38 protein-coding genes (1 of these 38 running past the window's edge) are annotated in these 57,671 nt (G+C 59.6%); 28 read left to right on the plus strand and 10 right to left on the minus strand.

Annotated features, from left to right (window positions below; translation table 11 throughout):
• Nucleotides 1–248 precede the first annotated feature (248 nt).
• A complete protein-coding gene (locus K3172_RS00005; protein ID WP_221586444.1) occupies nucleotides 249–1,472 on the plus strand; it encodes a tyrosine-type recombinase/integrase in 1,224 nt (407 codons plus the stop codon).
• 136 nt (nucleotides 1,473–1,608) lie between these two features.
• On the opposite strand, the gene K3172_RS00010 is transcribed toward K3172_RS00005, so the two are convergent.
• The 3 genes from K3172_RS00010 to K3172_RS00020 all read right to left on the minus strand — a co-directional run bounded on the left by K3172_RS00010 (nucleotide 1,609) and on the right by K3172_RS00020 (nucleotide 2,994).
• A complete protein-coding gene (locus tag K3172_RS00010) occupies nucleotides 1,609–1,803 on the minus strand; it encodes a DUF6961 family protein (RefSeq protein ID WP_221586446.1) in 195 nt (64 codons plus the stop codon).
• Nucleotides 1,794–2,345: a thermonuclease family protein gene (locus K3172_RS15400; protein WP_345725556.1), complete on the minus strand. Its 552-nt coding sequence runs from the start codon at nucleotides 2,343–2,345 to the stop codon at nucleotides 1,794–1,796. Before K3172_RS15400 ends, K3172_RS00010 begins: the two co-directional genes overlap by 10 nt.
• Before the next feature lie 64 nt (nucleotides 2,346–2,409).
• A complete protein-coding gene (locus K3172_RS00020) occupies nucleotides 2,410–2,994 on the minus strand; it encodes a lytic transglycosylase domain-containing protein (protein WP_221586447.1) in 585 nt (194 codons plus the stop codon).
• A gap of 138 nt (nucleotides 2,995–3,132) precedes the next feature.
• Here K3172_RS00020 and K3172_RS00025 point away from each other — a divergent pair, with 138 nt between their 5' ends.
• The 10 genes from K3172_RS00025 (at nucleotide 3,133) to K3172_RS00070 (ending at nucleotide 18,612) form a co-directional block, all read left to right on the plus strand.
• Nucleotides 3,133–4,041 (plus strand): DUF7146 domain-containing protein, encoded by a 909-nt coding sequence (locus tag K3172_RS00025; protein WP_221586448.1) that lies wholly within the window; start codon nucleotides 3,133–3,135, stop codon nucleotides 4,039–4,041.
• A 74-nt stretch (nucleotides 4,042–4,115) separates the two neighbouring features.
• On the plus strand, nucleotides 4,116–8,363 hold the full coding sequence (locus tag K3172_RS00030) for a strawberry notch family protein (protein WP_221586450.1): 4,248 nt from the start codon (nucleotides 4,116–4,118) through the stop codon (nucleotides 8,361–8,363).
• A 104-nt stretch (nucleotides 8,364–8,467) separates the two neighbouring features.
• Entirely contained in the window at nucleotides 8,468–10,459 is a 1,992-nt protein-coding gene (locus K3172_RS00035) for a ParB/RepB/Spo0J family partition protein (protein ID WP_221586451.1), read from the plus strand.
• 340 nt (nucleotides 10,460–10,799) lie between these two features.
• Nucleotides 10,800–11,597 (plus strand): hypothetical protein, encoded by a 798-nt coding sequence (locus K3172_RS15405; protein ID WP_247717874.1) that lies wholly within the window; start codon nucleotides 10,800–10,802, stop codon nucleotides 11,595–11,597.
• Nucleotides 11,594–14,860, plus strand: coding sequence for a DEAD/DEAH box helicase (locus K3172_RS00045; RefSeq protein WP_221586453.1), 3,267 nt, complete (start codon nucleotides 11,594–11,596; stop codon nucleotides 14,858–14,860). Before K3172_RS15405 ends, K3172_RS00045 begins: the two co-directional genes overlap by 4 nt.
• A 208-nt stretch (nucleotides 14,861–15,068) precedes the next feature.
• Nucleotides 15,069–15,998, plus strand: coding sequence for an ArdC family protein (locus tag K3172_RS00050; protein WP_221586454.1), 930 nt, complete (start codon nucleotides 15,069–15,071; stop codon nucleotides 15,996–15,998).
• An 11-nt stretch (nucleotides 15,999–16,009) separates the two neighbouring features.
• On the plus strand, nucleotides 16,010–16,450 hold the full coding sequence (locus tag K3172_RS00055; RefSeq protein ID WP_221586455.1) for a hypothetical protein: 441 nt from the start codon (nucleotides 16,010–16,012) through the stop codon (nucleotides 16,448–16,450).
• A 219-nt stretch (nucleotides 16,451–16,669) separates the two neighbouring features.
• Entirely contained in the window at nucleotides 16,670–17,605 is a 936-nt protein-coding gene (locus tag K3172_RS00060; protein ID WP_221586456.1) for a DUF2493 domain-containing protein, read from the plus strand.
• A gap of 70 nt (nucleotides 17,606–17,675) precedes the next feature.
• Complete coding sequence (locus K3172_RS00065) at nucleotides 17,676–17,945, plus strand: hypothetical protein (RefSeq protein WP_221586457.1); 270 nt, start codon at nucleotides 17,676–17,678, stop codon at nucleotides 17,943–17,945.
• A gap of 268 nt (nucleotides 17,946–18,213) precedes the next feature.
• Nucleotides 18,214–18,612, plus strand: a complete 399-nt coding sequence (locus K3172_RS00070) for a single-stranded DNA-binding protein (RefSeq protein ID WP_221586458.1) — start codon at nucleotides 18,214–18,216, stop codon at nucleotides 18,610–18,612.
• Nucleotides 18,613–18,679: 67 nt separating this feature from the next.
• On the opposite strand, the gene K3172_RS00075 is transcribed toward K3172_RS00070, so the two are convergent.
• Nucleotides 18,680–18,946: a DUF6437 family protein gene (locus K3172_RS00075; RefSeq protein WP_221586459.1), complete on the minus strand. Its 267-nt coding sequence runs from the start codon at nucleotides 18,944–18,946 to the stop codon at nucleotides 18,680–18,682.
• A 346-nt stretch (nucleotides 18,947–19,292) separates the two neighbouring features.
• Here K3172_RS00075 and K3172_RS00080 point away from each other — a divergent pair, with 346 nt between their 5' ends.
• The 5 genes from K3172_RS00080 (at nucleotide 19,293) to K3172_RS00100 (ending at nucleotide 26,845) form a co-directional block, all read left to right on the plus strand.
• Nucleotides 19,293–19,514 (plus strand): hypothetical protein, encoded by a 222-nt coding sequence (locus K3172_RS00080; RefSeq protein WP_050599527.1) that lies wholly within the window; start codon nucleotides 19,293–19,295, stop codon nucleotides 19,512–19,514.
• A 731-nt stretch (nucleotides 19,515–20,245) separates the two neighbouring features.
• Nucleotides 20,246–20,578, plus strand: a complete 333-nt coding sequence (locus K3172_RS00085) for a hypothetical protein (RefSeq protein WP_221586460.1) — start codon at nucleotides 20,246–20,248, stop codon at nucleotides 20,576–20,578.
• The gene (locus tag K3172_RS00090; protein ID WP_221586461.1) at nucleotides 20,568–22,880 is read left to right on the plus strand and encodes a type IV secretion system DNA-binding domain-containing protein; all 2,313 of its coding nucleotides are present in this window, start codon (nucleotides 20,568–20,570) and stop codon (nucleotides 22,878–22,880) included. Before K3172_RS00085 ends, K3172_RS00090 begins: the two co-directional genes overlap by 11 nt.
• 59 nt (nucleotides 22,881–22,939) lie before the next feature.
• Nucleotides 22,940–25,864, plus strand: a complete 2,925-nt coding sequence (gene mobF / locus K3172_RS00095; protein ID WP_221586462.1) for a MobF family relaxase — start codon at nucleotides 22,940–22,942, stop codon at nucleotides 25,862–25,864.
• Nucleotides 25,865–25,936: 72 nt separating this feature from the next.
• The gene (locus K3172_RS00100) at nucleotides 25,937–26,845 is read left to right on the plus strand and encodes an HNH endonuclease (RefSeq protein WP_221586463.1); all 909 of its coding nucleotides are present in this window, start codon (nucleotides 25,937–25,939) and stop codon (nucleotides 26,843–26,845) included.
• Nucleotides 26,846–26,855: 10 nt separating this feature from the next.
• Here the strand turns inward: K3172_RS00100 and K3172_RS00105 are convergent, their stop codons facing one another.
• Complete coding sequence (locus tag K3172_RS00105; RefSeq protein WP_221586464.1) at nucleotides 26,856–27,491, minus strand: S24 family peptidase; 636 nt, start codon at nucleotides 27,489–27,491, stop codon at nucleotides 26,856–26,858.
• Nucleotides 27,492–27,963: 472 nt separating this feature from the next.
• On the opposite strand from K3172_RS00105, the gene zorA reads away from it, so the two are divergent.
• The 11 genes from zorA to K3172_RS00160 all read left to right on the plus strand — a co-directional run bounded on the left by zorA (nucleotide 27,964) and on the right by K3172_RS00160 (nucleotide 53,504).
• Nucleotides 27,964–29,889: an anti-phage ZorAB system protein ZorA gene (zorA, locus tag K3172_RS00110; protein ID WP_221586465.1), complete on the plus strand. Its 1,926-nt coding sequence runs from the start codon at nucleotides 27,964–27,966 to the stop codon at nucleotides 29,887–29,889.
• Entirely contained in the window at nucleotides 29,889–30,617 is a 729-nt protein-coding gene (locus K3172_RS00115; RefSeq protein WP_221586466.1) for an OmpA/MotB family protein, read from the plus strand. Before zorA ends, K3172_RS00115 begins: the two co-directional genes overlap by 1 nt.
• Complete coding sequence (locus tag K3172_RS00120; RefSeq protein WP_221586467.1) at nucleotides 30,614–32,020, plus strand: EH signature domain-containing protein; 1,407 nt, start codon at nucleotides 30,614–30,616, stop codon at nucleotides 32,018–32,020. The genes K3172_RS00115 and K3172_RS00120 overlap by 4 nt, the downstream gene beginning before the upstream one ends.
• Complete coding sequence (locus K3172_RS00125; RefSeq protein WP_221586468.1) at nucleotides 32,014–35,829, plus strand: DEAD/DEAH box helicase; 3,816 nt, start codon at nucleotides 32,014–32,016, stop codon at nucleotides 35,827–35,829. The genes K3172_RS00120 and K3172_RS00125 overlap by 7 nt, the downstream gene beginning before the upstream one ends.
• A gap of 110 nt (nucleotides 35,830–35,939) precedes the next feature.
• Nucleotides 35,940–39,239 carry an STY4851/ECs_5259 family protein gene (locus tag K3172_RS00130; protein ID WP_221586469.1) on the plus strand — a complete coding sequence of 1,100 codons (3,300 nt, stop codon included), beginning with the start codon at nucleotides 35,940–35,942 and terminating at the stop codon, nucleotides 39,237–39,239.
• Entirely contained in the window at nucleotides 39,226–45,183 is a 5,958-nt protein-coding gene (locus K3172_RS00135; RefSeq protein WP_221586470.1) for a DEAD/DEAH box helicase, read from the plus strand. The genes K3172_RS00130 and K3172_RS00135 overlap by 14 nt, the downstream gene beginning before the upstream one ends.
• Before the next feature lie 63 nt (nucleotides 45,184–45,246).
• Nucleotides 45,247–46,809 (plus strand): class I SAM-dependent DNA methyltransferase, encoded by a 1,563-nt coding sequence (locus tag K3172_RS00140; protein WP_221586471.1) that lies wholly within the window; start codon nucleotides 45,247–45,249, stop codon nucleotides 46,807–46,809.
• Entirely contained in the window at nucleotides 46,809–48,125 is a 1,317-nt protein-coding gene (locus K3172_RS00145) for a restriction endonuclease subunit S (RefSeq protein ID WP_221586472.1), read from the plus strand. The genes K3172_RS00140 and K3172_RS00145 overlap by 1 nt, the downstream gene beginning before the upstream one ends.
• A complete protein-coding gene (locus K3172_RS00150) occupies nucleotides 48,122–48,514 on the plus strand; it encodes a hypothetical protein (protein ID WP_221586473.1) in 393 nt (130 codons plus the stop codon). The genes K3172_RS00145 and K3172_RS00150 overlap by 4 nt, the downstream gene beginning before the upstream one ends.
• Entirely contained in the window at nucleotides 48,511–50,298 is a 1,788-nt protein-coding gene (locus tag K3172_RS00155) for a GmrSD restriction endonuclease domain-containing protein (RefSeq protein WP_221586474.1), read from the plus strand. The genes K3172_RS00150 and K3172_RS00155 overlap by 4 nt, the downstream gene beginning before the upstream one ends.
• Nucleotides 50,298–53,504, plus strand: coding sequence for a type I restriction endonuclease subunit R (locus K3172_RS00160; RefSeq protein WP_221586475.1), 3,207 nt, complete (start codon nucleotides 50,298–50,300; stop codon nucleotides 53,502–53,504). Before K3172_RS00155 ends, K3172_RS00160 begins: the two co-directional genes overlap by 1 nt.
• Nucleotides 53,505–53,542: 38 nt before the next feature.
• On the opposite strand, the gene K3172_RS00165 is transcribed toward K3172_RS00160, so the two are convergent.
• From K3172_RS00165 to K3172_RS00180, 4 genes are all read right to left on the minus strand, one after another.
• Nucleotides 53,543–54,157 carry a hypothetical protein gene (locus K3172_RS00165; protein WP_221586476.1) on the minus strand — a complete coding sequence of 205 codons (615 nt, stop codon included), beginning with the start codon at nucleotides 54,155–54,157 and terminating at the stop codon, nucleotides 53,543–53,545.
• A 12-nt stretch (nucleotides 54,158–54,169) separates the two neighbouring features.
• The gene (locus tag K3172_RS00170; protein ID WP_221586477.1) at nucleotides 54,170–54,880 is read right to left on the minus strand and encodes a PD-(D/E)XK nuclease family protein; all 711 of its coding nucleotides are present in this window, start codon (nucleotides 54,878–54,880) and stop codon (nucleotides 54,170–54,172) included.
• Nucleotides 54,881–54,950: 70 nt separating this feature from the next.
• Nucleotides 54,951–56,252 carry a type II toxin-antitoxin system HipA family toxin gene (locus tag K3172_RS00175; RefSeq protein ID WP_221586478.1) on the minus strand — a complete coding sequence of 434 codons (1,302 nt, stop codon included), beginning with the start codon at nucleotides 56,250–56,252 and terminating at the stop codon, nucleotides 54,951–54,953.
• Nucleotides 56,249–56,608 (minus strand): helix-turn-helix domain-containing protein, encoded by a 360-nt coding sequence (locus K3172_RS00180; protein ID WP_221586479.1) that lies wholly within the window; start codon nucleotides 56,606–56,608, stop codon nucleotides 56,249–56,251. Before K3172_RS00180 ends, K3172_RS00175 begins: the two co-directional genes overlap by 4 nt.
• A gap of 143 nt (nucleotides 56,609–56,751) precedes the next feature.
• Here K3172_RS00180 and K3172_RS00185 point away from each other — a divergent pair, with 143 nt between their 5' ends.
• Nucleotides 56,752–56,961, plus strand: coding sequence for a hypothetical protein (locus K3172_RS00185; protein WP_221586480.1), 210 nt, complete (start codon nucleotides 56,752–56,754; stop codon nucleotides 56,959–56,961).
• Here the strand turns inward: K3172_RS00185 and K3172_RS00190 are convergent.
• Nucleotides 56,958–57,671, minus strand: the 3' end of a protein-coding gene (locus tag K3172_RS00190; protein ID WP_221586481.1) for a conjugal transfer protein TraG N-terminal domain-containing protein. 1,998 nt of this gene lie beyond the right edge of the window; the window shows 714 of its 2,712 coding nt (coding positions 1,999–2,712); its start codon lies beyond the right edge, outside the window — the gene reads right to left on this strand; its stop codon occupies nucleotides 56,958–56,960. The two genes, K3172_RS00185 and K3172_RS00190, sit on opposite strands and share 4 nt — an antisense overlap.

Raw genomic sequence — 57,671 nt, forward strand, 5'->3', positions numbered from 1 at the left:
GGGACCGTCCACCGCATCAAGGTGAAGATGGCCAATGCGGCATAAACAAGAGCGTCAGGGTTCGGTGCCTCTTCTGGGCACCATTTGTTCTTCTCACGTTCTCCCAAATAATCTATAAAACCCGCAGAAATCCTGGGGATTTGGCCCTTGGATCGTTCCGGATCGTCCCGCCTGTTCTTGGGGGTTCCAGACACTTTTGTGGGCCTTTTGAGGCCGTTTCGCAAAGGCCCAGATGAAAAGGCCCCCACATGCCGCTAACAGATACTCGCCTCCGCGCACTCAAGCCCAAGGATAAGCCGTACAAGGTAACCGATGAGCGCGGCCTATATGTTGAGGTCACGCCGACCGGCGGCAAACTTTGGCGATTCCGATACCGGATCGGCGGCGCGCAAAAGAAGCTCTGCATCGGCAGCTATCCAGACATCAGTCTCAAGCAAGCGCGAGACGAAGCCTACGAGGCACGACGAGCTGTTGCTTCAGGGGGCGACCCGGCCTTTGAGAAGCGGAAGCGGAAAATCCGCGCCGAGTTCCTTTCTGCACAGACGTTCGAGGCAGTCGCACGTGAGTATATTGAACAGATGATGGTCCAGAATGGCCGTGCCGATGGCACGATCGTCAAGGCCAATTATTTCCTCGACAAGCTTGCGCCTGCCATCGGGAACCGACCCATCAACGAGATCGAGCCGTTCGAAGTCCTGGCTCCCCTCAAACGGCTGGAAGCCACCGGTAAGCACGAGACTGCGAAGAAATGCCGCTCGTTCGCAGGCCGCGTGTTTCGCTACGGTGTTGCTACCACCCGCTGCAAATCCGATCCGACCAGTATGCTGAAGGGCGCTCTCGTAACGCCGAGAGCCACGCATTATGCAGCAATCCTCGAGCCCACCGAGCTAGGCGGGCTGCTGCGCGCAATCGACGACTTCACTGGCTACATGGTGACGAAGTTAGCATTGCAGATAGCGCCGCATGTGTTCGTACGCCCCGGCGAACTCCGGCACGCCGAATGGCATGAGATCGACCTCGTCGATGGGGTCTGGAAGATCCCTGCCGGTAAAATGAAAGCGCGCCGAGCGCATGCCGTCCCGCTTTCCAAGCAGGTTAGAGGCTATCTCACTGATCTGGCCGAGATGCTCGGCCGCGAAGGATATGTTTTCCCATCTGCGCGCAGCTCCAAGCGTCCCATGAGTGAAAACACGCTCAATGCCGCATTCCGTCGCATGGGATACTCGAAAGAAGAAGTCACCGCGCACGGACTCCGTGCGACAGCATCGACATTCCTGAACGAGTCGGGACTTTGGAATCCGGATGCAATCGAGCGTGCCCTGGCACATGGCGACAGCAATGTTGTGCGTGGCATCTACCATCGCGGCAAGCATTGGGACGAGCGCGTGCGCATGGCTCAATGGTGGAGCGACTACCTCGATGAGCTGCGGACAGGAGGAAAGGTCATCATGGGGAAGTTTGCGAAGGGTTGATCGGGAGATCGAATTTCTTCTCAGCCAATGCAGGATTGAAGGCTCAGGTTCAGCCCTATCAGGGACACTGACGCCAGCACGGCGAACTCAATTCTGATGCCCCAGATCCGAAGCCAATTCCGCATCGTGCCGAGCCTCAGTTCGTAGAGCTTTGGCAGCTAAGTTGATCGAAGCGCTCAGCAACAGTCTTCCACGTTGCTATGCCTGCCTCGTCCTCTTCGTTGGATAGCCGCTGGATTTGCTGCGCGATATAAGCGGTTCCCTCTTCGCCATGGTTCTTTTCGACCCAGAGTGCGACGGCCCACAATTCCTGATCGCGGTTCAGCACCATGGCTCACGTCTCCCGGTCCAGGTCCGCGCCAGCCCTTCGCTGACCAGCTGATCGCCAAGCGAGCGGCCGCCGCGCGTTACAACCCGCAATTTGCGACCGTACTGATCCTCATCTCTGCTCCCGATAGTCCTCAGTTCAAAGGGCCCGTCATTGAGCAATTCGACAAGGCGGTACGTCGCACGCATGCCGAGCTGGTATTCATAGTCGCAACGAGGCTCGCTAATCTCGGGAGTGTCGATGTCGGCAATGCGGATCTTCACGCCATCAAGCCAGAAAGTATCTCCATCCACGACGCATGTGCGCCGGATGGATCCGCAGATGTCGAATTGCGGGGAGCTCGCTTGCTGGAATAAAGCCTGAGGCTGCTGATCGTCGTTAGCAAGGCTGGCATCATGGACTGGCCAGTTGAGTGCCAGCACCCCTCCAGCAAATACGATCGCGAATGCTCCCAAACCCAATGCGATCTCCTTTCTCAGCTTCCGGCGTTTTTGTGCTTTCAACGCCTTGCGAAAGTCGAACGGCTCACCGGGGGTCTCATTCACTAGCGTTGTCCGTCTTCATTCCGGCACATGATTTCAGACAATAGCTGGAAATCAGGCAGTTTCGTCAATTGTACGTACCAATTGCTTGCCAACGTCCCAACACGGACCGGACATATTGCGGTGTTTCACCGTTGCTGGGAATGCCGCGTGATCGGGAGACGGCACCTGGGCCCGCATTGTAAGCAGCCAAGGCCAGGTGGACCGCGTCGAACCGGTCCAACATATCGCGAAGGTACCTGGCGCCACCGTCGATCGATGCAAGAGGGTCATGACGGTTCCGGACGCCCAGTTCTCGCGCCGTGGCCGGCATAAGCTGCGCCAGCCCGGCAGCACCGGCTGGACTCACAGCCATCGGATTGAAGCGGGACTCAGCCCAGATAAGAGCCCGAAGCAGGTTGGTCGGAAGCCCGTAACGGCGCTCAGCCTTGGCTATCGCCGCCATATACAGTCCTTCCCGGTAGGATACATTTGCTGGCTCGGCCTGGTAGATTGCAGGCAGATATTCCCTTGCCGGCTGCTGGTCCGTCTTCGGCGGAACGATCGCGTGCTCGAACAAGGTGAAATCCTGGGCGCGCACTTGCTGAGAGGAGGTCGCGATCATCCCCAGGCAGGCAACCGCTAACGCGGTCAGACGATTGAGAGAGGTCATCTCGATTAGTGCTCCATTGATTCGAATCGCAATGGAACATAAATAGAACATACTCCTGTAGGAAACCTGTGAATGCCTGCCTTCGGGAGAGAAGAGGAACGCTGATGAGGGGGCCACTTTGCATGCCGAGGAGCTCGCATGTCCTTGTCTGTCCAAACTCATCCCAACCAGTCGCTTGCCGAGACCGCCCGTCGCATCTGCGAATTGCGAGGGGGCAAATGGTCCGGCACAAAGGGCATGGCCTGTTGCCCTGCGCATGATGACCGCACGCCGTCACTCGGTGTGTCGCTCGGCCGACAGGCCATCCTCTTTCACTGTTTCGCGGGATGCGATCAGCAGAGCGTGCTGGCTGCTCTGGCGCGTGAAGGTTTCGAGGCACCGGCGCTTTTTTCAGGTTCTGCGACCACCAACGAACCCGGATCGACCAGCACCCGCAAACCCTCGGCGGCAGCGCTGAGGATCTGGCGCGATGCACAGCCACTGCGTGCCAGTCCGGCAAAGGCTTATCTGGAGAGCCGCGGCATCCTCGCCGCATCTCCGGCTCTTCGCTTCCATCCACGAACGCCGCTTGGTCCGAAGGGACGCACCCGCTTTTTGCCGGCCATGATTGCGGCGGTCAGCCTCGACGAGGGGCCGATCGCCGTCCATCGCACGTTCCTTTCGGGCAATGCCAAGGCCGAATTCGACAAACCGAAGCGCGCGCTCGGCGCGCTCGGTGAAGCTGCTGTTCGCCTGCTAGCTCCGGCCTCCGGCAAGCTCGGACTTGCCGAGGGCATCGAAAGCGCGATGTCGGCCTATGCTCTTACCGGCATCCCCGTCTGGGCAACCCTGGGCAATGAGCGCTTTGGCCTCGTCAGCGTGCCTGAGAGCGTGACCGAGCTTCACCTCTTCGTCGATCACGATGCTGGCGGCGAGCTGGCCGCGTCGCGTGGCCTGGCCGCTTATGCCCGCGAAGGGAGGGCGATCCACGTTCGCAAACCATCCTCACGCGACACCGACTGGAACGATGAACTTACAGCATGGCTGCGCCGCAAAGCGGCGCGGTAGAGGAGAGAGGGCTTCTCGAATTCCTGATCCGGCAGAGGGCGTGTCCCGATGCCCCATCAGGAGGACGAATTGCCATGTTTCAATCAGACCTGTTTCCCGCCGGCGAGCAGTTGCCGTCCATGCCCTTGGCCTATGCCATTGGCACCCGAGTTGCCGCGCTTCTTGCTTCGGGTCGTCATCTTACCCGTACCGACATTTCCGGGCTGTTCGCCGAAGAGACCGGTGTTCTGGACTGGGGAGGTGCCTGGACGATCGACGACTACAACAGCGCGGTCGAAATCGGCGCACTACTCTGGCTTCGAGAGTCCCCACGGATCGATCTGGCGACGAATGTACACGAAGCCGAAGCGCGGTTCGACTGGCTCGAAGCAGCCTTGCCGCCGCGGCACGTTCGCAGCGAAGCACAGGTCGAGCTCCAGCAGTTCTCGACTCCGCCAATGCTGGCCTGGCTGATGGCGAAGGCCGCAGCTGTCTGCGCGCAAGACACGCTCCTGGAACCGTCCGCAGGCAATGGTGCCCTTGCTCTCTGGGGTTGCCTCCAGAATGCTTCGCTGCTCCTCAACGAGATCGATTCGGCAAGACGAGACGGTCTGGCCCACGTCTTCCCCACGGCCACCATCACTTCGCATGACGGGGAACTGATCGCCGACTTGCTTCGCGGCCCTGTTCCGTCTGCCGTGCTGATGAACCCGCCGTTCGCTCACAGCCTGGAACGCGGCAAGGACGGTGAGACCGCTATGCGTCACCTACGTGGTGCAATCCGGGCCGCTGCTAATCGGGCGAGGATCGTCGCCATTATGCCTGAAGGCTTCGACGCCTTCACCTTCGCCAAGGAACAGGACGAAGCATCGCTGCTCCTCGATGTTCGCCTGCAGCAGATGTTTCGCCGGACAGGGACGGGGATCGCTGTTCGCCTGGTTGTGTTCGACAAGACGCCGACTGCGTCCTCGCCTGCGATCACCGGAGATACTGCCGACCTCATCTCGCTCCACGAGCTTATCACTGCGCTTCCGCCCCGCGTACAGACCTCCGCCAACATCCATCGCCTGCCGCTCGGCAAGCCAGTGCGCCTCGTTGGCAAGACTTCTGCCCAAAGCGCGCCGGTGCGGCCGGTGGCGCCGTTCGCCGCGACACCAGCAGCCACGGCGAATGCGATCGACCTTGCCTATTCGGTCCTCGCCGACGCCGCGCCTGTGCCCGAACAGGCAGGCATCTACCTGCCTTACCGGCCCAGCCGCATCGCCTTCGAAGATGCTCCGGTCCATCCCACCCCGCTCGTGGAATCGGTCGCCATGGGTTCGGTCGCGGCACCGCAGCCCGATGTTTGCCCGCGCCTTCCCGCATGTTGGCAGGCCGATGGCCTGCTGTCCGAAGCGCAATGCGAGACACTGGTCTACGCTGCCCAGGCATTTGCGCGCGATCTTCCGGGTCAGTTCAAGGTGAGCCAGGAAGACACCTCGCTAGAACTCTCCGAGGACGGACACTCCTACCGCCAAGGCTTCTTCCTCGGCGACGGAACCGGAGCGGGCAAAGGACGGCAGATCGCCGCGGTCATCATGGATCGCTGGCTCGCAAGCGAGCGCAAACATGTCTGGATCACCAAGAACGAGGCGCTGCTCGAAGATGCACGCCGCGACTGGGAAGCGCTTGGCGGGCTGCCGCTCGATCTCCAGCCGCTCTCGCGCTGGAAACTCGGCCACCCCGTGACGATGTCCGAAGGCATTCTCTTCGTCACCTATCCGACGCTGCGCTCGGGACGCGCCGAGGATACGCGGCTCGAACAAATCCTTGCCTGGGCGGGCGAGGATTTCGACGGCGTGATCGCTTTCGACGAAGCCCATGCGATGGCTAATGCGCTCGGGGGCTCTTCAATCCGCGGCAAGGTCAAGGGCTCCGAACAAGGGATGGCGGGCCTCAGGCTGCAGAATCATCTCCCGCGCGCTCGCGTGCTCTACGCGTCTGCCACTGGCGCTTCGGATATCGCCAACCTCGGTTACACCTCCCGGCTCGGCCTGTGGGGACCCGAGACCGCTTTCCCGACCCACGAAGCCTTCATGACCGAGATCCGCGCGGGCGGCGTCGCGGCGATGGAGCTCGTCGCCCGCGACCTTAAGGCCCAGGGACTCTACCTTGCCCGTGCGCTGTCCTTCGCCGGGGTGGAGTACGAGATCCTCGAACATAGCCTGACCGACGCACAGGTTCGGATCTACGATGCCTATGCCGATGCCTGGGCGATCATTCACCGCAACCTCGAAGCTGCGCTGGAAGCAACCCGCGTGGTCGACGAGGACAGCGGTGACACGCTCAACCGCAATGCCAAGGCTGCGGCGCTATCGATCTTCGAAGGCACCAAGCAGCGCTTCTTTGCCCAGCTCCTGCTTTCGATGAAATTGCCGAGCCTGATCCCCGCGATGGAAGTAGCGCTTGGCGAAGAGCATTCGGTTGTCGTGCAGCTGGTTTCGACCGCCGAGGCCATGCTCGACCGGCGCCTTGCCGACCTTACCGTGGAAGAACGCGAAGCTCTCGATATCGATCTGTCCCCGCGTGAATACGTCATCGACTATCTTGCGAAGAGCTTCCCGGTACGATTGATGCAGGTCTTCGCCGACGACGACGGCAATCTTCGCTCCGAGGCGATGAGCGACGGAGAGGGCAATCCCGTTTTCTGCCCGCGCGCCATGGCTGCGCGCGATGCGCTGATCGAACAGCTCTGCGCACTGCCGCCCATCGCCACTGCGCTCGATGCGATTATCGAGCACTTTGGAACCGACGCCGTCGCCGAAGTCACGGGCCGGACCCGGAGGCTGGTCCAGGGCCGCGATGGTGAGCAGCGCCTCGAACGGCGTAGCCCCAGCGCCAATGTTGCCGAAGCCCAAAGCTTCATGGAAGGAACCAAGCGCATCCTGGTGTTCTCGGACGCGGGCGGCACGGGGCGTTCCTACCATGCCGACCTTGGCTGCCGGAACCAGCAGCGCCGGGTTCACTTCCTGCTCGAGCCGGGATGGCGCGCCGACAACGCGATCCAGGGTCTCGGTCGTACGAACCGCACCAACCAGGCCTCGGCTCCGCTGTTCCGGCCGACAACCACCGATGTGAAGGGCGAGCGCCGGTTCATATCCACCATTGCGCGAAGGCTCGATGCCCTTGGCGCGCTGACCCGCGGCCAGCGCCAGACCGGCGGGCAGAACCTGTTCGACCCCGCCGACAATCTCGAAAGCGACTATGCGCGCGACGCGCTCAGCCGCTGGTTCCAGCTGCTCTATGACGGCAAGCTCGAAGCGACCACATTCGGCAACTTCGTCGAGCGCACCGGCCTCCGGCTCGAAAACCCCGATGGCGGGCTGACCGACAATCTCCCCACGATCCAGCGCTGGCTGAACCGCATCCTCGCGCTGCCGATCGCGCTCCAGAACGCCATATTCGACGAATATCTCGGCCTCGTCGAAGCGCGGATCGAAGCCGCGCGCGAGGCCGGAACGCTCGACCAGGGACTGGAAACCGTCAGGGTCGATCGCTTCACGGTCCTCTCCGATCAACTCCTGCGCACCGATCCCGTGACCGGAGCAGAAACACGTCTCGTCTCGCTCGAAGTGACAAGGCATCTTCGGCCTCTGCGCTTCCAGCGCCTCGTTCGGATGCACGAGATGGGCAGCCCGCACGCAATCCCGATGCGCAATACGCGCTCGGGCAAGGTCGCGCTGTCGGTTCCAGCCCGGCGTCTTATTGCTGACGACGGGGAAGTCATCGAACGTCGGCGCCTGCTGCGACCGCTCAAGTCCGCGAATTGGACGCTTGAGGCACTCGGTGAAAGCCACTGGGAAGAAATTGGCGTCACTGCGTTCACCAGCGCCTGGCGGACCGAGGAAGAAGAGGCGGCCAAATCACCGGTCACCGAGCGCGTCCATCTCGCCACCGGACTGCTGCTTCCGGTCTGGAAGCGCCTCCCCGGCGATCATGTTCGGGTTACCCGGCTCGTTGCCGAGGACGGCCAGTCGATTATCGGCCGCGAAGTGCTCGATATCGATCTCGCTGCGATCGCTGAGACCTTTGGCCTCTCCGGAGTTACCGGTCCGGCGCCGGACCAGATCGGTGAGCTCGTCATCGCCAGCGGCAAGCCGCTGGGCCTCGCAAGCCACGATGCCTTGACCGTCAAGCGATCGCTGGTCGGCGGCGAACAGCGCCTTGAACTGACCGGGTTCTCGCCCGATCGGCTCGACTGGTACAAGGGCAGAGGCTGCTTCACCGAGATCATCCGCTACCGCACGCGCCTGTTCGTCCCGGTGTCGAATGCCTCGTCGGTTCTCCCCGCGCTTGCCGCCTGATCCCTCGGGCAGACCCCAATCTCAGAATGAGAGTGGAGGGAGCCCTTTGGGCTTGTGGGCCTCGTGATCCTCACCTGCGCCTTCATTCCATCAGGAGAACACCCATGATCCAGTCGATTCCCTTGAAGAAGCTCGTCCCGAGCCCGCGCAACGTTCGCAAGTCGAGCGACGTACTGGCCGACCTTCAACTGCGGGCAGACATCGCCGCGCGCGGCCTGCTGCAGAACCTCGTCGTGCGCAAAGGAAAGCGCGGCAAGTTCGAGGTCGAGGCCGGCGGTCGCCGGCTCGCTGCACTGCAGGCGCTGGCCGAAGATGGCGCCTTGCCCGAGAACCACGAGGCCACGTGCCTCGTCATCGAAGGCGAAGAAAGCGAAGTGCGCGAAGCCAGCCTTGCCGAGAATTTCCAGCGTCTCGCAATGAACCCGGCCGACGAGGCGCAGGCCTTTGCTTCCATCATCGAGGCGGGGGCTACCCCCGAAGACGTGGCGCGCCGCTTCGGCCTCACCGTCCGCTTCGTCGAAGGACGCCTGCGTTTGGCAAGTCTCGCACCCTGCGTCTTCCAAGCACTCGCCGAAGCCTCGATCACGCTCGACATGGCCAAGGCCTACGGCGCGATTTCCGACGTGGAGCGCCAGGCGCATGTCTATGCCGAGCTGCAGGACGCCTGGTACCAGGTCACGCCCGACACGATCCGCCGCATGGTGCTCGATGCCACGGTGCGTGGTTCCGATCCGCGTGCCGTGCTTGTCGGACGCGATGCCTACCTCGTCGCAGGCGGCCGGATCGAGCGCGAACTGTTCGACGATGATGCCAGCGAGAGCTGGATCGATGTCGCGCTGCTCGAGGACCTCGCACACAAGGCCATGGCAGAAGCCGCAGAAAAGGTCGCGATTGAATTCGGCCTGGCATGGGTGCGCCCAACACTTGGCAACTACGTCAGCCATGACCTTGTCGAAGGCCTGGGTCGCTTGCCTTGCGAGCCTGCACCGATGACCGAAATGGAAGCGCAGGAGCTGGGGGAACTCGAAGCCGATTACGACCGTGTCGCCGCCATTCTTGAAGACGAGGACAGCGACGAAGATGAAGTGGCCAAGGCCGAAGAGGAACTCGTGGCGATCAATCGTGCCATGCGAGACCTCACCGATCGTCCGCCGGTGCTGGCCGATGGACTCAAAGCCGAAGCCGGTGCCTTCCTAGTCCTCTCGCGCAATGGCGAGCCTTCGCTTGTTCCGCAGTTCTACACCGAGACCGAAGTCATCGCTGACGAAGGTGTGGTCGAAGCAATCGAGGACAGCGGAACCGCGAAGCCCAAGGGCAGCTCTCTCTCCCAGCGCTTGCTCGACGAGCTCGCAATGCAACGCCGCGACATCCTGGCAATCCATCTCGCCAATGACCCGGCACTGGCGCTCGACTTCATGGTCTTCACGCTCGCCGATGCCGATGGGCATGACTGGCGCGCCAAGAAAGCGTCGACTCTCGCCGGCTCGGTCGCGTCCGGCCCGGTCACCGGGTTCGAGGCCAAGGATGCCCCGGCAAGTGCTGCTATGGCCGAGTTCGCAGGATCGCTCGATGAAAGCTGGCGTGCTGGCGAAGACGACGTCGAGCGGTTTGCGAGGTTCCGGGCTTTGTCTGACGAGGCGCGCTCGGCTTGGCTTGGCCACGTGGTCTCTCGCACGCTTGTCGCGAGCCTTGCCTGCGAAGGCGAGCGCTCGGTGCCGCTGCACGAGGCGCTCGGCTCACTGCTCGACATCGAGACCGCGCATTGGTGGCGTCCCACGGCGGCCAACTACTTCGATCGTGTGGCCAAAGCCCGCACGCTCGAGGCGCTCGATGCTGCGGGTGGTCCGGAACTGGTCAGTCGCTATGCGGCCTCGAAGAAGGCCGAACTGGCGAGCGCTGCCGAGCGCATCTTCTCGGGCAACTTCATTGGCGAGGCCGATATCAAGGAGCGGGCACAGGCCTGGGTGCCTTCGATCATGCGGTTCACTGATGCTGACGTTCCAGCCGATGTCGAGGAAGCTGCGTCGGTTGATGACCTCGCCGACGAAACGGTCAGCGGCCAGGTGGCCGATGAGATTGCCGAGCAGGCTGCCTGACCCCTCCTGACAGGTCCAGGTCACTCGGCGGGCGGTCCGTCCCACTTGGGACGGGCCGCCTTTTTTATATCAAATTTGGGGCCAGCAACGGACGGTCCGCTCTTTGCTCGTCAGTCAGCCGAACCGGACCGCCTTAAAGCTCATTGTTGCCATCTGCTTTTCGATAGCGTCACGGAGCCGCCGCCGTATGCGGACGGAGATAACAGCAGGGACTTTGAGGCCTTGAAAGAATTTGGCGTGTCATTCATAGATTTCGATCATGTCGATTTCGGGCGTCGAGCCTCCAACCATGTCGCAAAGCTCGTTGGGGACCTGTCTGAGAAGATAGGGGCGGGCATTCATGGCTGTTGCGGCAGGCGAAACCACTTATACTCACGGCAAAGTCCCTTGCACAGCTCAGGGGCTAATCTGGTCCGCTGACGAACTCGATAGTGCACTGGCAGATCGCGTCTCGGACATTGTGTTCGATGAGGACGGAAAAGCCGACATTGAAGCGATCTTAAGCGGGCTCGCCGAGACGGAATTCGCTCAGGATGGCCTGCGGGACATACTCGCAGAGCCCGACGAAATTGAAGATTGGCGTGTCGGCGAAGCCATTGCCGAGGCGTATCTGACCGATCATCGCGATTGCGAATTCCCTTGGCCGGATTCTCGTGATGAGCGCAAGAGTGGCTCCAGTCTTCCTGGAGCTGACTTGGTAGGTTTTCGGACCGATGATGATGGTGATGTTCTTGCTTTCGGCGAAGTCAAGACATCTACCGAAGACAAGCATCCGCCTGGCGCGATGTACGGTCGCACTGGTTTGAAGCAGCAGCTCGAAGACCTTCGTGATCGTGACGACATTCGCGATGACCTTCTCAGGTATCTTTGCCACCGTGCCAACGCCGCGCCTTGGCGTCCGCGCTTTGAGGCCGCGAGCCGTCGATACTTACAGAACAAGTCGGATGTGCAGCTCTATGGCGTCCTCATCCGAGATGTGGATGCCCACGTTGATGATGTGCGGGTCCGCGTTGTGAAGCTAGGAAAGGATTGTCCAGAGGGGACGCGCATCGAGTTGATCGCGCTTTATCTGCCGAAAGGGCGTATCGAAGGTCTAGGGACGGCCTTGATTGCGCAGCGGAAGGTAGGCGAGGCATGAGTCTATCTGCCGAAGCCTTTGCATCCTTGGGAAACCACTGGGCCGTTAGTGCCATTGGCGAAGAAGCACTGGAGCGTGCTGATCGGCTCGTTAACGAGCGGCTTGCCTATCGCGCAGTGGGGACACAAATCACCTTCTCCTTCGCGGTTGAGAAGGATGACGAACCGTTCCTTGAGCGGATCGCTCTCGCATACGAAATGGCTGCTATTGAAGGGCTGGACGAACTTAGCCGTCCGGCGGGCGAAAACCGTGTTTTGCGCGACCAAGCCATATCAGCCTCTTACAAGGCGTTCGAAATCCGCCGTTTGATGCCCGTGCCAAAGGAGGCGAATGACCGCCTTTTTTTCGTGCTTCAACTTTCTGCGCTCGCCTACTGCGGTGACCGCTGGTCCGATTTACGTCGCTGGTACAAGGACAACGACGCGGCACTGTCCGCTCCGAGCGTGGCCGACGTTCAATGGGATCGCCGTTTGCTCTATCGATTGTTCCATTGCTGGGTCCGCTTGTTCCGCAAGAATGGCTGGGATGATCTTGACCGAATTCGTGAGATTATTGCTGGGCTCCGCGACGATCAGAAACGGTTCGAAGCGGGACGTTTGAAGAACGGTTCCGAGGCAGAAGACCGTTCGATCGCACTGCGTCTCGCTGCGCTTTACCATTGGGCCAAGGGCACCGAAATTGTCGCCCATTATATGCTCCAAGGGGAACCCGTGAATCCGTTTGCGGGGCTCGACAAACATTTTGATGCGGCCATCAAGGCTGCCGTCGCTTCGAGTGACGCGCAGCATGAGATCGTGCTGCGCTGGTTACACGCGACCGCCCGTATCATGGTGACAAATTCGCTTTGGTGGGCGACCCGCACGGTCAACTCCAAGACCTCGAAGTTCGTTCATTCGCTGACCCATCGAGGGCATCAGGCAATGTTCGAGCTCTTGCCACCTCAACGCGCTGCCTTGCTCGAGAAGGGGCTACTCGATCAGGCGAAGACTGCAATCGTGGTTGATATGCCGACATCGGGCGGCAAGACGCTGCTTGCCCAGTTCAGAATGTTGCAAGCACTCAACCAGTTCAATGCGGACGATGGTTGGGTCGCCTATGTGGCCCCCACGCGCGCGCTTTCTGCCCAGATCACGCGGCGCTTGCGTAAGGACTTCGAGCCTATCGGTTTGCGGGTCGAACAGCTTACCGCAGCGATTGAAGTCGATGCCTTTGAAGAGGAGCTTCTCTCCGATACCCAGCAACCGTTCCACGTTCTCGTTGCCACTCCCGAGAAGCTCTCCCTCCTGATAAGAAACAAGAAGGTCTTGCGACCGCTTGCGCTTGTCGTGATGGACGAAGCGCACAACATCGAGTCAGAGGGACGCGGTCTTCGCATCGAGCTCTTGCTGGCGACTGTCAAACGAGATTGTCCGACAGCCAATTTCCTGATGCTCATGCCCTTCGTTGACGGGGCGGACACTATAGCCCGATGGCTCGCACAAGATATCAACGCAGGTCAGGCAATCAGTTTCGGGACGACAGCCTGGAAGCCCAATGAGAGGATCATCGGCCTTTATCGTGCCGTCGAAGACAATAGCGAAAGGGCTGGCTGGCACCTCGAATTCGAGACCTTGACGGCCACGCCCAAAGCGATGCCGTTGCATGGTGAGCATCGTGTCGGCAGTGTGAAGCCGATCAATGTTCCCAAGAGCAAGGTTCTAAGCAAGGGCGAGCAAAAGGGCTTGGCACTCCAAACCGCTGCGATGGGCACCATCATGTCAGCGCGGGGCACCAGTGTCACCGTCGCCAATAACATCCCGACGGTGTGGACGATGGCCCGAGAGGCGGCGGAGAGTCTGGCGGCTTTCCAAGCGGTTCCCGATGATATCCGCCTCGTTCAAGACTTCCTGCGCAGTGAGATCAGTCCCGACTTCCAGCTCGTAAGCTTGCTGGAGCGCGGTGTTGGTGTTCACCATGCAGGACTGTCTGATGATGTCCGCGCCTTAATGGAATGGCTCGCCGAAAACGGCAGCCTGAGAATGCTCTGCGCCACCACAACGATCGCCCAGGGCATCAATTTTCCTGTCTCTTCTGTTTTCCTACAGACCCATAAGTACCCGTACGGGCATGAGATGGCCCCGAGGGAATTCTGGAACCTTGCAGGGCGCGCGGGACGGATCGGCCATGATAGCGTCGGCGTCGTCGGTCTTGCCGAGGGCTCGGAACCTGACGCCCTCAAATCTTTTGTGAGCCGCAATACCGGAGCTCTTGTCTCACGTTTGGTGACGCTGATTGATGACTTGGCGGCTCAAGGGCAGCTCAATGAACTCTCCGATGTGTTGTGGCAGGATCAATGGGAAGATTTTCGCTGCTACGTCGCCCATCTTTGGGCTGAAAAGAAGAATCTCGACGACGTTCTGGCCGACACCGAACAGCTATTGCGGCAGACTTATGGCTACACCACGATGCGCAATGACCCGGCGCAACGTGAAAAGGCAGATGCCCTTCTTGATGCCACCAAGACATATGCGAGAAAGCTTGCCGACAATCCCGGATATGCAGAACTTGCGGACTCGACAGGCTTCTCACCCGAAGGTGTCGCCCGTGCGATGTCAGGAATGGCGGGCCTAGAAGATCGGCTCACTCCGTCAGACTGGACGCCTGATAGTCTATTCGGTGACGGCGGAAAGATTGCAGATCTGTTCGGCGTTATGCTCAAGGTTCCGCAACTGAGGGAGCCACTCGACGAAATCGGCGGCGACGGCTTCGACCAGACGAGATTGTCAGACATCACGCGCGACTGGGTGAATGGGAAAGGCATCGACGCCATTGCCAAGGAATACTTTACGCGTGCCCGTGATGATGAATCGGGAACCGCTGCAATCACGGACGCTTGCAAAGCGATCTACCGCGCGATCGTGAATAACGGGACTTGGGGTGTTTCTGCCCTCAGCCGTGTTTCGGGCATGGATTTCGACGCACTTTCCGATGCCGAGCGCCGCCGTATCAATGCTCTCCCTGCCATGATCTATCACGGTGTTCGCACCGAAGAGGCCGTCTTGATGCGCATGAATGCCGCACCGAGAAGCGCGGCAGAAGCGCTTGGCGACCTCTACAAAAATGTGACTGCCGGGGACGAGAGCAGTTTCTCAGTTGGCAAGGCAAGAGGCTTTCTCAAACAGCTCGGATCAAAGGACTGGGCTAGAGCGAGACCCGAAAGCGCACCGCTAAGCGGCGATGGCTACAAGCGCGTATGGGAGGTGTTGTCAGGGGAGGCTGAGTAAGACGGTCAGCATCGCGGATGAGATTAGCGTACCTATTCGACCGAATTATTCATCTATCTCTTCAACGTCTGCTTCAAGCAATTGAGACCATCCCTGCGTATGTCTTGGATTAGGGCGCATAACGGCCATCATTGAAGGAGAGAGGAGGGAGCTTTGCTTTTCCTGAGCCGGGGCATTTCCGTTCGTCCCGGCGATCAGGAGAACTCCCATGACCAAGTCCCGCCGCACTGCTTCGATATCGCCGGCTCAGCGTATCACCGCCGCCATCATCGGAAAGCTCGAGCAAGGCACCAAGCCCTGGATCAAGCCGTGGCGCGGTGTGCCGGTTTCGCGGCCGTTGCGCTCCTGCGGAACGCCCTATCGCGGCATGAACACTTTCTGGTTGTGGATGGTGGCCGATGGCTGCGGCTACGCTTCGCCTTACTGGATGACCTATCGCCAGTGTCAGGCGCTCGGCGGACAGGTCCGCAAGGGTGAGAAATCGACCATCGCGATTTTCTACAAGAGCTACACCAAGGAGGTCGAGAACGCCGAAGGCGAAGCTGACATCAAAAGCCGGCGCGTGCTTAAGGCCTACGCCGTGTTCAACGCCGACCAGTGCGATGGCCTCCCTGCATTCTACCATCCCAAGCCGCTGGTTGCCGCGCTTGAGCCCGAAGGACGTGAAGAGCGGCTCGATGCTTTCTTCGCCCACATCGGCGCAGAGCTGCGCCACCATGGCGCGCAGGCCTACTATGAGCCGCTGCGCGACCGGGTCACCATGCCGCCAGCCGAACTCTTCGACGCCTACGACCACTACTACGCGACGCTCGCACACGAGCTGTCGCACTGGACGGGGCATTCCTCGCGGCTCGACCGCGATCTCAAGAACCGCTTCGGTAGCGACGCCTATGCTGCCGAAGAATTGATCGCCGAGCTTTCCTCGGCCATTCTCGGGGCCGAACTGGGCCTTCCCGTTACCCACCTTGACCATCACGCGAGCTACATCGCGTCCTGGCTCAAGATCCTCAAATCGGACGAGCGCGCGATCCTCACAGCTGCGGCCAAGGCCGAGGAAGCGGCCGGCCTGCTGCTTGGACTGGGCGGATACCAATCAAGCGAAGGCGAGACCGATGTCGATCTCGCTGATGCAGCCTGAGGAGCAGTGAGATGGGACGTTCCGTCAGCTATCCAACTGGCTCCGTGGTTGCCTTTCGCCTGCTTGATGACGGCGAAGACGAAGATGTCGACTGGGCATACGAGTGCCTAGTCGACGAGATCATCGATACCGCGAAAGCGGCCTTTCCTTCCTTTGAACGCTTCGAAGGATGGCGCGGCCGCGAAGATCGTATCCTCTTACGCAACGCCTTCGCCGATTGCGGTATTTCGACCTATTGCGGCCTTGCCGCGATCTGGCTCGTCGAGCGCGACGATGCCCGGTACTGGGAGGCCGATTTCTACACCCCACGAACTGCAAGAGCACGGCACTGGCTTGGACAGGTGTCAGGAAAGTTCATCGACCTGTATGGTGAGCTGCGCCTGGTCGGGCGGTTCTCGAATGGTGAAGCGATCTTCGAGCGCTCCCGATCCACCTGCGACACCGGGTCCTGATCCTGCCTCGTCCCTGACCGCCGGGAGAGGCCCTTGGGCCGGTCGGGGCACGCCGCAACCTGCGGCCCGTCGGCCCGTGTTGCCCGCGCCAGCCTAGGGCCGCAGGTTTCCCGCTACGCGGTGCGTCACGCCCCTTGTCCCGGCCCTGATCGGGCTCCGGCGGACAAGGCCGAGGCAATGGTGCCTCCTCTCCTTGTCCGCACGATCAGGAGACACCCCATGTACGACAGCTTCATCGATCAATTGAGCGGCCTTGACCTTTCAGGCCTCAGCATCAGGCCAGCTCCCTTCAACGAAACCGATTTTCCCTGCGAGGACGCGATCGAGCAGACGCTTGGCGCCGTATGGTCCGACCTCTTCGCGATGTTTTCCGACACGGCACTGGAAGCTGATGCCGAGGACATTGCCTGGGGCGTGGTCAATCTCTTTCACCGTGCCGCCAGCCGGAAGTCCGCTCACCTCGACCGGGCCAGCGACGAGATCCGGGTCCTCCTCGCATCAGCCGATGGCTCCGAAGTGCACTCGAGCAATCTGGAAGAGCAGGTCGAACGTGCACAGGCCGCCGAAGCCAGCATGTTGGCCTTCGAGCAGATGCGCGAGGCTGCGGCAGCGCTCTACCGCGACGAGACCGGTTCCTCGTGGAAGCCCGTTTCCGGCTCGCGCACGAGCCATTCGCGAAACCTCACATCGGCCGTGATCGATGCCCGCGATTTCCTTCGCGCACGCGCTGAGAACCGCCGTCACGCCCTTATCCCGGAGGGAACTCCAATCGTCTTCGCCGGTGGTCGACAAAGCTTTGAGAGCGCCCAGGATGCGCGTGTCTACGCCGACAATATCTGGGCGACGCTCGACAAGGTTCGCGATGTGGTTCCCGATCTCTTCCTGGTCCATGGCGGCGACGGCAAGGGAGCCGATCGCCTGGCAGCGAGTTGGGCTGAACGCCGCGAAGTGCAGCAACTGACCTACTCGCTTGATCGTCGGCTTGGTGCTCGCGCCGGGTTCAAGCGCAACGAGCAAATGCTTTCGCTCAATCCGCGCTATGTCGTCGCCTTTCCGGGCAATGGCGTGACCGAACGGCTCGTGATCGATGCCAAGGCACGCCGGATCACCGTGGTCGATCGCCGCGGCCTCTTGGGCACCTCTCCCGGGTCCTGAGGGGGCCTTTACAAATTGCAACTGCATTGCCCGGATGTGCATTCGGCGCAGACCCGACTATGGACCGGTCATGCAACTTGACGATCTGCTGCAGCGGTACTTTGCCACCACCGACCTCTCCGGGGTTGCCCCCGACACGTTGTCAGCTGGCATCGAGCATTGCCGGGTCGATCTCGGCCTCGAGGAGGACCGGGGCAAGCGCTTTGCACTGTGGTCGTTCCTGCACATGTTCGGGTCCGCCCCCGATCTCGATGTGGCGTTCGAAAACGAGGAAGACCGGGAAGCAGCCCGCAACTTCATGGATCTACTGGCGGCATCGCAAGGCGATGGAGCAGGCTGATTGCAGTAGGGTCTTGGCACCTTCAGACCCGCACCCGATACTCATCCGGCTTTCTTCGCGAACAGTCCTGAACCAGGTCAGCTGAGGACAGCAACCCGTTCCTTTCCGGCCGTGTGGTCGCGCTTCGCGCGCCTGCCCGCACCACTCGTCATGAACAGGTTTCCCTTGGAGCTTCGCTCCTGCGGTGCAGTCCTCCCATGCCCTGCTTCTTCTGGATGTTCGCAAGCCGGAGATGGTCTCCGGTTTGAGGAACCGAAGGACTTACACCATGACCAATATCGCAATCCTCACCGGCCGCATCGCTCGCGATCCGGATACCCGCGAGACCAAGGGCGGCACCAATATCACCGGGATCACCGTCGTCACCGATCGCCCCGCACGCGACAAGGACGGCAAGACCTACAAGGACGAGAACGGCTACACCGCCAAGGAAAGCGAGTTCCACCGGGTGACCTGCTTCAACGGCCTCGCCAAGACCGTCGGGCAGTATTGCTCCAAGGGCCAGCTGGTATCGGTCCAGGGCCGCATCCACTACACCCAGTGGGAGGACAAGGACGGGGTCACGCGCTACGGCACCGAAATCCTCGCCGACAAGGTCGACTTCCTCTCTCGCGGTAGTGGTTCCGGCGACGACAACGACAACACCGACGCTCCCGATATCGACTGACATCGATGCCGGTCGTCCCCCTTTCGAAGAGGCTCTGCCGCAAGCGGCAGGGCCTCTTCTTCTGTGGTTACTGGGTTCCCGGCGCAGCATTCGAAGCACGGGTTGCAGCGCGCCCGATCAGCTTCTCGATCGCGGCATCCTCGCTGAGTTTCCCGAGTTCTTCGGCAACCTTCCTCAGGCCCTTCTTCGAGAAGCTCTCGAGGCCGCTTCCCAGGATGATTTCTCCGAGTTCTCTGGCCGCTTGTACTTCGAGCTCGCGCTGTTTGGCGTCGAGCGCCTCGCGGTCTGCTTCGAGCTTTTGCAGGGCTGCAATCGCGCTCCTGTTTCGGGGCATGTGTCTTGTCCTTTCGTCCCCCTCGGATCTGCTCCCCGATTGCTTCCATGCCCGGGACATCGGGGTGTAGGAAAGGCAATTCGCACCCAGCAGGCGTTCGATATTGGGGCGGAGGTGGTGGGTCCTGGCTCACGGTTCTCCCAGCATGATGGCCTTGCGCCTCCCGCCTCAAGGACGGCGGGGCCCCACCATTTTGCCCGCCACCGGATTGCATCCGGCAGCGAACAAAATCGTTACCCCCACCGCCGCTATCGCGGTCGCCCAGCCGGGCGATCCCTGACCCGGGATGCACAAGACCATCGCGCGCACCTCCTGTCGTCTCACGACAGAAATCAGGAGGATTATCATGGCCTATTCAATGCATTGCGCCCTTCCGTCCCGGAGTTATTTCGAGGCTCTGGAAACAGCCGAGAAGAGAGCGCTGCACAGCTTCTTCGATCAGCACGTTATCGAGGATGACGAACTCGGGTATTTTGCCCTCGACGAGGGTGACTACAACATCTTGCCAGCGCATCTCGCAGCGCGGGTGGTCCACACGGTCCATGGCGGCATGCTCGACGAATTCTGAGACTACCGACAGGGCGGGAACCGGGAACGGTTCCTGCCCTTTTTTCTTGTTCACCGGCTAGTCTAACCAAGGACAAGAACCCTGTTCGGTCGGTTGCTCTGACGGCCGCCCACCGCAGTGCGGCGGCGCCCGATAAATGGAGCGGGGCTGTGGACGCACTCTGTCCCGCGCATCTTGCGATGCGCTCCTAAGGGTGCGACGTGATTTGTTCTTGGGCCCCGCGCGCACTTGCGAACCGGCACCGGGTCGGGCGGCGGGAAGCTTGGGCACGCGACATGTTCCGCTTGTCTTGCTTCCCACGCGCCCTTGGCCGCTGCCTCTTTCGCAGGTGCTGTCATTGGCTGGAGGCATCGAACTGCTTTCTATCTGCATGCGATCAGGCGCCAGGCCCGGTTGCTCGCGCTCCAACGTGGAGATCGGAAAAGGTCGTCCTTGATCAATCCCGCTTATTGCCTGGACCACGTCGCGCACCTGGGAACAAAGGAGCACACCCTACCCCGCGATTTCGGGATTTATCTCTCTGTTATTGCTGAAGAATGTGGTTTTGGGCGGAATCAACCCGTCTGCGAGTAGAGCGGCTTTGCGCTGATCCGCAAACAACTCACATCCATCTATCACTATGAAATATTGTCCGAATCTTTCGATTGACTGCGAGTTGTTCACGATTTATTCTCATCGGCACCTTCCGCAAGGTGAGCCAGGTTCCGTCGGCCCGACAAGGAACCTGTTTCATGACCCGACAAGATCGGCTTCAGACATTCGTATCTCTCTCCGTTGGTAACTGGGTTCGCCAGTGTGCCGCGGACCATGGTGTCAGTGTCAGCGTCTTTATCCGTGACCTCATAGTCGCAGCCTGGCAGCGCAATAACGAGGCGAAGGACCGGCCCGCAGGGCTCGATCCCGCGCGCCAGGCGATCTTCATTTCGGTTGCGCTCGATGCGCTTCTGGCCAGCCATTCTGACGCGAGTTTGCGCGACCGTACTCACGAGGCGTACCGGCGACGCCTCGAGCGTCTTGGCCTCCCCGTCAACGCGAGCATGGGAGGCCATTCCCATGAAGCATAATCTCCTGAACTTCACCCGCGGGAGCCAGCTGCTTGGCCACTTCGGTTTCATGTTTGCAGCCGGCCTGAAGGGTCCTTTGATTGTCACCGGTCTGGTTGCCGTCGGCACCTGCTACTGGGAAGTGAGGTCGGCTCTGAGCGATCACCAGATCTACCTGGTCTGGATGCACATCTACGCCAGTCTCTATGCCTTCATGGAGTTCGATCCGGCAAAGCTGGTCAACCTCGAACTGCTAGACGGCGAAAGGGTCGGCCTCCCGTTTGGCATCGTTCGCGAGTTCCCGCCGATGCGCGAGGCGGTCGAGGCGTTTCGTACGGCAGTGAAGCAGGGATTGCTGGTCTCGGCGGTACTGCTGATCCCTGCCTTCGTGTTTTTCTGGTGGTTCGCCGAGCGCTTTGGCGGGCGGTCGAAGGAGCGCAAGCACGAGCGCGGTGCAATGCTTGTTTCGCTCGACGAACTCGAAGAAGAAATCGAGCGTCATAACAAGGCATTCCGGGCCGAAGAACTGGGGCGCAAGTTCGGCTGGAAGTGGCGGCTTGCGAGCTCATCGGCGCTGGCCGAAGCGGGCCATTACCAACCCGCACATCTCGCCGGTGTAAGCTGGCCGTGGCGGCTCGAGCAGAGCCACGCCATGCTTATAGGCACAACCGGAACCGGCAAGACCGTGGCGCTCACCGAACTTGTTGCCGAAGCACGTGAACGCGGCCAGCGCGCGGTCATTTTCGACCTCACAGGGGCATTCATTGAAGCCTTTTACGATCCCGCGCGCGACATCATTCTCAATCCTGTCGATGTTCGGTGTCCGTTGTGGAGCGTGTTCAACGACTGCACGACGGAAGCTGAGTTTCATGCCGCAGCTGAAGCGCTCGTGCCCCATGACGGGGGTGGTTCCGAACAGTTCTGGGTGCTCGCGGCGCGCATGCTGTTCGTCGAGATGTGTCTCCATCTTGCCCGCACCGGCACAGCGACCAACGAGGCCTTGGCACGGCAGCTGATGACCGCTGATCTGTCCGAAGTGCATAAGCTGATGCGCGGCACCATGGCCGATCCGCTGACCGCTCCGGAAGCGGCCCGCATGGCGGAATCGATCCGCGCAGTGTTCAATGCGAATGCGAAAGTGCTCAAGCTTTTGCCGTCATCCGGACCGCGTTTTTCGGTCCGCGACTGGGTCAAAGGAGACTGTCAGGCGGGCTCGATCCTGTTCCTCTCTGCCCGCTATGTCGACATGAGCATCTCCTCGCAGTTGCTGACGCTGTGGCTCGACACGGCGATGAATACGCTCATGACGCTCGAGCGTACACAGGACCTGCGGATGTGGTATCTGATCGACGAACTAGGCGCCCTTCACCGACTGCCGGCGCTTGAAAAGGGACTGCAAACGGCGCGCAACTTCGGCGGTGCGATCGTCACCGGGGTGCATGCGTTTGCCAAGCTCAAGGAAGTCTACGGTGAGAACATGGCCATGACATTGTCCTCGCTTGCGCGCACCAAGCTCATCCTGGCGACGGCCGATCGCGAAACGGCGACCTGGTGCTCCGATTTCATCGGTCACCGGCAGGTACGCGACATGGAAGAAGGCTACAGCTACGGGTACAACAATGCGCGCGATGCAGTCAGCCTGACGCCCAGGCGGCAGATCGAGCCGTTGCTCCTGCCCGACCAGTTCATGAACCTTCCGCGGCTGTCGGCCTACATCAAGTTTCCCGACGGATTCCCCGCTGCGCCGGTCTCGCTCATTCCGTGCACGCGTGGCCGTATTGCCGAAGGTTTCATCGCCCGCGAGAAACCGCTCATAAAGCCTGGCCAGGGTCCGGCGGCGACGACGCCCCAAAGAATTCCGGGTCCGAAAGCGAGGGACGAGCATCCCGCCTCGAACGACGACGGTGCCGGTAAACCTGTCGATACAAAGCAGCTCAAACTCGATCTGGAGGGGCAGCGCCGTGTCGCCGATGAACCGCAAGATCGACAGGAGCCTGTGCCGCTTGAAAAGCTGAATGCAGGGCGCGCTGCTGGTGATCTTGGTGCCGAAACCCGCTCCGATGCTCATCGGGATGCGGGACTATCGCTACCTCTCGCCGCTGTGCAAACCGGCGAGGATGCACCAACGGTGGGCGCGGAACAGCATCCGTCCGAACCAGGGGCCGCCGGCGATGAGGCAGGTGAAAAGGGCGGTTCGGCGCCAAGAGGCCGTGCGGCGGATAACGGGCGTCAGCCTCTCACCCCGGTCGAAAAAGACCTGCGTGAAGGTGCGGTCGCAGATCCTCCGGAAAAGGATTTCGGCGAGTTCGAGCCCGACATGTGAAAGGCAAATGGGGAGGGATCACTCGGCCGCGAGGGGAGCCGTGACGAGGACCAAACTGGATGCTTTCCGTCGCCAATGTGCGCTCCCCTTCGGCTGCCGCGAGCTATTTCGCGGCAGACAACTACTACACCGGCGCCGATGCCGATCGTTCCGGAACCTGGGTGGGGAAGGGAGCGGAACGACTTCGCCTTGAGGGGCGGGTCAGCGCTGAGCAGTTCGATGCCTTGCTGCGGGGAGAACTTCCCGGTGGTATCCAGGTCGGCAACCCGGGCCAGGCCCACAGGCCGGGAACCGACCTCACATTCTCACTCCCGAAAAGCTGGTCGCTGCTCGCGCTGGTGGGCGGCGACCAGCGGGTTATCGATGCCTATCACGAGGCCGTCATCGAGACCTTGCGCTGGGCAGAAAAGAACGCGGCGCAGACCCGGATGGGCAGTCAGGCTGGCTACGGGAAGGTCGCGACAGATAACCTGACGATTGGTCTTTTCCAGCACGACACCAACCGCAACCAGGAGCCGAACCTGCATTTCCACGCAGTTGTAGCGAATGTCACGCAAGGCAGCGACGGGAAGTGGCGCGCGCTTCGCAATGACAAGCTTTGGTCGTTGAATACCTTGCTCAACTCGATGACCATGGCGCGCTTTCGTCTGGCGGTCGAGAAAATGGGCTACGAAGCAGGGCCGGTTGGAAAGCATGGCAATTTCGAAGCAGCGGGCATTGCCCGCGAGCAGGTGATGGCGTTCTCAACGCGGCGCGAAGAAGTCCTCGACGCGGTACGCAAGCTGGGTGAGAACACTCCGAAAACTCGCGACATCGCCGTGCTCGATACAAGGAAGAGTAAGGCGCCCGTCAGGGACCGGGAAGGCCTTCTCGATGCATGGCGGCAGAAAGCCCAGGAAGTTGGAATTGAGTTTGCCGGATTTATCGATGCGTCGCAGATGCGAGCTGCAACGAAGGACATTTCCAGCTCGAAAGAAGGGAGCCTTCTTCAGCGTGGAATTGCGAAGCTGAGAGAGTTCGCGCTCCGGATCAAGGGCGATCCGGCTGATCCACTGATCCCTGCCCATGTTCTCAACCAGGATGCACCGACCATCGCGGCCGCACAGGCCGTGGCCTCTGCGGTGCGTCATCTCTCGCAACGCGAGGCAGCCTTTCCCCGTGAGGGATTGCTGAAGGCGGCGCTCGATTTTGGGCTGCCGACAACGGTGGACCACGTCGAAACCCGTGTGAACGCATTGGTCAGAAGCGGCGCACTCGAGCCCGGCAAAGGCGAACATAAAGGCTGGCTGACGAGCCGCGAGGCGCTAGACCTTGAAAGCACCATTCTCGCTAGTGTCGACCAGGGACGAGGTGCAGTGTCGCCCATCCTGGATCGATCGGACGGCGCAGAACGGGTTCAGGCAGTTGCCGCGATCAACCACGGAATTTCGCTCAACGAAGGGCAGGAGGATGCGGCGAGCCTTGTCCTTTCGTCGCGTGACAGGATCGTAGCGATCCAGGGCATAGCCGGGGCGGGCAAAAGCAGCGTGATGAAGCCGGTCGCCCAGCTGCTCCGCGAGGAAGGCAAGCAGGTGCTGGGGCTCGCCATGCAGAACACGCTCGTCCAGATGCTCGAGCGCGACACCGGCATCCGTTCGATGACCATCGCCCGCTTTCTAGCGCAATGGGGCAGGCTTCTGCACGAGCCGGGAAATGCCACGTTGCTGAGTGAGGCTCGGAGCGGGCTCGGAGACCATGTCCTGGTGCTCGACGAGGCCTCGATGGTGTCGAACGAGGACAAGGCCAAGCTGGTACGGCTGGCGAACCTTGCCGAAGTCCAGCGCCTGGTTCTCGTCGGCGACAAGCGACAGCTGGGCGCCGTCGATGCCGGTAAGCCCTTCGACCTCGTCCAACAGGCCGGGATCGAGCGCGCCAACATGGATGTGAATTTGCGCGGCCGCGATCCCGTCCTGCGGCGAGCCCAGGCCGCCGCGCAGGAGGGACGCATCGACGATGCGCTCCAGGCTCTTGCTCCCTCAACCATCGAGGCTCGCGGGGACAGTGCGATTGTTGCTGCCGAAAAGTGGCTCTCGCTCAGCCTAGCGGATCGGGATCGGACGTCGATCTACGCGTCGAGTCGAGCCTTACGGTCTGCGGTCAACGAGGCTGTCCAGCGCGGACTCAAGGCCAATGGCGAGCTCGGCCCACGATCGGGCCGCCTGACCGTTCATTCGCGAGTGAATGTGACACACGAGGAGCTGCGCTATCTTCGCACATATCAGCCGGGCATGGTCCTCAACTTTCGCTCGCGCGACAGCACGCAGAAGCTCTCCAAGGGCGACTACACCGTCAAGACCATCGACCATGCGCGCAAGCAGCTCGTGCTTGAGGACAGGAAAGGGCGGCTTCGCAAGTTCAATCCCGCGCGCTTGCGGCCGGGCGCAGACGATAGCCGGCTGTCGCTCTTCGAACGCAAATCGCTTTCCCTCATCGAGGGTGACAAGGTCCGTTGGACCGACAATGACCACAAGCGCGGGCTGTTCAACGCCGACCAGGCGAGGATCGTGGCCATCGACGCAAAGGGCGTCTTGGTAGAGACATCAGCGGGCAAGGAGCTTCGCCTGAGCCGCGGCGACCCCATGCTCAAACGCATGGACCTCGCCTATGCCCTCAATGCGCATATGGCGCAGGGACTGACCTCTGATCGCGGTATCGCGGTGATGGACAGCCGCGAACGCAATCTCGCCAATCGGCAGACCTTCCTGGTCACGGTCACCCGGCTTCGGGACGGCCTTACGCTGATTGCAGATAATGCCGAGAAACTCGGCCGGGCCATCAAGTCCAACAGCGGCGAGAAAGCATCGGCCCTCGAAGTAACGCAAAGGCTCAAGGCGGCAGCTGCCAAGGGCCTTTCGCAAGACAAGGATGTTGGCAACGCTTCGCCTGCAAGTGACAAACCCGAACTCACCAAGGAAAGGGTAAAGCCTTTTGAAATCGGCATTTGATCACCGACAGTCTGGACGATTTCAGCGTTACCAGGCACGATGCCTCTTCAAGAGAAGTGCGGAGCGTTGGCGGTGAAGGGTGTATTCGAGATCAGCGGCAATTCGCGCTACGACGACCTCATTACCGAGCGGTATCATTTCCCCTCGCAATATCTACCTCAGGCCCGCCAGCTTGAGAACGACTGGATCCTCTACCGCGAGACCCGCGTGTCTGGCGGCAGGATGGCTTACATCGCGACCGCTTTCGTTGAGCGGATCGATCCCGATGAGGCCGATCCAACCCATTACTATGCGCGCGTCAGGGACTATCTACCCTTCGATAATGCGGTGTCCTACCGCGATAAGGACGGACGCTTCGCCGAACGCTTCCTTCGCGACATGGCCCGTCCTGGCGATGCCGGGAGGACGCTGCGCGGCAAATCGGTGCGCACGCTCGATGGCGATGATTTCGTCGCCATCGTCAATCAGGGGTTGAGCGAGACGCTCGACCCGGACAACCGGATCAGGCTCGAGCTCGACGAGCGACATATCGACGATGCGACCGCCGCTCTGCTGGCCGATGATTTTGGCGAACGCCGGATCGAGCAGATCCTGGTGAACAAGAAAATACGTGCCGCCAGTTTCCGCAATCAGGTGCTCGACGCTTATGACAGTACCTGCGCCGTCACGGGTTTGCGGATCATCAATGGTGGCGGGAAAGCTGAGGCGCAGGCGGCCCATATCTGGTCCGTCGCCGATGGCGGACCCGACGTCGTACCCAACGGCGTGGCGCTCTCGGCTACGGCCCATTGGCTGTTCGACCGGCATCTCATCACGTTCGACGACAACCTTTGCCTGCTAGTTTCGCACAACAAGGTGCCGTCCGACCTGTTGAAGCTCTTCCCGCCTTCAGGACAGAAGATCAGGCTTCCGGTCGATCCGAGGGATAACCCCCGTCCGGATTTTGTGGCCAAGCATCGCGCCCGTTTTGCCGGGTTCTGATCAGGTCGGATTAGACCGCGCGTCCGAACCAAATGACACGGCCGACCACCTGGATCTCGGACCGGTCGACATCGTCCCAGCTGGGATAGGCCGAATTGTCGCTGCTGATGGTGATCTTGCAGCCACCTGGCTTGAGCGTCACGCGCTTGACCACCAGCGCATCGTCGGCGCGCAGGACGTAGATGCCGTCACGTAGCCGCGAACCCTGGTCCGACGCATCGACGAGCACTTCGTCGCCATCGCTGAGTGTCGGCTCCATGGAGTCGCCCAGGACGTGGATGATTGAGAGACTGGCGCTCTTTGCCCGGGTCAGCCGGGCAAGCCAGCGCTCGTCGAAACCGAAGCGGGTATGGGCGGTCTCGCTTTCGGCAATCGCTCCAAAGCCCGCAGACGCATCGACATTGAGCACGGGTATTTCGATCAACCCGTCACGCATGGGTGCGGGCGGTCCGCCCAACACTTGCTCATCGACCCCGAAGAAGCTGGCAAGCGTGCGCCGGTCATCGTCATCAAGTTTGCGCGGCGAGCCGCGCTTGATGAACTGCTGAATGTAGGACGAGTTTCGTCCGATCATCCGCGAGATTGAGGAATATCCGAGCCGTCGCTGCTGGATCAGGCGATCAAGCTCCTCTCTGACATGTTCCATCGTGTCGTTCCTTCAGACGGTCTTAGGAGAGAAGGAAATCTCCTAGACTCGATGGAACCTTCCTACTAAGAACAAAACAGGAACACAAGTGCTGAGTGAGTCGAGGAAGGCCATGAAATTGCTGGATCGCATTGAGCGTCATTTGAAAGAATCGCACATGTCGGCGACACGGTTCGGTCGTCGGGCGGTTGGCGATCCGCGCTTCGTGCTTGACCTACGAGCTGGTCGCAGGCCTCGCAGGCGAACTATCGAAAAGGTGGAGTTCTACCTGAAGACCAAAAATCGACTGCTCTAGTCTTAGGAATTCACGAAATTCTCATGGGTTTGTCGCAACCTGCCTTGGCGCAAGCTCTGCGGTTCGATACCGTCTGGCTTATTGAGGGTTTCTCCGTCCGGTTGCATTTCGCAAGCCCGGCCTGCTTCCGCACCGGTTCGCAGGAGCCCGCTACTTTGACGGGCTTCTGGGGGCTGTATGGAAATTACCGAATGGCTTGGCCATGGGCTGATCTACTTCTTCACGGAAATCCCGCTCATCGGCGATGCGATGGCGGCATTTCTGGCGATCGTGCTGATCGGAACAGCCTTCGCAATCGCGTACCGTTACAAGCGGCAATATCATGCCCCTCTTGCTGATGCGATCGACGCCCGCGTTCGCCTGCTCGACGAGATAACCGGCGGCAGCACTGCCGATGTCGATCAGGCGCGCCTCGAGTTCGCGCGCCGCTTCAATGATATCGACGCCCAGATGATGGAGGCGAATGACGCTGAGGCGCTTCCGCTGCGCAGAACCTGGGAGGAATATCGCGAAACGATCGTCGATCCCTCGGCCGATGTTCTCCAGAACTCCGCTCGTCCCGAACACTTCTTCGTCAATCTTGGCGACCGTCATCGCGGGCTGAACTGGTTTGCGAATATTTTCATCGCTATCGGCCTGTTGATCACCTTCCTGGGGATCATCGCAGCTCTCTCGACGCTCGACTTCAGTGGCGACACTGCCGCGATGCAGGACAAGCTGAACAGCCTGATGAAGGTTGCAGGTGCGAAGTTCTGGGCCTCTGTGGGTGGCATCGTGGCTTCCATCGTTCTGCGCTCCTACGACTACCGCTTCGGCAAGCGGATCAACGATGGACTGTCGATGCTGTGCGACAAGCTCGAGCATGGAATGGCCTATCTGCCGCCGCAACGGATCGCGAGCGATCAGCTGGCACAACTCAAAGAGCAGACTCCGGCACTCCGCACCTTTTCCGAACAGCTCGCTGCCGCCCTCGACGGGGCCTTGGAAAAGCAGATGGCACCCATGATCACGCACCTGGGGTCGATCCAGCAGGGCATCGACAAGATCAGCGGTGGCGGGGGTGAAGCCGTCCGCGACGCGATTGCTTCAAGTGCCGGCGCGGAGATGGCGGGGCTCGCAGATGCCATTGGCGCAATGACCGTCTCGATGGCCACGATGTCCGAACGTATCGAAAAACAGACCGGCGAAGCTGACCGCCAGATCGAGGAAGCTGTCAGGCGCTTTGGCCAGGCTTCGGAAGAGATGCGGTCGGCTTTTGGCGAGCTCAACCGCAATTTTGGCGTCGTAGCGGACCGCATGCGCGAAGAAAACGAGCAGGCAAGCGAGCTTGCCAGGCAGCGGATGGACGAATTGCTGAGCAATCTTGGCAATACGCTCGACGATATGAAATCCGGACTCGCCTCGGCGGCCAGTCAGATGGGTGAAGCCTCGGCACGCGCGGCGAATGACGCGGCCCGGATCGGCCAGGAGGCAATGGAAAAGTCATTTTCGGAGTTTGTTGAACGGTTCAATCAGACCGGCGGCCCGCTTGTTGGCAGCATGAAGGACGCGGGCAATGCCATTTCCACGTCGGCGGACCGCCTCTCGACCGCACAAAGTGCCATCGGAGATCACGCGCGTGCGATCGAGCAGGTCGCTGCTCGCTCGAGCGATCTCGCAACGGCGTTCGGAACCGTTGCCAACGACGTCGAAGCGGCGACAGCACCTGTACGCCAGTCGGCAGTCTCGATAGCCGAAGCAGTCAAATCGGTGGAGACCATCGTGTCGCGCAATGCGGACTCCTCCGAAAGCGCTCGTGACGAAATGCGCCAGCTTGCGGCAACGCTAAGCGAGACCGCGAGTGCGGCCTCCTCCGCATGGTCGGAATATCGTGCTCGCTTCGAGGATGTGGATCGCGCTCTGGGTGACGCAATTGAGAAGATCTCGGATGCTGCCGGCAACCATGCGTCGAACCTCAACGAACGGGTCGGCCAGATCGACAAGGCTCTGGGCGATGGTGTGGCGCAGCTCGCCGGCGCACTCGAACCGCTCACGACCTTGCGGGATACCGTCGAGGAACTTGCCGGCATCCTCGCAAACCAGAACAGGGAAGCCGCTGAATAATGGAAGGCGTGGTTCGCCGGAAGCCGCCTGAGGAGGGCGAAAGCTATTTCATGTCCATGACGGACATGATGGTCGGCCTACTTCTGATTTTCATCATCCTGTTGGCCTACTTTGCCCTCAATCTGCAGACCAAGACCGAGGAGCTGACCGGCGCGAACAGGACCCGCGCCGAGATCCTCAACGATCTGCAGCAGTCGTTGAAAGACCGGGGACTCCAGGTAGAAATTGACACCAAAACCGGAGTTCTGAGGCTTCCCGACGATGTCCTGTTCGACAAAGGTCAGTGGGAGCTGACCGGGAGAGGGCAGGCTGCCATCGGCAAAGTCGCTGCCGCCATGGTCGAGGTCCTTCCCTGCTACACCACCTCCGACCTTTGCGAGGGGGAGCGGAGCAAGCATCTTATCGATGCAGTGTTCGTCGAGGGGCACACGGACTCCGATGTCATGTCGGGTGGTATGGATAATTATGGCCTCTCCGTCAGAAGGGCGGAGACGACGTTTAAGTCGCTCCAACGTAGTCAGCCTGGGCTCAGCGGGTTTCTCAACAAACCTGCCAGCGAAGATGGCTCCGCACCAATCCTTAGTCTAAGTGGCTACGGTCCAGACCGTCCCGTCGATCGTGGAGACTCCGAAGAAGCCAAGAAGCGTAATCGACGGATCGACTTGCGCTTCCTGATGACGACGCCAAGCGCTGGCCTCGACCGCGACATTTTAAGGCAGGAGCAATGAGTTCGCTGCGGTCTGCAATCGCGAAAATGGAGGCCTTGGCAACGGCTGGACTGGCTAAACCCCCGACGACACAGCCTGAGTTGCAGCGACAGTTGGCGAAGCTCGATGCATGTGTGGGCGAAGCAGAGCCCGTCATTGAGCTTAAGCCATTCCTGCGAGGAGCGGCCGATACCGGCGCAAACGGGTTACCGCGGTTTCAGCTCAACAGGGTCCTGCGCGGCGCATGGTGCGACCCGGAGTTCAATGAGCTGGGCGTGGCGGCGCTCGAACGGGCCGATGTCGATCATCGGCGCAGTTCCGACCAGGCCGTGATCGATGGCTACCTTACCTATTTCCCGACAGGCCGCTCGATCATGCCAATGCTAGCAGAAGCTGCATCCCGCGCTGCCGTTCGGCATGACTGGGCATGGCGCGAGCGCGGCGCACGGTGGGATCTGTTCAAGCCGCAGATGGGACCAGCCAAAGTGGCGCGCGATTTTGTTACGCGCGATGTAGACGGCATTTTCCATTTGATGCGCGAGACAGGTCTTGGCGCAAACCTTGCGGCGAGCGGGTTTGGTCAGGCAACTTTCGCCGAGACCTGCAAGGCAACCGCACAGCTTCAGCCTGCAGAAGCAGTCGGCCCGCAGCGCATTATCCTGCGTATGTTTGATACAGAAGTGCAGGCGGGACAGTTGGAACTGGTTGTCCGCGCCCTGCTAGAACCCTGGATCAGGACCAAACCCGAACCCGAGCATCGAAAGGCAATTTCCGAGTTTCTGCTCGATCAGGTGGGTGATCCGCGTCTCCAGCGTACCCGGTGGGACAGGATCGGACGATCGCTCGCCGAGTGGATCGGTGAAGAGCGTGCGCGCGAGGTCACTCAGGTGTTCAAGCGCTGGCTTACCGAAGTCGCCATGCGCGAGTTCTTCCGCGCCATCGCGAAGACCACGGATCGGCCTGATCAGTGGAAGCAACGCGAAGCGTTTTGGATTGCATACCTTGATGAAGGATTGGTCACCGACGCATGGCCCGCGCTGGGATCACGCGCGAAATACCAGATCGATTCTCTTATTCGCCAGAGTGGCGAACGACCAGAATACGGTCAAATTCGAGGAGGTCCCTCCCATTCTTCATCTATCATCATGCAGATAGGCGACCTGCGCATATCGGAATGGAGCGATAACGGATCCTGCCGCTTCTGGAGTGACACCGATCCCGGAGCTCCGAAACTCTACGCAAAGGTCTACGACGGCGGGAAGCTGCGGACCACCAGCGGACGGTCGGATTTCGAGTATGAGTCCCATGTCCCAGCGAGTCCTGGATGGGAAGGCAAGTTCGCCGGTATCATCCATCGCCGGACATCAATCGCGCATCCTCGTTTCGGGAGAGGCCGGGGCCGCAACTGGAATGATCGATGGTAACGACCAAGTTCATTGCCACACAGAACGAGGACGGTGGTGAGACGATTGCGCTTCTGCGCGAGCAGCCAGGCGGGCTTTTCCGGCGAGCATCAAGCGAAATTGTGCCGGTCTCGGAGTGGCCAAGAGCAGCCCCTGAAGCTGGTCAGGCCGCTCTGGCGCTGGCTCGAGCTCTCGATAACGATGGTCAGATCAGCGAGGAGGCGGAAGGCATAGTCCTTCCATCGCAGATCGTTGCCCGGCTCGATGAGGCCGACGCATTCGCCCTCGGTCTTCCTCCGGCTACATCCATAACCCTTCAGCTCAACTCGGGAGGTTCGCTCGCTGAAGGAACAATCAAAGTCGATACGAAATGGGTCCGCCGCGGTGGTCTGCCGGTTCGAGCCGACATCGCCGGTGCACGCCTGCGAGAGGGCGGGCGTGTCGGACGAATTCCCGAGCCGATCTATTCGGCCTTCCAGGCCGCACTTGCAGTCAATGCGGCTGATGATCCCGATCAGCGCCGTGCTGCCTTTGCCGAGCTTCGTTCGACGCTCGGAGATGACATCGGCACCGGCATTGAGGCGGATGGCTTTCTAGAGCGTGTCCGGATAGCCTATGCCGCCAATTTTTCACTCAACGCAAAGACCGACCATGGACGTTTCGACTTCGACCCCGTCCTCTTCTCGAGAAACGTAAGCGAGAGCGCTGAGGGTGACCTGGTCGACGAAGAAGAAGCGTCGCTGCTTACCCCGCGGGACAATCAGCATTTTCAGCGCAGGTTCCGGGGTCAGGACGGCGGGCGGCGAAGCTATCTGCTTTCCGACGGAACGCTCCTTTTTCTCGACCCGATGCTGGGTAAGGCCCTCGACATCGTGCGCGCAAAGCAGGTGGGCACCTCACAGGAAAAGCGCGAATTCCTGCGTTCGCCGCAACGTATCCTGCGTGAGGAGCTCAAGCTTGACGCGGCAGGCGATGACGAGGCAGCTGATCGTCTCTTCATCGAGACACAGCAGTTTTCCGAGCGGGTCAGCGGGATCGAGGTCTGGCAAAAGCCGGTTTTGCCCTGGATCAAACCCAAGCCGAACAGCTGGCTGCCCGAAGGGTTTGGATTGCGGATCGGGGATCCGCCCGACGCGCGTCATGTCGAGTTGGCTCCAGGTGAAGCTGAAACGATCGCAAGCGAAGTCGAGACAGCGATTGATGCAGGCAAGGAAACGATCGCCTGGCGCGACGAAAGCATCCCCGCGACGCCTGCAACCCTGCAGGCCGCGCGAGCAATTGCAGACCTTGAACGTGAGATCGCTGATGAGGTCGAGGGACGCGCCTCGGACAGAACCGAACGCGAGAGCGTCGATATCTTCTTCCTTCAGGTTGGAGAGAATTTCGAGCAGCTGGACTATGCGCGGCTGCCTCGTCCCGACGCTGAAGTGCAGGATTTCGATGTTCCCGAGCTCCCCAAGGGACTGAGATCGGAACCCAAGCCTCACCAAGTGCAGGCGTTCGCCTGGTTTGCCGAGGCCTGGGAGCGCCGAATGCCGGGCGTCTTGCTCGCCGACGATATGGGGCTCGGAAAGACCTTCCAGGCGCTCATGTTCCTGCTCTGGCTGCGCAGCAAAACGCCTCACCAGAAACCCATTTTGATTGTCGCGCCCACAGGTCTTCTGCAGAATTGGCAAGCCGAGCTTTCGCAGCACATCGAAGCAGAGCTCATGGGGCCTGTTGTCGAGGCGTTCGGCGCCAACCTGCGCAATTTCCGTCTCGAGGCTGGGAGCGACATTCGAGGGGGAACATCGCGTCTCGACGTATCCGAATGGAATGACGCCGGGATCGTCCTGACGACCTACGAAACAATGCGCGATTATCACATGAGCTTCGCGCGCATTCCGTTCGCTGCAATCGTCTATGATGAAATCCAGAAGCTCAAGAATCCTGCCAGCCAGATGACCCGCGCCGCAAAGGCGCTGAACGGCACAATCCAGATCGCTATGACGGGCACACCGGTCGAGAACCGGTTGCAGGACCTGTGGTCGATTGCCGATACGGTCTATCCAGGTTTTCTTGGCTCGAGCCGGGAATTCGAAAGCAGCTTCCCTGCGAACGATCTCGAGCGCCTTGGCGATCTCCAGCACCGTCTGATCGAGCGCGACAGAGAACTTCCACCTTTCATGCTGCGACGGATGAAGGACGAAATCCTGACCGGGTTGCCGGAGAAGAAAGCCCGCAAATATCCGGTCGAGATGCCGGCCGAGCAAGCGCAGGCCTACGACCTCGTGCTGGCCAGAGCGCGAGCGCTACGGGAAAGCGGCGAACAGGGTGCGATGCTCAAAGTGCTGCATATGCTGCGCGGTACATCGCTCCACCCGTCACCGCCGCGCGGAATTTCGAACATCGACGAGTACATCGGGCAATCTGCACGGCTGAAGAAGACCTTCGAAATCCTTGAGGAGGTCAAGCAGCGCGGCGAAAAGGCTCTGCTATTCTGCGAAGATCTCGAGATGCAGGCCTTCCTCGCGATGGCAATCCAGGAGCGCTTCGCGCTCGAGCGCCGCCCGATGTGCATCAGCGGGAAGGTTGCGGGCCATAAGCGCCAGGAGATGGTGACTGCCTTTCAGAGTTCGCCGGCCTCATTCGACGTTCTCATCCTGTCGCCAAAGGCTGGCGGCGTGGGGCTCACGATCACCGCAGCAAACAATGTGATCCATCTGTCCCGCTGGTGGAATCCGGCCGTTGAAGATCAGGCGACGGACCGCGCCTACCGGATCGGTCAGACCAGGCCAGTGACCATTCACATCCCGATGGCTGTCCATCCGGACGAAGCGATCGGACCTTCAAGCTTCGACCAGCGTCTCGACGCCCTCATGGAGCGTAAGCGTTCGCTGAGCCGTGGTCTGCTCATGCCGCCGGAGAGCGATCGCGATGTAGAGGACCTGCTTTCCGATGTGCTCGACGGGCGCTCTGCAGAGAACCTTGATCGAAGTAGTGCGTATGCCGCAGCCGGGCAGACGGACGTGGATATTCAGGACACCGATTACAGCGCGAGTATTCGACAGGCGGAACCGCCTTCCCCACCAGTCGCACAGCCGGAGATCGAAGAGCCGACGGGAGACGAGGAGAGCGCTCGCTCCCGCGGACCCGCGAGCGACAACACAACGAGTTCCGCAAACCTTGGTCCGGCTGCGGAGCACACGGCAGAACCAGGATTAGAAGAAGCGGCGCGCTCGCAGTCTCACTCTGATCCTGGCGAGACAGCATCGAGCAATGCCGAACGCAAGAACCGGCGCCCCATTCTCTCCGTGCGAACTCCCGTCGAGGCAGCTGAAGCGCGCGTTCCCTTCGTTCAGCGGGTCGTGTTTGAACAATATGGACAACGTGACTGGACGATTTTCGAGCAGTACGCGCGCGACGCACGAATTGAACGGCTCGAAATCCAGGACCCCTATTGTTGCGCTGACGAGCAGGCTCGCGGGCGCCTCATCAATTTCATCGGTCGCTTTGAACAGCTCGCTTCGGAAATCGCGGCCGTGCAAATTGTGACATTCGACGCCGATTCCGTGCAGACCCGTGACCCTGAAAGCACGCGTGACCAGCGCCAGGACCTTGAAGATCGGTGGAACCGTATGCTGGCCTCGGTTCCCCTCCACCTCGCACAGAAGTCACGGCGGTCGGGCGGCGACCTGCACGATCGTTTCGTGAGGGCTAAACTGGAGAATGGCGATACCGTCATCTGGGATCTTGGACGGGGTATCGACGGCGTCATGAACGCGCGTTGGTCTTGCGTCGTGAATGCTTTTTACGAGGGCTCGATTTCTACCTCTCGGGCAATGCACTGAAAAACCTGACCTTCATCATTGATTATGAAGTAACGTTCAGAGATGTTGAGGTAAGTGAGGGTGTTGTCTGGCATCCGTGATTGCGAGAGGTGCCGGGGGTGAGTGCGGGGATGGAAGGACGCGATTTCAAATCTGAAATCGACGCGGCGCAAAACGACCCGGTTCGGCTGCGCAAGATTGCCGATGACATTCACGCTAGCGGCGGCTCGCGTATCTTGATGATCCGCGCGATCCAGCTGGCCAGGGCAGCAGATAGCGGACCGCATCCTTTGGGTAAGACTTGCGGGGATCTTGGTTTACCTCGCCCGACTGGCCTCCCGCTTTACCGCTACAAGCTCGCACCGGGAATTTTTCAGCGGATCGAAGCGAAGCTGGCTGCCAATCTTGCATCGGATTTGCTGCGGCCGTCGCTAGCTCCAGCTTTCGTCATGTGGGCGGCAGACTGGTTTCGGCGCTCCTACCAGGGCGGCATGCAGCGCTGGGCCGATATCGAAGCGGTTTTGAAGCTCCAGCTCCCACAATCGGAATGGCGGGCACTTGCAGATCGCGGTTTCGATGCCTGGGGCGTTGAACCTCTTATCACGGCGCACGGAAACCAGCGTCTCTCCAATCTCGCGCGGCATGGGGGTTTTCCTGCAGCGGCAATCGCAGGCGGTGCGAGCTGGCCGCGTCGCTTCCTGGAGCGTGCAGTCGGTGAGCTGCTCGGGGCAGACATTCAGGACATCGCTACCGCTGTTTCGATCTGCGAACGCAACGAATATTTACTTCCCTCAATCTGGCGCAGCCCGGAAATGCACGCAATCTGCGGGGAACTTGCCCTCAAGATCGTGGAGCTTCGTGCATTCATCGACAAGGAAGTGCCAGTTGACGGTCGCCCCTATTCCGCCCGGCTGGACCACGCTTACGAAGACTGGCGCGATGAACTGCCGATGACGCTCGACGGGGCTGCTGCGGGCCTCATCGATACGCTCCTTGAAGCCAGAAAGCTGACCGGAACAGGGAGCATCCGGGTCGGACGATTGATGCGTTCGCAGGACGGTGAATGGCGCGAAAGTCTGGATTTCCATCTCGAAGGTCGCTGGGACGACAAGGATCGTGTGCTGTCCGCAGGTGAATATGTCCGGGTGTTTCTTCAGCCTTCGGGTGCCTTGGCGGACCGTATCTCCGGTCGACTGGCTTACCTGGAGGTTGAATCAGGTAATTGCTGGATCGCGCGCGCTATGCGCAGCGAAGCTGCGATCGATTTTCCCTTGGACCTCTCCGTCACCGCCGAATTCCATGCGCGCGGTGAAAGACTCGCCCAAAGCTTTGTCCTGCCGGGCGGCAAAGCGGTTGGGGACGGACTGCGGATATTCGAGCGGCGGACCGGAGACACGGAGCTAGGCGCGTTTTCCCTTATCGGTCAGGGGTCGGGCGGTTATCGCGCCGAACCAGTCTTTGTCGATGTTCCGCAGGATTGGATGCTTCGCGGCAAGGACAGCCATACAGAGATCGAAGCCGAGGACTTTGCCTTTGCACCTGGTCGTTCGCTCTACCGCTGTGCTGGCCAGATCATCGCTGAGAAGCCCAATGGTGACGCATTTCTGGTGCGGACGGGGCAGAGTGCAGATCGTAAGGATCGCCTGACCATAGTCGCCCAAGAGGCGACCGGTGTGCAGGCACCCGGCGGCGAACGGTTGATCAAACATCCGCTGCATGCAGAAGTCGAAGACGGGGTTTCCCGGCGCACTGCAACGCGCGGAGAGGTCGGCTGGCGGTTTGCAGGGGAAAGCACCTGGCGCGATGATCTTGTCAACGCGGGCCCTGGACACTGCGAGTTCGCCTGGCTCGATGGAACGACCAAGCATGTTCGGGACCGGACGAGTGCACTGGTTCTGCCGGTTGAATTCGCACTCAGCCAGCGGATCAATGCGGCCCATGCGGAAATCCTTTTGGAAGGTTGGACCGGAGAAGCGGTGCTCAGCGATGAAACGTCGATTGCGGACCATCGCTGGCGGGTGCGGATCGATCCGCCCCGACGCGCGCTGCTCAGCTTGCGCCTCACCCCAAGGCATGGCTCCACTTTCGACCTCAATGTGCCTTTGCGATCGAAAGAATGGCTGACGACCTGGGATGGCGAACTTCTCAGGCGCGATACTGTCGTCGGCCTCGCCGATCTTCGTGACACCGTTGCCCGCGCACCGGGCCGTGCGATGCTGATGGGCGAAGTTGCCCATCACGCTGGAGCGTCGCTAGAGGCGAGTTGGAAGGTCGATGTCGAACTGGGCCTGTCGGCTCTGCGCAACGATATTGCCGCCTTGATGCGGCCGCTCGGCATCGATGCCCAGGTCCGGCTCGACTTTCACAACGGCAGCAATGACAACTGGTACGTCACGGAATTCGGCAATTCTCTTGAGTGGGAACCTTCGGGAGGGCTGCGTCCGAAAACGGCCATTGTCGGCGAGGATGTCCGCGTTGGCGGCCGCTTTCTTGGTGCTCCCGAGAAAGAGGTGGATTTCGGTCCGTTTGACGGATTGCTTGGCGGCCTCGGAGGGCAATTGATCCAACTGCCACGATTGCGCGGTCCATGGCTCGTCTATCTGCGCGAAGGTGCTCGCGTCCTCACGAGGCCAAAGTTTATCGACGGCGATCCGGTTCACGACGTTCCGCAACACCGGCTCGGCCGGGCAATGGCACAGCCTCTTTTACAAGCGCGCGAGGACCTGGTGCGGCTGGCGGAGGAACTCGCTGCTGAGCCCACGTCTTCTGAAGCGACCCAGACCATTCGTGCAGTCATGGATTTGGCGCTGTCGCTCAATGGCTTGCCTCCGCAGACGTTCGAAATCTTCAGCAAGTTCGAGATTGCCGGTCCGCTTGCGCCGCTCCTTCTTTATCGCTGCGAGGAGCAACACCTCTCGACGATCCTCGAGCTGTTTGATGGCCTATGCTCAAGCTGGTCTCTTTTGCCGATCAAGGCCTGGGACGCTGCCTTTCAGGCTCAAGGCAATTATCTGGTCAGCCGGCTCGATGACCCTCAGTGGGCGTTGGCAAACATCACGGAACGTCAGAACGAAATCGCGGCGCGTGCGCCGCAGCTTGCGCCACTGATTTGCCGGGACTTCTCGCCGTTGAGCTGGGAAGAGCTTCGCAACCACTTCACGAGCCATACAAGCGAGGGCATCAATATGGATGCCGGCGGCTTCAACCCTTTTCGGCCTGCTTACAGCGAGCTACTGCCAAGAGAGAACTTCGTCGAAGCGCTGATGCGGGTCTTCGATGCTCCTTTCGCCGCTGCTCTGTCCGCTACCGGACGTGCTTCTCTCGAGAAGGAGCAAGTCCTCACCATCAAGGACGTCGAACGACGTCACCCCGACTATTTTGCCAAAGCCTTTGGCTATGCCCTTTCGGAGCTCAAGAATGGCCGCCAGTGATCCCCTCCCTACATCCCGATTGTCGCCGATGGAGGTGCACCAGCGGCTGAGGACTGGCCTCGCCGAAGCGGTCGTCTCGCGCGCAGGCATCCGGCACGAAGGGCTCAACGCTTTTCTCCGGAGCACTCTTGCCGGTACGGATCCAGCAAACGGTAGCCTCCTTTCCGAACAGCTTTTTCAGGCTGCTCCCGGCTATGTATCCTCAGGAAAGAGCCCCAACCAACTTCAAGCGCTGCTGCATCAGCGCACAATCGACGCGATCACCCAAACATCGGATACTGGTCTACGCTTCGATTACCCCGCCTACGCGCACCAGCTGGCGACGTGGGAACTGCTCAGCACGCAAGAGCCGCAATCGGTTCTGGTTTCGAGCGGCACGGGGTCGGGCAAGACCGAATGCTTCCTGGTTCCGATGCTCGATGATCTGGTCCGGGAGTCCGCAGAGCAAGGTCCTCTGACAGGGGTTCGGGCGCTCATGCTCTATCCGCTGAACGCTCTTATCGCGAGCCAGGAGAAGCGCCTTACAGCCTGGACCAAGCCGCTTCGCGGCGATGTCCGCTTTGCCCTCTACAACGGATTGATGGGAACGGCGCGGAAGTCCAATCGCGACAAGGCCGAGCATGAGATACCGCATCAGGTTCTTTACCGCGAAACCCTCCGGGCCAACCCACCGCCGATCCTCGTTACCAACCAGACGATGCTCGAATACATGACGATCCGGCGCGAGGATCGTCCGATCCTCGACGCATCAAAAGGCAAGCTGCGCTGGATCGTTATCGACGAAGCGCACAGTTACATCGGTTCGGCAGCGGCGGAGCTCTCGCTCCTGCTTCGCCGTGTGATGAATGCGTTCGATGTGACGCCGGATCAGGTCCGCTTCGTTGCGACGTCGGCCACCATCGGCTCTGCGGACGACCAGAAGGCCCGCGAAGACCTTCAGAGATTCCTTGCCGACATTGCTGGCGTTCCGCTTGAGCGGGCGCATGTCGTTGTGGGAAAGCCTCAGCCGGTCGATCTCTCGAAAGTCCTGACAGCGTCCGATGATCCGGCAGCATCGTCGGTTGCCGAGAGGCTGGAAGGCGAGCCCCAGACACTGGCATCGCTTAAGACGCTCTCGCCGGACGCCGAAAGGATTCTGCTCGATCTTTCCGCCCATAATGCCAGCGAAGCGAAGCCTGTCCTGCCGATGCGAGCGCACAGCTTCACGCGGGCAATTGCCGGGCTCTGGACCTGCATCAATGTCGACTGCCCGGGCGAGATGCGACCCAAGGATTGGCCATTTGGCGCCGTGCTTTTCGACCATCGGGATCAATGTCCGCATTGCCAATCGATGGTGTTCGAAATTCAGAACTGCCTCGACTGTGGCGAGCCCTTCCTCCCGGCCGATGACATGGGCGACAGGATCGTACCGCGGCGAAGTGATCATGATGCAGATGAGTTTCGCGAAGATAGCTATCGTGACCGCGATCATGATGATGACGATGATGAAGATGAGCATGAGGGGATCGGCCATCCGCGACTGATTGCCATAAACCCGAAATCCGAAGCGACCGCGACCGCTTTCGATGTATCCAGCGGCGAGTTTACTGGAGAGGCGGGGCATTTTCATCTGACCCAGCTGGACGAGGGACGTTGCCCGGCCTGTCTCGGAAACAAGCGGCGCGGGCGACCGGCGGTCTTTCCCTTTCGCTTTGGCACACCGTTCCTCACCCAGAATGCGGCACCGATCCTCCTTGAGGGTGTGTCGCCACATCAGGCGGAACACGCCCTGCCGTTCGATGGCCGTCAGCTGATCAGCTTTTCGGACAGCAGGCAGGGAACAGCTCGCTTTGCTGCCAATATTGAAACCAACGGTGAGCGGGGCTTCGTTCGCGGCTTTATCTACCATGCCGTTCAGAAGGCTGCCCAGGGTAGCGACCTGACCGATGAGCGCAGGGAAGAGATGCTCAAAAAGAAGGCTGCTCTAGCAAACCTTGTGGCAGACATGCCTGCGTTCAAGGATGATATCGCCAAGATTGACGCGGAGCTCGCGGGTGGCGCGGCAACCGGAATACCCTGGAAGGACCTCGTGTCAGCGCTCGCGTCTGAGCCGGCGATTGGCATGATGGCCAAGGTTTGGGACCTCGATCGCAGCGAACGATTTCACGATAACCGGGAAGCGCTGGCCCGCTTCATGCTCTTGCGCGAGCTTGCCCGTCGTCCGCGCAATGCCAACGCGATGGAGACGCTTGGCCTGGCACGGCTACGATTCCCGGATATCGAGCGGATCAGCCCAGATAAACTACCCGATCTTGTTGGCCAGAAGGGCTACTTGATCGAAGATTGGCGCGATTTTCTGTATTTTATGGTCGACTATTTGCGGAGCTATTTCGCGCTCGACGTCGATGATGGGGACGCCCGCTGGATGCCAGGGAGGGCACGTCCTCGCAATGTAATAGGGCCCGATCAACCTCCTGGATCAAAGCGTGATATCAGCTGGCCCTCAGTCAATACCAAGGGCACGCAGCCCGCAGCAGTCTTGCTCCTCGCGACAGCGTTGAAGCTGGATGTCGGTGAGCCGCGTCATAGACACGAGATCAATCAGCTACTTCGAACTGCTTGGGAACAGCTTACGCCCGTGCTTGCAGGCGTCGGCGGTACATTCACCCTGCGGCTCGAGCAGAAGGCTGAGATCGAGGCGGTTGATCGAGCTTGGCAATGCCCCCTGACGCGCCGCGTTCTTCCGCGACTTGTATTTGGTCGGTCACCCAATCTTGTTGGGTCTGGAAGCAAGATCGACGGCAAAGCAGTCTTGCCGGTTGAGTTTTCTAAGGTCCCACGCACTCGACCGCTCTCTTTTGCCGATAAGAAGGAGATCAGAGGTTGGCTAGTTGAGGACAAGCTAGTCCAAGCCCTTCGACAGCTGCATCTTTGGACCGATCTTCACGATCAGGCGGCGCTCGCCACGCCTTATCTGCGGGCCGAGGAACACAGTGCCCAGCAGCCCCCGCACCGACTGCGGGAGTTCGAGGAGCAGTTCAAGGAAGGCGATATCAACCTGCTCGCCTGCTCGACCACCATGGAAATGGGTGTCGACATCGGTTCGATCGAAGCAGTGCTGATGACCAATGTTCCACCCTCGATCGCCAACTACAATCAGCGGGCCGGTCGTGCGGGGCGCCGCGGACAGGGCTTTTCGACAAGTCTCACGATTGCCCGCAATACACCTCTCGATCTTGAAACGTTTGCCGATCCTGCAGGCTATTTGCGCCGCAAACTCGCATCGCCGCGCGTATCGCTTGATTCCGATCGGATCGCGCAACGTCACGCGAACGCCTATCTTCTTGCCCAATGGTTTCGCGAAGTTGAGGGGGAGTTTGCCCGGACCAAGACCGGGGATTTCTTCGGCTGTCGTGCTGACCTTCGTCCTTTCGAAGGTCTCGCTCCCGTGGACGCCTTTTGCGAATGGCTCGATCTACCAACAACGGCATCCGCAACCGAAGAAGGTCTGCTGCGGCTGCTCAGGGGAACTGGTCTCGAATACGACACCGAAATCCGGGGGCATACGGCGGAGATGTTTGGGCAGGAAGCTGGGAATTTCCGTCGTACATGGCAGCGCCTAAAGGAAGACTCGGACGCGCTCGAAGGGCCGGCAAAGAAGGCGATCGAGTTTCAGGCACGGCGATTGTGCAAGGAGTTCCTCCTGAAGGAGCTCGCCAATCGCTCGCTTATCCCTGGGAGCGGTTTTCCGACATCAGTTGTCCCGTTTGATACCCTCTGTGCCGAGACGCAGAAGGCGCAGGAGCGCAATCGTTCGGAAGAGGAAGGCGCGCGTGATCGGCGCTATGAATGCCCGACGCGCAACGCCGATATCGCCATTCGGGAATATGCCCCGGGGGCAGAGGTCGTCGTAGACGGGCTGGTTTGGAAATCGGCCGGGGTCACCCTCAATTGGTTGAGCCCGATCGACAGTGGCCAGCGGGAGCCGCAGAACCTTCGTTGGGCCTGGTGGTGCGACCATTGTGGTGGGGCGGGCAGCGATCACCAGATGCCTGACCAGTGTGCCCATTGCGGCGAGCGCAGCATTACCATTGAGCAGTTTCTTGAACCGGCCGGGTTCCGCGTCGACTGGAACGCGCAGCCGCATGCCGACACCGATCAGGCTGTCTACATCGAACCCAAGTCTCCGAAGGTCAGTGTCGGTGATGCCCTTTGGCAACCCATGCTGCAGCCTGAAACCGGCCGGATCCGCGCTTCGCATGAAGGCTACATCTACCATCATTCGCGTGGCCCCAAAGACCAGGGTTACGAGATTTGCCTGGAGTGTGGACGTGCCGGGGATGCCGGGACGGACGCTCTCAAAGACCATCGGCCGCTCTCGCCGAGGGATCGAAAGGCGATAGACCGCTGTCCGGGCAATGATGAAGGTTATGCGATCACGAGCGCACTTGCGCTGGGCCATGAAGTTCTAACCGATGTCGTAGAGCTGCAATTGCCTGGATTGGAAAGTGACGGCGCAGCCTGGGCGCTTGGCGCAGCGTTGCGCGAGAGTCTTGCGCGCTGGCTTGGCATTGAGCCGCGCGAGCTTGGAATTTCTGTGGCAGCTCGAGACGGCAAGCTCGGTCGCAGAGTGCCGTCGGTCTACATCTTCGATGAGGCATCTGGAGGTGCCGGATACGCTCCGAGACTTCTCGACGACATCTATCATGTATTCGAACGAGCGGCCCGCGTCCTCGATTGCCCCAAGGAATGCGAGATGGGGTGTTCGGCCTGCGTTCTGGCTGCCGATCTCTACAAGCAGCAGGGTCGTCTCGACCGGCGGTCTGCTCTCCTCGCGGTTCAGGCATTTCTCGAGACAAATGCCGAACTGCCGCAGGAAGATCGTGCCGTCCCCGATGCCATGGCAATCAATGACGCGGCAAACACACTTCTTTTGAGAGCGCGAAGCGGAGACAGCATTTCCGTCTTGTTGCCGACCGTGTTCGATCTGGCAGAGCTGACTTCGACCAAAATGCGCACGTTCTTTTCTGCCGCCTCAGCGCGCGGCGTTCCGGTGACGCTCGTGCTTGATTCGAGTTCCTTTGATAAGCTCGAAGAGGTCGAACGGCGCTTTTTGCGCGATGCCTCGGTGCGTTTCGAATTCGCGTTGGCCCTGGGTAAAGGAGAAGACGCACCCTTCGGGAGTAAGCGCTTGGCCGAATTGATCTCGACTGATCGCGCCACAGGGTTCTTCTCCCGCGATGTGAATGCAGCGCAGCCGGGGGAGCGCTGGGGCTTGGGTGAGACGCATGCTGTCGTTGCCGGTACTCTCAGCGGCCCCACTGCCTACAGCCCGATCAACCCTGAAGATCTGGAGCGACAGGTTGCGGCTGGTGATCAGGTCGAGTTGATGCAAGGTTTCGGGCAATGCCCGGTTGGCCAGTTTGGCAAACGCTTTGGCTCAAAACTGAAGCAGCAGATGGAAGCGGCTGGTGTTTGGAGGCCCGGCAGTCTTGTGCGGATCACCTACACCGACCGCTATCTGAATGCGCCTCTACCCATGCTTCTTTTTCTGCGAACGTGCGAAGCTCTGTCCGCTGAGCTGAAGGCGGATAGCCCGGTCGAAGTCGATATCCTGGTCCAGCCACTAAAGAAGGATCGGCCACCCCATAGGATCTTCCATGACTGGGAATATGAAGATGACCGTGCGGAAGTTGCCGAGCTTTTGGGTGAAAAATTTGGCCTCGATGTCGATCTGCAGGTCACGGAAAATTCCGACCATGGCCGCAAGCTCGAGCTTGAATACGCCGATGGTCAGAAGGTGCTCGTGCTGCTCGACCAGGGTTTTGGATACTGGCGCATAGCCGGCAGCCCGCCGCGGCATGACTTTCGTTCGGCACCTGTGGCGCAGGCAAGTGAGCTCTTGCGCGCATCGACTGCGGTCGCCGGCGTTGGGGAAAGCTATTTTGCTGTTAAAAAGGTTTGATGCGCCGGCTCGCAGCCGTGCTGCGTTTGATATTCTTGGAGTGTGGAATTCGGATGATCGGAAATGAGTAAGGGCGGCACCAAAAAAGCGAAGGCCAGTCCAAAGGGTGGCGATCTGGGTTTCGAGGCCGAGCTATTCAAAGCTGCGGACAAGATCCGCGCCAACATGGAGCCGTCCGACTACAAGCACGTTGTTCTGGGGCTCATCTTCCTGAAGCATATCTCTGATGGCTTCATGGCGAAGCGCGCTGAGCTCGAAAAGGACTATCCTGAAGGCGTCGAGGACGAAGACGAATACCGCGCCGACAATGTCTTTTGGGTGCCCAAGCCGGCGCGCTGGAGCCACTTACAAGCCAACGCCAAGCAGCCGACAATAGGCAAGCTCATCGACGAAGCCATGGTCGAAATCGAGAAGGTCAACCCCTCGCTCAAAGGGGTCTTGCCTAAAGATTACGCGCGTCCCGCTCTCAATCCGGTAATGCTCGGAGAACTCATCGATCTCATCTCCGGGATTGGCTTCAAATCTGACGATGGTCAGAGCCGAGATATCCTGGGACGGGTTTACGAATACTTCCTTGGCGAATTTGCCGGCGCTGAGGGCAAGCGTGGCGGTGAGTTCTATACGCCGCGCTCGGTTGTGCGGACGATGGTCGAGATGCTGCAGCCGCACGATGGGCGGGTCTACGATCCCTGTTGTGGGTCAGGTGGCATGTTCGTGCAGTCCGAAAAGTTCGTCGAGAACCACGGCGGGCGCATCGGAGACATCGCCGTTTACGGTCAGGAATCAAACCATACGACCTGGCGGCTGTGTATGATGAATTTGGCCGTACGCGGAATCGACGCCGACATTCGGTGGAACAGCGACGGCAGCTTCCACCGCGACGAACTACCCGATCTGCGCGCCGATTACATCCTCGCCAATCCGCCATTCAATGTGTCGGATTGGGGAGGCAACCGACTGAAGGAAGACGTTCGCTGGAAATTCGGCACACCGCCTGCTGGCAATGCGAATTATGCCTGGCTGCAGCACATCCTTCATCACCTTGCGCCGGCAGGCACGGCTGGCGTGGTGCTGGCCAACGGGTCCATGTCCTCTACGCAGAGTGGTGAGGGCGAAATTCGACAGGCCATGATCGAAGGTGACGTTATCGACTGCATGATCGCTATGCCTGGCCAGCTATTCTACTCAACACAAATTCCAGTTTGTATTTGGTTCCTAGCCAAGGACAAGTCCAATGGGCTGGTCGGCGATACCAAGCTGCGTGACCGCCGCGGTGAAATTCTGTTCATCGACGCTCGCAAGCTCGGGCACATGATCGATCGCACAAGGCGCGAGTTCTCGGACGAAGATATTGCACGGATTACCGATACCTATCATGCCTGGCGTGAAGGCGAGGATTACGAGGACGTGCCAGGCTTCGCCTATTCCGCGAGCCACGAAGAGGTGGCGAAGCACGGCTATGTGTTGACCCCGGGGCGCTATGTCGGCGCGGAAGATGTCGAGGATGACGGCGTGCCGTTTCCCGAGCGCTTCGCGGCGTTGCAGGCGACGCTGGAGGAACAATTTGCGGAAAGCGAGCGCCTTGAAAATGTCATCCGCGCACGCCTTGGTCAGGTGAGCATTTGATGGCGCGAGCAAACACTCAGACGGGGGGGCGAGACGCTACAAATGCGATCATTCCGGGGGATCGTTGCATTTCAGTGGGGGATCCTGGACTACCCGCTGCTCCCGGTTGGAGCTGGAAGCGCCTTTCAAGTTTAGCGCGACTGGAAAGCGGACACACGCCGAGCAGGCGCGTGTCCGAGTATTGGGGTGGCGACGTTCCTTGGCTAGGCATCAAAGATGCTACTGGAAACCATGGGCGCGAAATTTTCGAGACAAACGAATATACTAACGCTCTGGGCATCGCGAATTCCTCAGCACGTATCTGCCCCGCCGGCACCGTTTGCCTCTCTCGAACCGCGTCCGTCGGATACGTGATCAAAATGGGTCGCCCAATGGCGACTAGCCAGGACTTCGTAAATTGGGTCTGCAGCGACGAGTTGAATCCAGATTTTCTGAAATACGCCCTGCTTTCCGAAACTAGGGCGCTCCGGATGTTCGCGGTAGGGAGTGTGCATCCGACGATCTATTTTCCCGAAGTGAAAGCATTCCACATCTGTCTGCCAAGTCGCGATGTGCAGGATGCGATTGCAGACACGCTCGCGGCGCTCGACGACAAGATCGAGGTGAATCGGCGGATTAACGAGACGCTGGAAGCGCAAGCGCGGGCGCTGTTCCGCGACTGGTTCGTCGATTTCGGCCCGGTGAAAGCTAAGATGGCCGGGGACGCCCCCTATCTCGCGCCAGACCTCTGGTCCCTCTTCCCCAACGGCCTAAAGGACGGAGTTCCGGAGGGATGGAAAACTGGTGTATTGAGCGACCTCCTCGTTCTGCAGCGTGGCTTCGATCTTCCGAAAACCAAGCGCACCGATGGTCCATACCCGGTGATTGCTGCCAGCGGACCAAGCGGGACTCATAACGAGTCGAGGGTCGAAGGTCCCGGCGTTTGCACCGGACGCAGCGGCGTGCTTGGTGGTGTCTATTATGTTGAAGGCGACTTTTGGCCACTAAATACGTCACTCTGGATAAAAGCATATCCGAATTCCACGCCTCTGCATGCGATGTTCACGCTTCAAGAAATTGACATTGCAGCGTTCAACGCTGGATCTGCGGTCCCCACCTTAAATCGCAATCATATTCATCAGGCCCCTGCAGCAATACCGCCAATGAATGTGGTCGAGGCATTCACCAGTTTGGCGTCGGTCTGCTACGCGAAGATATCGGCGAATGAACGTGAAGGCCGAACACTCGTCCGAGTCCGCGACCTGCTGCTCCCCAAGCTGATGTCTGGCGAAATCCGCGTCGGAGATGTGGCGAGTGAAGAGCTTTCCGCTGCATGAGCGACGATCTGGACTCGGCACTGTGGAAAGCAGCGTGGCGCTTCTCCGATGCCCGCATCCAGGATCTCGCGCGCAAAGTGATCCACGCTATGCAGCGTATGCCCGCCAGCGGCATTTTTGGAGGCGACTACCGGTTTAAGTCCGTCTGGGACGAGTATTGCCGAGAGGTGCAGGAAGGCCCGCATCCGATGCTGGAAGCGGCATTCGACCAAACCGTCGATCCCATGATAGCGCGGCACATCAACCAACTCGATCAGTCCGAACGCGAGCTGCTGGAAATTGCGCTTGCCGACGGCGCAGATGATCCGGGCGACATAGCAACGGCCGTCCGTAAATCCTTGCCAAGTATTGCGATTGATCGCGATTTAAGCAAGTTCGCAAAATATTGACTACGCAGCAGGGGGTGGGCGTGAGTGAGTTAAAGACCTGTTTCAAGCGCGTCGATTACGACCTTTCCAGCCTGCTTCACTTCATCGACGTGGGCGATATTGGCTTACCCGATATCCAGCGACCGTTTGTTTGGAAGAACGCAAAGGTCCGCGATCTGTTCGATTCAATGTATCGCGGCTTTCCCGTTGGCTACCTGCTGTTTTGGGAGAATACCGCGACCAACGGCGCCAAGCAGATCGGTATGGACGACAAACAGCGCGAGGCACCAGCACGTCTTATTGTTGATGGCCAGCAGCGCCTGACCTCTCTTTACGCTGTATTCCGCGGGCAGAAGGTATTGGACGAGAATTACGCCTTCCGTCAGATCGAGATCGCCTTCCGGCCGCGCGACGGAAAATTTGAGGTGGCCGACGCTGCCATTCGCCGCGATGCAGAGTGGATCCCCAATATCTCTGAGTTGTGGTCATCTGGGGCTTCGAGCCGGAAGCTGGTGAACAGCTTCATTGATAAGCTCGCCGAGAAATCCGAACTCAGCGACGAGGAAGAGGAGCATATCGCTCACAACCTCGATCGGCTGTTCGATCTGCAGAAGTATCCGTTCACGGCCCTGGAAATCGCTCAGTCGGTAGATGAAGAGCAGGTCGCGGACATCTTCGTCCGGATCAACAGCGAAGGTGTGAAGCTGAACCAAGCCGATTTCATTCTGACTTTGCTTTCAGTGTTCTGGGATAAAGGTCGTGCCGACCTTGAGGCATTCTGCCGGCAAGCTCGCGTGCCTGCAAAAGGTTCGGACACGTCACCGTTCAATCATTTTCTCGAGCCAGACCCCGACCAACTTTTGCGTGTTGCCGTGGCTCTCGCATTCAACCGCGGTCGCTTGAAGAGCGTCTATCAGGTCTTGCGCGGCAAGGATCCGGACACCGGCGAATACGATCCCCAGCGCAGGCAGGACCAGTTCGATGTGCTTGCCGAAGCACAGACCCACGTCCTGAACCTCAACAACTGGCACCAGTATTTCAAAGCGCTAGTGGGGGCGGGTTTCCGCAGCGGAGAGCTTGTTTCGTCGGTCAACGCGCTCCTGTTTGGCTATGCCTTCTACCTCATCGGTAAGGTGCGTTTCGGACTGGCCGAACATCAACTCCAAAAGGCCATTGGCCGGTGGTTCTTCTTTGCATCCTTGACCGGGCGCTACACTAGCTCCCCGGAGACCGTCATGGACGGTGATCTTGCGCGCATTCGTGAGATTAGCACGGGTGACGCTTTTATGAGCTGGTTGGATGGAGAGATTACGAGCGAACTGACTAACGATTATTGGCAGATTACTCTGCCTTCCGAGTTCGACAGTTCCTCGGCGCGCAACCCGCAACTGTTTGCGTTCTTCGCTGCCCAGAACCGGCTGGGTGCACCTGTGCTTTTCTCGCACAAGACCGTGGCAGACATGCTCGACCCGACCGTGAAAGCGACCAAGAAGGCGCTTGAACGCCACCATCTTTTCCCGAAGGCGTGGTTGGAAAAGCAAGGGGTCGAGGACCAGCGATCGCGCAATCAAATGGCCAACTACGCCTTGGTGGAGTGGCCGGACAATATCGATATCAGCGATAAGGCGCCGTCGGATTACGTTCCGGAATTGCAGACACGGTTTAGCGATAATGATTGGCAGACGATGCACCGTCTGCATGCTTTGCCCGACGAATGGCAAGCCATGCCCTATGATGAGTTCCTTGGTGAGCGGCGCAAGCGCATGGCGCGGATCGTTCGCGAAGGTTTCGAGAAGCTCGGTTGATGGGCAAGCTTGCCGAATCTCATGTCGAGGAAGCCGCGCTCGAATGGCTAGGCGAGATCGGCTGGCAAATTGCCTACGGAATCGAAGTAGCGCCTGACAGTGCCAAGCCGATCCGGCCGTCGTTTGGTGACACAATCCTGGTCGATCGGTTGCGCGAGGCAATTGATCGCCTCAATCCGGCTTTGCCGTCTGATGCAGGCGACGAGGCTCTACGCCGTGTCCTGGCGAGCGAAACGCCGTCACTCGTTGAGGAGAACCGGCGTCTCCATCGTTTGCTCGTCGAAGGCGTGCCTGTCGAATTCCATGATGGCGAAGGCATCCGGGGCGATCGAGTCATGCTCCTTTCGTTCGAGGACTTAGCCGGAGATAACGACTGGCTCGCAGTCAATCAGTTTACCGTCATCGAGGACGGTCATACTCGTCGACCCGACGTTGTGTTGTTCGTCAATGGCCTGCCTCTAGGCGTGATCGAATTGAAGAATCCCGGCGATGAGAACGCAACTCTGCATGGGGCATTCAACCAACTTCAGACCTATAAGTCGCAAATCCCATCACTGTTTCGCACCAATGCGCTGCTCGTCACCTCTGACGGCATCAAGGCGCGCGTCGGATCTCTGACCGCAGACGAAGAAAGGTTCATGCCGTGGCGATCAACCGACGGCGAAACTCTCGCTCCAACCAGTGATCCGCAGCTCGAAACGGTCCTCAAAGGCGTTTTCTGCCGCCGCGCACTTTTGCAGCTGGTTCGTGATTTCACTGTCTTTGGAGAAACAGGCTCCGGGATTGTGAAAATCGTCGCAGGCTATCATCAGTATTTCGCGGCACAGAATGCGCTCGACGCTACACTTCGCGCTCTACCCTACGCCACGACGACCGGCGAACGGCACAAGCTGGTTGAGCAATCCGACTATCGCTTGGACGATGCACCCCAAGCAAGGGACGGCGATAGGCGCATCGGTGTTATTTGGCATACGCAAGGCTCAGGCAAGAGCCTGCTTATGGCATTCTATGCCGGACTATTGGTCCGAGAGCCTGCACTTGAGAATCCGACTATCGTGGTCATCACCGACCGAAACGATCTCGACGATCAGCTCTTCTCGACATTCTCAATGTGTCGCGATCTCATTCGGCAAGCACCGATCCAGGCTGACAGCCGAGATGACTTGCGCGAGAAACTCGACCGAGCTTCGGGCGGCGTGATCTTCACGACCATTCAGAAGTTTGCGCCCGCCGAGGGTGACGAGCTTCCGGCAATCAGCGATCGGCAAAATGTGATCGTGATTGCCGATGAGGCGCATCGCTCTCAGTATGGCTTCAAGGCTCGCATTGACAAGAAATCAGGTGAGCGCAGTTACGGTCATGCAAAGTACCTTAGGGATGCTCTGCCAAACGCGTCCTTCATCGGCTTTACCGGAACGCCGATTGAGCAGAACGACGTGAACACTCCCGCTGTGTTTGGCGGCTATGTCGACATATATGATATCAGCCAGGCGGTCGAGGATGGTGCGACGGTCCCAATCTACTACGAGAGCCGGCTTGCTCGTATCGAACTGCCCGAAGACCTAATTCCTCAGCTCGACGAGGAAATCGAGGAGCTCACCGAGGACGAGGATACGGCCAGCCAAGAGAAGCTGAAGGCACGCTGGGCTGCCGTAGAGCGCTTGGTCGGTTCGAAAGAACGCCTCAAGATGATTGCAGCCGATCTGGTCGAGCACCTTGAGAGGCGTCTTGAAGCTCTTGACGGTAAGGCGATGGCGGTCTGCATGAGCAGGCGCATCTGTGTCGCACTCTACGATGAAATTGTTGCGCTCCGACCCGAATGGCATTCCGACGATGACAAGGAAGGGGTGGTCAAGGTCGTTATGACCGGGAGCGCATCAGATCCCCAGGAATGGCAAGCTCACATCGGCGGCAAAGCGAGGCGCGATGAGCTGGCCAAAAGAGCAAAGGCGCCCGACGATCCGCTCAAACTCGTGATCGTTCGAGATATGTGGCTGACCGGTTTTGATGCCCCGTCGATGCACACAATGTATATCGACAAGCCAATGCAGGGACATGGCCTCATGCAGGCTATTGCTAGGGTCAACCGGGTGTTCCGCGACAAGGAAGCAGGGCTCGTTGTTGACTACATCGGCATCGCTCAGAATTTGAAAGCGGCGCTCGGTGTCTACTCGCCCTCGGATCGCGAACAGACCGGTATTGACGAAAAACTCGCGGTTCGAGTGATGCTCGAGAAGTTCGATGTCGTGCAAGCGATGTTTGAAGGCTTTGACTGCAGTCCGGGCATCGCGGGCACACCAGCACAACGCTTGAAGTGTCTGGCGCAGGCCATCGAGTGGATTCTTGCCCGTCAGCACGAAGACGCTCAACGTCAGACGAGCGACGATGCGAAAAAGGCTGCACATCGCCGTTATCAGGACGCAGTTCTGAGCTTAAGCAAGGCTTTCGCTTTGGCTTCTGCAAGCGATGAAGCAAAATCCATTCGCGACCAGGTGGCATTTTATCAGACAGTCAGAGCCGCGCTGGTCAAGAGCGCCACCAGTGGACTCTCCAAGCGCGAGCGAGAGTTCGCGGTCCAGCAGCTCATCGACCGTTCCGTGGTGTCCACAGACATTGTCGACATCCTGAAGGCTGCCGGCATGGAAACTCCGGACATCTCGATTCTGTCAGACGAGTTCCTGGCAGAAATGAAAGGCAGTGAGCGCCCAAACCTTGCCCTCGAAGCCTTGAAGAAGCTCCTCGCCGACAAAATCCGGTCCCGCTCGAAAACCCATGCGGTCGAAAGCCGCAAATATTCAGAGCGTTTGAATGATGCCATTGCCCGCTATCACACGAATGCAATCAGCACTGTGGAAGTGATCCAAGCTCTCATTGAGCTCGCGAAGGACATTCGTGAGAAAATGGAGCAAGGCAACGCAGATGGCCTTAGCCAGGAAGAAATGGCCTTCTACGAGGCGTTGGCGGATAACGAAAGTGCCGTTGATGTCATGGGTAATGACAGCCTCAAAGTTATTGCCGCCGAATTGGTGCGGAGCCTTCGCTCGAATGCAACCGTGGACTGGGCGCGGCGAGAATCAGCTCGTGCTCGGATGCGCGTTCTCGTGAAGCGCATCCTGCGCAAGTATGGATTTCCCCCGGACTTGCAGGATGACGCTGTGAAAACCGTCATTGAACAGGCTGAGCTGCTTGCTGCGAGCTGGAGATAGATTCGCCACCGTTGACGGAAACAATGAGGATGCCCGTGTCAGCGCACTTTCCTGATCGCTTCGACGAGCTCATCGAAGGTCGACCGCTGATTGGCTATTCTATCGAATGCCCAGCCAACGGGCTGCAGAGCTTCGTCGAAATCCTCCTCAGCAAATGCTTCTGCTAGCTTGTCTCTCTCAATCGAAATGAGAGCTGCAAGTTCGCCCTTCTTTGGGTCGCATAAAAAACCGCCTTCTACGAGCTGGTCAATGACTTTGGCTTCCGTACGAAGCAGCGTTTTCCAGTCACGCTGACCAAGTGCGTTGGTTTTCAGGCGGAGACGAATTCCTGCTCCAGCAAAGCCGCAGAAGGCACCAATCCAGGTCTCCGCTTCCTCCCCATCGAGACAATCTGCCTCCTCGAATTCGACGTAAAGGTCGTAATTTTCCTCATCGTCATTCGCAGTTCGCCATTCGCTTGGCGCAAACCAGAATCCTTCGTTGAGGTCACGATTGACCTCGCCATCCCAATCTAGGGCTCGCCTGCGATCATCTATTAGATCGGCGACGGCGTTGCCGAGCGACTGGCTCATCGACCCTCTTACGAAGCGGAGAGCTGCTTCCAACTCCTCAATGTGCCGAACGATCAATTTACCGACAGAAGTCTCGCTCATGATCTTCAGATCCTAAAAGGCGTGCACGTGATCGCCAAAACTGACGATGAGATGCTCTGCGAATGAGCGGTGTCGCAGCCTACCTTCGACTGAGGCTCTCGCGGAGCGCGAAATCTCCCTCCAGGTTATGGAAGGTGTCTGTGAGTTCGGGCTTGCGAACGGGGCAAGGAGGAAAACGTGCGACTGTTTGCCTGTGATCGACGCCCGGCGATCCATGGATGCCGAATATCTCTCAAGCTGCTGGTGACCGAGCGTTGCGTCGATCTTCACCTCGATTCCGACCAGATGATTCTGGGACTCGATGACAAGGTCCACTCGATCAGAGATATCCCCGATCGGGCTGAATTCGGTTTCGATCCGGTAGCCCTCAGCGAGCTCCTCGCTCCATTCTTCGCTTGGCAATGCGGCATTCAGAACATTTGCCAAGAAGCGCCTTGAAGCGGCCCCGCCAAACTCAGGAAGCCATATTCCAGCGAGAGCAGCAGCATTTCTGACTTCGTCGCGCTTGAGTCCTGAAATCGACCATGGATTGACAAGTCCACCCTCGTCTCTCGCTTGAGAAAGGCCGGTTCGGAGTTCCCCAAATGCACTCTCAAGGTTTTTGAGGTGGTAAGTCTGCTTCGGAGCACGAGGCAGCCCGCCGCGCACCAAAGGGCGCAAAGCCAGAAAGGCTTCTTGCAGTCTTGCGACTTCCGGAAGCTTGATCTGACGATGCTGTTTCATCGTATTCTTCTGCCTGCACAGTTGGCCGAAGTCGATTTCGTTTCAACGATTTCCATGAAATTCAGTCCTGCTATCGAATGCTTGAACGAAAGCCGCGCATCGCCCTCTGCGCAATTTCATTAGGCACACCCGCTACATCGCAGTGCTTCTCCCAGTTGCCGATGGCCCCTTTGATTTCTTCGATCATGGCTTTGATCTCGCCTGTTTTTAGGTCAGCGAACTTTCCGAAAGTAAGTAGGTCCTCGAGTTCGAAGCCATCGGTTTTCCCGGCAAGTGACATTTGGTGTTCGTTGGTCCAGTCGCCGTCAGGATTGTAGGCGTAGACGACATCGAATGCGGGCGAGAGGCTCCAGCGACCCAAGCTATCCATCAGGAAGGCGATGTTCTTGGTGTGGTCGTCCTGGTTGCGAATGAAGACATTGAGCAGCGCGCGGCGCACCTGCTCCTTGATCGCTTCGCGTCCGAGACCGAGCATGCGGATGGTCTCGATCGCCTGCTCGTAGCTATAGGCCCGAGCGAGGTTGAAATCGAAATGGCGCATCGCGCAAAGCGACTGCATGTGGAGCTTCTTGCCGTCAGGCGTGCGGTCGAAGCGCTGGGTCATGAAATGCGCCCGGCCACCTTCTTCGTGCAGACGAGAGCGAGCCATGTCGATGCCAGCCTCTCGGGCTAGCAGATAGCAGGCGTACTCAAGCCGGCCGAAGCCCATCGGGTCGGCAAGTTCCTTGTCAGCATTGCCCGACACGCCGTCGAACTTGACCAGCCATTGCATGTAGCCGGGCCCTGCAGTCAGCTGCCCTGAATGGAATTCTCCGGTCGCCTCGTTCCAGGCGAGGACGGCCTTGGCCCGGGCACCTCCAGCAGAGGTCCCGACGCGCAGGATCTCCTGGAGTGCGCGGTGGTCATCCTCTCCCTTGAGCACACCGGCCAGTTCTTCGCGCGCGGCAATGACCCTATTGGCGAGCTCGACAAGCGGCGCGATATCGACCGGCCGACCCTGTTCACGGCGCTCACCGGTAGCAGGCTCGAATTCGAGCGCGCCCATGCCTCGGCGACCGGTATAGCAAAGGCGCTCGACCGGATCGAAGCTGTCGGCTGTGCGGCCCTGCTCGGCAAGCCAACGGTTGATCAGGGCGTTACCAAACTTGTCGGGTAGGCTGTCGGCCAGCATGCCCGGAAGCCCTTTGAAGGTCTCGTAATTCAGCGCGGGAAAGTCGTAGACGCCACTTCGCAGGGGCATTGTGAGCGGGGCGACTTCGATACCGCTGCGGCTGAATTCCGGAGTGTATTCGAAAACCCCGACATCGCGATCCTCATCCCACAGGACGGCGCCGATCTGACGGCCCCAGAGATTGACTACGGCACGCGTCATGGCGCCTCGTCACCCCAGCTCCATTCCTCGCCAGCTTCACCTTCAGAAGACTTGCGCACCCTCTGCCGCGCCTTGCCGGTGGCAGACCGGGGATCGAGCGGGCTCAGCTTGGCGTCTGGCATGACATCCAGGAGGCGGTCTTCAATTTCAAGCGCACGCATTATCCTGGCGAGGCTATCGATGGTCCCGCCATTACCGGCTTCCAGGCGGGCGAGCGTTGAACGCGAGATACCTGCCATTTCCGCAAGCTCGGCCTGCTTGAGATTGCGTGATATGCGATATGCTTCGATCTGCTTCCCGAGGTCGGATAGCAGCACCGAGAGAGGGCGCAGATCTGGTGAATCATAATGTGGCATTATCGAGACATTATCTCCGAAATGGAGCTTTGTGTAGCGATTTTGCGTCTTTACATGAAGGTGCTTAATGTGTCAATATCGAGACGTAAATTGGCTTATCACCGATAATGCATCAAATTTGCTACTTTATGTAGGTCGGAGTGATGAAAATGAAAGACGAGAAAGTTCACAACGACAAGAGTGACTGGGAAGGCTTGCGAGAGATCGACCGTGCCATCTCCGAAAATCGCCTCACGTCCTACTCATGGAAGAAGGCCTGGGCTGACCCGTGGGGCAGGATCAAGCTCATCGCAATCTTCGTGGCGCTGGCTGCTTTTGTTGCGTTCGTAATCGTCAACGATGTGATCCTTTAAGGGCGCTGCCACTCCTTTATTGCATCTGCCGCCTCCTCGCTCGCGCCTGTGGCGCCTTCTGTTTGGCCATCCAAGTAGCCTCTCACTGTTCCGATCCGCCCGCGACCTTGCCGACGAACCCGCTCGACTTCATCCGTGATGCCAGACCGATCAGGAGCATCGGGCATTGAGGGACCACCCGCAGAACCTACAGCTCCCCTAGCTCGCACCTGCCCAGCACCTCCGATCCCGGGGCGGCTGACAGGAGCGAAGTCCGGCAGTGAAAGGTCGGCTTCGATGTCGTCCTGCAGCCGATCAGCATAGCTTTCAACAAACCGAGATTGAAGCTGCTGGCCGCGCGCGCTCATCTGGAACTCGATGTCGTCGAAGCGCACCGGTCCATAATAGTCGCGATTGGCTTCGATCTCGGCCATGCCCCATTCGCGATAAGCCTGGCTCAGGTTCAGCGTGCCTGCGGCGCTGTTGGCCTCGTACCAGCTGGCTTGGTTCTCGAGGCGGCTGGCCATCTCTTCGGCCCGACGCGACTCTCGCGTATAGCTCTCGGCTTCAGTCAGCGATCGGCTGAGACCCGACGAATTGGTCGATACTTGCGATACTGAGCTCGAGCTCGTCTCGCGCAAGAAACCTTCACGCGTGTTCGACCAGTTGCGACTGTCGGAAAGCTGGCGCAGCGTTCCCATGATCCTGCCGCGGTCTTCCGAGGCAATCCC

This window comes from Qipengyuania proteolytica, from assembly GCF_019711565.1.
Lineage (GTDB): Bacteria > Pseudomonadota > Alphaproteobacteria > Sphingomonadales > Sphingomonadaceae > Qipengyuania > Qipengyuania proteolytica.

Coding starts and splice junctions, on each gene's coding strand:
- K3172_RS00105 (WP_221586464.1), bottom strand. CDS start 27,491: ATGGAACATGTCAGAGAGGAGCTTGATCGCCTGATCCAGCAGCGACGG.
- K3172_RS00020 (WP_221586447.1), bottom strand. CDS start 2,994: ATGACCTCTCTCAATCGTCTGACCGCGTTAGCGGTTGCCTGCCTGGGG.
- K3172_RS00175 (WP_221586478.1), bottom strand. CDS start 56,252: ATGACGCGTGCCGTAGTCAATCTCTGGGGCCGTCAGATCGGCGCCGTC.
- K3172_RS00070 (WP_221586458.1), top strand. CDS start 18,214: ATGACCAATATCGCAATCCTCACCGGCCGCATCGCTCGCGATCCGGAT.
- K3172_RS00025 (WP_221586448.1), top strand. CDS start 3,133: ATGTCCTTGTCTGTCCAAACTCATCCCAACCAGTCGCTTGCCGAGACC.
- K3172_RS00120 (WP_221586467.1), top strand. CDS start 30,614: ATGAGTTCGCTGCGGTCTGCAATCGCGAAAATGGAGGCCTTGGCAACG.
- K3172_RS00050 (WP_221586454.1), top strand. CDS start 15,069: ATGACCAAGTCCCGCCGCACTGCTTCGATATCGCCGGCTCAGCGTATC.
- K3172_RS00065 (WP_221586457.1), top strand. CDS start 17,676: ATGCAACTTGACGATCTGCTGCAGCGGTACTTTGCCACCACCGACCTC.
- mobF (WP_221586462.1), top strand. CDS start 22,940: ATGCTTTCCGTCGCCAATGTGCGCTCCCCTTCGGCTGCCGCGAGCTAT.
- K3172_RS00010 (WP_221586446.1), bottom strand. CDS start 1,803: ATGGTGCTGAACCGCGATCAGGAATTGTGGGCCGTCGCACTCTGGGTC.
- K3172_RS00180 (WP_221586479.1), bottom strand. CDS start 56,608: ATGCCACATTATGATTCACCAGATCTGCGCCCTCTCTCGGTGCTGCTA.
- K3172_RS00130 (WP_221586469.1), top strand. CDS start 35,940: ATGGAAGGACGCGATTTCAAATCTGAAATCGACGCGGCGCAAAACGAC.
- K3172_RS00055 (WP_221586455.1), top strand. CDS start 16,010: ATGGGACGTTCCGTCAGCTATCCAACTGGCTCCGTGGTTGCCTTTCGC.
- K3172_RS00140 (WP_221586471.1), top strand. CDS start 45,247: ATGAGTAAGGGCGGCACCAAAAAAGCGAAGGCCAGTCCAAAGGGTGGC.
- K3172_RS00005 (WP_221586444.1), top strand. CDS start 249: ATGCCGCTAACAGATACTCGCCTCCGCGCACTCAAGCCCAAGGATAAG.
- K3172_RS00075 (WP_221586459.1), bottom strand. CDS start 18,946: ATGCCCCGAAACAGGAGCGCGATTGCAGCCCTGCAAAAGCTCGAAGCA.
- K3172_RS00150 (WP_221586473.1), top strand. CDS start 48,122: ATGAGCGACGATCTGGACTCGGCACTGTGGAAAGCAGCGTGGCGCTTC.
- K3172_RS00160 (WP_221586475.1), top strand. CDS start 50,298: ATGGGCAAGCTTGCCGAATCTCATGTCGAGGAAGCCGCGCTCGAATGG.
- K3172_RS15405 (WP_247717874.1), top strand. CDS start 10,800: ATGGCTGTTGCGGCAGGCGAAACCACTTATACTCACGGCAAAGTCCCT.
- K3172_RS00035 (WP_221586451.1), top strand. CDS start 8,468: ATGATCCAGTCGATTCCCTTGAAGAAGCTCGTCCCGAGCCCGCGCAAC.
- K3172_RS00090 (WP_221586461.1), top strand. CDS start 20,568: ATGAAGCATAATCTCCTGAACTTCACCCGCGGGAGCCAGCTGCTTGGC.
- K3172_RS00185 (WP_221586480.1), top strand. CDS start 56,752: ATGAAAATGAAAGACGAGAAAGTTCACAACGACAAGAGTGACTGGGAA.
- K3172_RS00085 (WP_221586460.1), top strand. CDS start 20,246: ATGACCCGACAAGATCGGCTTCAGACATTCGTATCTCTCTCCGTTGGT.
- K3172_RS00115 (WP_221586466.1), top strand. CDS start 29,889: ATGGAAGGCGTGGTTCGCCGGAAGCCGCCTGAGGAGGGCGAAAGCTAT.
- K3172_RS00170 (WP_221586477.1), bottom strand. CDS start 54,880: ATGAAACAGCATCGTCAGATCAAGCTTCCGGAAGTCGCAAGACTGCAA.
- K3172_RS00080 (WP_050599527.1), top strand. CDS start 19,293: ATGGCCTATTCAATGCATTGCGCCCTTCCGTCCCGGAGTTATTTCGAG.
- K3172_RS00045 (WP_221586453.1), top strand. CDS start 11,594: ATGAGTCTATCTGCCGAAGCCTTTGCATCCTTGGGAAACCACTGGGCC.
- K3172_RS00060 (WP_221586456.1), top strand. CDS start 16,670: ATGTACGACAGCTTCATCGATCAATTGAGCGGCCTTGACCTTTCAGGC.
- K3172_RS00030 (WP_221586450.1), top strand. CDS start 4,116: ATGTTTCAATCAGACCTGTTTCCCGCCGGCGAGCAGTTGCCGTCCATG.
- K3172_RS00135 (WP_221586470.1), top strand. CDS start 39,226: ATGGCCGCCAGTGATCCCCTCCCTACATCCCGATTGTCGCCGATGGAG.
- K3172_RS00125 (WP_221586468.1), top strand. CDS start 32,014: ATGGTAACGACCAAGTTCATTGCCACACAGAACGAGGACGGTGGTGAG.
- K3172_RS00145 (WP_221586472.1), top strand. CDS start 46,809: ATGGCGCGAGCAAACACTCAGACGGGGGGGCGAGACGCTACAAATGCG.
- K3172_RS00165 (WP_221586476.1), bottom strand. CDS start 54,157: ATGAGCGAGACTTCTGTCGGTAAATTGATCGTTCGGCACATTGAGGAG.
- zorA (WP_221586465.1), top strand. CDS start 27,964: ATGGAAATTACCGAATGGCTTGGCCATGGGCTGATCTACTTCTTCACG.